Source organism: Streptomyces sp. NPDC037301, assembly GCF_055602785.1.
The window spans coordinates 111,924-169,594 of sequence record NZ_JBVJWD010000012.1 but is presented as its reverse complement, the minus strand read 5'-3'; the positions used below and the strand labels follow the sequence as shown (position 1 = coordinate 169,594).

Genomic DNA, 57,671 nt, shown 5'->3' with positions numbered 1-57,671 from the left:
TGACCCGCTGGACGCGCTGGTCATCCTGGACGAGCCGACCTTCCCCGGCTGCCTCATCAAGTGCCGCGCCATCGGCATGTTCCGGATGACGGACGAGGCCGGCGGCGACGACAAGCTGCTGTGCGTGCCGGCCTCCGACCCCCGGGTGGAGCACCTGCGCGACATCCACCACGTGTCGGAGTTCGACCGCCTGGAGATCCAGCACTTCTTCGAGGTCTACAAGGACCTGGAGCCCGGCAAGTCCGTCGAGGGTGCCGACTGGGTCGGCCGCGCCGAGGCCGAGGCCGAGATCGAGGCCTCCTACAAGCGCCTTGAGGCACAGGGCGGCGCGCACTGACCCAAGGGTCGCGGCCGGATTCCGGCCGGGATACATCGCACGGTTCCGTTTACGGTTCCGTGCCGGAACCGGGCGGTACTCCTTCCCACGGGGTGCCGCCCGTTTCGTATGCCCGTCCGCGTGTCCGTCCGGTCCGTGGTTCCGCCCGCCTCGCATCCGCACCCTTGCCCGTGGCCATACTGGGCAGAAGCGCAACCGAAGACGCGCAGCCGATGAGGAGCGAGGTCGAGTGGTGGCGGAACCGGGCGGTCCGGAGGACCAGAAACCCCAGTCCGACGAGGCGCGCAGCGCCTTCGTCCCGCCGGCCGGGGTGGGGAGGCCCACGTCTGCCTCCGACGACGACCACCCGACGTCGGAATTCGCCATTCCGACCGGTCTGACGACCGAGCCCCAGGCATCGGGGACAGGTTCCGCTTCGGGCTCCGGATCGGGTTCCGGTCCGGTCTGCTCGGACACGATCGGCTCCGCCTTCGCCCTGCCGAGCACCTACAGCGCCCAGCATCCGCCACCCGCGTTCACTCCGGCGCACGGCAGTCCGATGATCCGGCTGACCAAGGAGGCCCCTTGGCAGGACCGCATGCGCACGATGCTGCGGATGCCGGTCGCCGAGCGCCCGGCACCCGAGCCGGTGCAGAAGTCCGACGAGGCGGGGCCCGCGGTGCCGCGTGTGCTCGACCTGACGCTGCGCATCGGGGAGCTGCTGCTCGCCGGCGGTGAGGGCGCCGAGGACGTCGAGGCCGCGATGTTCGCGGTGACACGCAGCTACGGCCTGGACCGCTGCGAGCCCACGGTCACCTTCACCCTGCTGTCGATCTCGCACCAGCCGTCGCTGGTCGACGACCCGGTGACGGCGAGCCGTACCGTCCGCCGTCGTGGCACCGACTACACCCGGCTGGCCGCCGTCTTCCGGCTCATCGACGACATCACCACCGAGGATGTCGAGGTCTCGCTGGAGGAGGCCTACCGGCGCCTGGCGGAGATCCGGCGCAACCGGCATCCGTACTCAGGCTGGGTGCTGACGCTGGCCGGCGGCGGGCTTGCGGGGGCGGCATCGGTGCTGGTCGGCGGTGGTCCACTGGTGTTCCTGGTGGCGGCGGTCGGCGCGATGCTCGGCGACCGGCTCGCCTGGCTCTTTGCCGGCCGGGGGCTGCCGGAGTTCTACCAGTTCGTGGTGGCCGCGATGCCGCCCGCCGCGATGGGCGTGGCGCTGACCCTCACCCACTGGTCGGACGTACGGCCGTCCGCGGTCATCACCGGTGGGCTGTTCGCGCTGCTGCCGGGGCGGGCCCTGGTGGCGGGTGTGCAGGACGGGCTGACCGGTTACTACATCACCGCCGCCGCGCGTCTGCTCGAAGTCATGTACTTGTTCATCGGCATCGTCGTCGGTGTGCTGCTGGTCCTGTATCTGGGACTTCAGCTGGGCGCCCAGCTGAACCCCGAGGCCAGGTTCATCGCCCCCGACCGGCCGGTGGTGCAGATCCTGGCATCGATGGCGCTCTGTTTCGCCTTCGCGATCCTGCTCCAGCAGGACCGGTCCACAGTGCTGGCGGTGACCCTCAACGGCGCCGTGGCCTGGGTGATCTACGGGGCGATGGCCAGGACCGGCGGTATCTCGCCGGTGGTGGCGACAGCGACGGCGGCCGGTCTGGTGGGCCTGTTCGGGCAGCTGCTCTCGCGCTACCGGTACACCTCGTCGCTGCCGTTCATCACGGCGGCGATCGGCCCGCTGCTGCCCGGCTCGGCCACGTACTTCGGTCTGCTCGGCATGGCACAGGGCAACGTGAACACCGGGCTCGCCTCGCTGTCGACCGCGGTGGCGACGGCGCTGGCCATCGCGATCGGGGTGAATCTGGGAAGCGAGATCTCCCGGCTGTTCATGCGGGTGCCGGGGGCGGTCGGCGGGGCGAATCGCCGCGCGGCCAAACGGACGCGCGGCTTCTGAGGCTGCCGCCGGTATGACTCCGGGTCAGCGCTTGGCGTGGCGGCCGCGCTGGCCGGAGGCCGGGCTGCCGCCGACGGACGGGCCATGGCCCTCGCCGCCACCGGCCGCCGCTTCCTTCTTCGACTTGGAACGGGCCCGCAGGAACTCGATCGCGATCGGCACCACCGAGATGAGCACGATCAGGATGAGCATCGCCTCGATGTTTTCGTGGACGAAGTCGATCTTGCCGAGGGCTGCGCCGAGCAGCGTGACCCCGACACCCCAGAGCACACCGCCGATGATGTTGAACGTGATGAACGAGCGGTAGTTCATCCGGCTCACACCGGCGATGATCGGCGTGAACGTACGCACGATGGGCACGAAGCGGGCCAGGATCAGCGACTTCGGTCCGTACTTCTCGAAGAACTCGTGGGCCTTCTCGACGTTCTCCTGCTTGAAGAGGCGGGAATCCGGGCGCTTGAAGAGCGACGGGCCGACCTTGCGGCCGAAGAGATAGCCCACCTGGTCGCCGATGATCGCCGCCAGCGCCACCAGGACGCAGACCAGCCAGAGCGGAGACTTCAGCTGGCCCGTGGTCACCAGCAGACCCGTGGTGAACAGCAGGGAGTCGCCGGGAAGGAAGAAGCCGATCAGCAGTCCGGACTCGGCGAACACGATGAGGAGGACGCCGGGGATTCCGAAGGTGTTGATCAGATAGTCCGGGTCCAGCCAGCTCGGGCCGAGCGCAAGCGTATTCAAGGGTCCGGGCTCCAGGATCGATCGATGGCGGCTGCGTGGCCGCCCAAAGCTATCAACGCAGGATGACGTCTCCGGGTTCCAGTGGCCCGTGCAAGGTTGCATACCCCGGCGAACCGGGCGAAAGCTTTCTCCGGGAGGTGCCACGCGATGGGCATTGAGGAATACGGCGGCGGACGGACGGCCCAGTCCGACGTCCTGGTCGTCACCACGAATGACGTAGCGGGCTACCAGGTGACCCAGGTGATCGGGGAGGTGTTCGGCCTGACCGTCCTTCCCCAAGCTCTCGACTGCGCTCGAGCAGGGGAGACCCCATTCGCCACCGCGGACCTCTTCGAGGGCCGGACTGAAGTCCATGATCGGCGGCGAGCTGAAGGGGCTGACCAAGACCTCGTCGAGACCTGCAACCAGGCGATGGAACGACTCGTCGAGCAGGCGAGGGCCCGGGGCGCCAACGCGGTGCTGATGATGCGCTTCGATGTGACCGAGGCGGCCGACGTGGGCACGGAGGTGTGCGCGTACGGCACGGCTGCCGTGATCAGCAGGAGCTGAGCGACGCGGACACGGGGGTGAGGACGCCCCACCCCCGTACCGGTTACGCGAGGCGCTCCGCGTTGGCGTCGATCGCGTCCCGCAGGTGCTCGGCCAGGCCCGGACGCATCGACTCGTAGTACGCGCGGAACTGCGGGTCGGACACATACATCTCGCCCAGTCCCCGGTGGATCTCGGGGGTGCACTCGTAGAACCACTTGGTGATGTGGAGCCGGTGGGCCTCGGCGAGGTCCATCGCCCGTTTCCCGGTGGCGGGTTCACCGGCCTCCATCAGCGCGTTGTAGGCAGCGCCCCAGTCGGCGACCTCCGCCTGCATCCGCTTCCAGTCGTCCTTGGTGTACCGGGCGACCCGGCGCTGCGACTCGGCGTACGTGGCGGTGCCGCCCCAGCGGCGTTCGGCCTCCTCCGCGTGCTCCTCGGGGTCCTTGCCTCCGAAGACCTCGAACTTCTCCTCGGGCGTGAGGTTGATGCCCATCTTCCGTGCCTCCATGGCTGTTTCGACGGCGGCGGCCATCTTTCGCAGTTCGGCGATCCGGTCGGACAGCAGCCGGTGCTGGCGGCGCAGATGCTCCTGCGGATCCGCGTCCGGGTCGTCGAGCAGTACCGCGATCTCGTCGAGCGGGAAGCCGAGCTCCCGGTAGAACAGGATCTGCTGCAGCCGGTCGAGGTCACCGTCGTCGTAGCGGCGGTGACCCGCGTGACTGCGCCCGCCGGGCGAGAGCAGTCCGATGCCGTCGTAGTGATGCAGGGTGCGCACCGTGACTCCGGCGAATCCGGCGACCTGTCCCACGGAGTAGTCCACGACTCCCCGCTCCCTTCTCTGTTCCGGTACGTACTGAGCCTGAGTCCTGACGTGACGTGAGGTGCAAGCCCCAAACGCCGCTGCCCGGCACCATTGGAGGGGTTATGCGGCTTTTGCATCGTTATGGTGAGCCGATGGCCACAGATTCTCCCGATCCCGCCAAAACCGCGGCCGCCAAAACCGTTCCCACCGGTACCGCTCCCACCGAAACCACTCCCGTATCCGCACCGGGCCTTCCGGGCCCTGAAGCACCCGGTCCTGGCGTTGCCCCTCGGCGGGCTGCTGCTCGGCCTGCTGGGCGCGCTGGGCGGCCGTCTCACCCTGTTCAAGGGGCTCGACGAGGTGAAGGAGCTCGCCGCCGATCCGAGCGGCCGGCCGGCCGGGCAGTTCGCGGTCATGGCCGTGGTGAAGACAGCCGCGCTGCTGGTCGCGGCGACCTGCGGCTTCCGGGGCGGGCGGATCTTCCCCGCCGTCTTCGTGGGTGTCGCGCTGGGGCTGTGCGCCCATGCCCTGGTCGCATCGGTGCCGGTGGCGCCCGCGGTGGCCTGTGCGGTGCTGGGGGTGCTGCCGGCCGTCACCCGGCAGGGCTGGCTGAGTCCGTTCACCGCGGCGGTGCTGGTCGGCGACACGGCCGTGCTCCCGATGCTGTGCATCGCCTCGCTGCCGGCCTGGCTGCTGGTGACCGGGCGGCCTCAGATGCAGCTGCACGAGGACGGTACGCCGCTGAGGTGAGCCCGGACGACCCCTTGCCCGACCCCCGGCCCCGGCCGCTCGACGCGCCGGATGCCCCTGCTTTCCGTATCGTCACATCCGTATGGATTCACATGGATACGTCCCGTAAGGCCCTGCCGGAGGATTCCGCAATGCCCACGTCCGTCAACGTCGCCGTCATCTACTACTCCTCGACCGGCACCGTCGCCGCGATGGCCAAGGCCATCGCGCAGGACGCCGAGAAGGCCGGTGCGGAGGTACGGCTGCGCAAGGCCGGTGAGCTCGCCCCGCAGACGGCCATCGACTCCAACCCGGCCTGGGCCGCCAACGCGAAAGCGACCGCGGGCATCGCCGAGGCGTCGAAGGACGACATGATCTGGGCGGACGCCGTGATCTTCGGTACGCCGACCCGGTTCGGCAATGTCACCGCCCAGCTCAAGCAGTTCATCGACACCCTCGGCAGCCTCTGGCAGGCGGGCCGTCTCGCCGACAAGGTCTACAGCGGCTTCACCTCCACCAGCACCCCGCACGGCGGCCAGGAGTCCACGCTGCTCGCGCTCTACAACACGATCCACCACTTCGGCGGCATCCTGGTCGCCCCCGGCTACACGGACCCGTCGAAGTTCGTCGACGGCAATCCGTACGGCACTTCGCATGTCGCGGGGCAGGGCGACATCCCGGTCGGTGTGCAGACCCTGACCGCCGCCCGGGTCCAGGCCGAACGGGTCGTGAAGTTCACCCGGGCCATCAAGGACGGCCTCGCCGCCGAGAACTGAACCACCGCACACCGAGCAGGACCGTCGCGGGTCACGATGACCGCCGAGAGCCGAGAAGGGCTGTCCGCCGATGCCTCTCCACAAAGGTTCACCCCAGGGCACGGAACCGTCCGAGGAACGCCGCAGGCTGGCCCTCAACCCGTTCTTCGGGGAGGCCGACCCGACCGCCGGGATGGAGTCGGCACCGCCCAGGCACCGGCTGCCCGACGGGCCGATGCCGCCCTCGACCGCGTACGGCCTGGTCCATGACGAGTTGATGCTCGACGGCAATTCACGGCTCAACCTCGCCACCTTCGTCACCACCTGGATGGAACCCCAGGCCGGGGTGCTGATGGGCGAGTGCCGCGACAAGAACATGATCGACAAGGACGAGTACCCGCGCACCGCCGAGCTGGAGCGGCGCTGTGTGGCGATGCTCGCCGATCTCTGGAACGCCCCCGACCCTTCGGCCGTCGTGGGCTGTTCGACCACGGGCTCCAGCGAGGCCTGCATGCTCGCCGGCCTGGCGCTGAAACGCCGTTGGGCGGCCAGGAACGCCGACCGCTACCCGGCGACCGCCCGGCCGAACCTGGTCATGGGCATCAATGTGCAGGTCTGCTGGGACAAGTTCTGCAACTTCTGGGAGGTCGAACCGCGCCTGGTCCCGATGGAGGGCGAGCGCTTCCACCTCGACCCGCAGGCCGCGGCCGACCTCTGCGACGAGGACACCATCGGCGTCGTCGGCATCCTCGGTTCCACGTTTGACGGTTCGTACGAGCCGGTCGCGGAGCTCTGCGCGGCCCTGGACGCCCTTCAGGAGCGCACCGGCCTCGACGTCCCCGTCCATGTGGACGGGGCGTCCGGTGCGATGGTGGCACCGTTCCTGGACGAGGACCTGGTGTGGGACTTCCGGCTGCCCAGGGTCTCCTCCATCAACACCTCCGGGCACAAGTACGGCCTGGTCTACCCGGGCGTCGGCTGGGCACTGTGGCGCTCACCCGCACAGCTGCCCGAGGAGCTGGTCTTCCGGGTCAACTACCTGGGCGGCGACATGCCGACCTTCGCACTGAACTTCTCCCGGCCCGGCGCGCAGGTGGTGGCGCAGTACTACACCTTCCTGCGGCTGGGCCGGGAGGGCTACCGGGCCGTTCAGCAGGCGTCCCGGGACGTCGCCGGCGGGCTCGCGAAGCGGATCGAGGAGCTCGGGGACTTCCGGCTCCTCACCCGGGGCGACCAGCTGCCCGTCTTCGCGCTGACGACCGCGCCGGATGTGCAGGCGTACGACGTCTTCGACGTCTCGAGGCGGCTGCGCGAGCACGGCTGGCTGGTGCCCGCGTACACCTTCCCCGCCAACCGGCAGGACCTGTCGGTGCTCCGGGTGGTGTGCCGCAACGGCTTCTCGTCGGACCTCGCCGAACTGCTGCTTGAGGACCTCGGGCTGATCCTTCCCGAACTGCGCCGCCAGCCACACCCGTTGAGCCGCGACAAGCAGGCGGCGACATCCTTCCACCACTGAGAGCCGGGCAACGGCTCTAGTGATCGATCCGGGCGAACCTTCGCACCGCCAGCGGGAAGAACACCGCGACCAGCACCAACGGCCATGCCACCGCCAGCAGTTCGGCATGGTCGGACGCCCAGGTGCCGCCGGGCCCGCCCGGGTTGCCGAACAGGCCGCGCACCGCCGTGGCCGTGGCCGACATCGGGTTCCATTCGACGACCGCGCCCAGCCAGCCTGGCATCGACTCGGGGGTGGCGAAGACGTTGGAGAGGAAACCGACCGGCCAGACCAGGATCTGCACGGCCTGCACCAGCTCCGGCTTCCCGGCCACCAGCGCCAGCTGGATGCCGATCCACAGCATCGCGAAGCGCAGCAGCAGAAGCAGCCCCAGCGCCCCCAGCGCCGCGGCCGGCCCGTGGTGCCAGCGCCAGCCGACCGCGTACCCGACGCCGGTCATCACGGCGAGCGCGGCGGCCGACTGGAGCATGTCCGCGACGCTGCGGCCGACCAGCACCGAACCGGAGACCATCGGCATGGCACGGAACCGGTCGATGACGCCCTTGTTGAGGTCCTGGGTGACCGCGAGCATGGTCGACTCCAGGCCGAAGGCCATGGTGAGCGCGAGCATGCCGGGCACCAGGAACTCGGTGTTGTCACCGTCGACGCCCTGCCCGCCGCCGACCAGGTAGTTGAACATCAGCAGCAGCATCACGGGAAAGACCAGGCCGACGACGATCCGCACCGGCTGCCGTGCCCAGTGCGCCAGTTCACGTCGCGTCATCGTCCAGGAATCGGACACCGCCCAGCTCATCGCGCTCACGCCGCCACCTCCGCGTGCTCCGGCCTCCGGTCGGTCAGCGAGAGGAAGACCTCGTCCAGCGTCGGGCGCCGCACCGCGATGTCCTCCGCCTCGATGCCCGCCTCCTCCAGCGCCCGCACGGTCCGGGTCAGGGTCGCCATCCGGTCCGGCGCCGGCGCCCCGATCAGCCGCCGGTCCGCGTCGACGACCGCGCCGTCACCCAACAGCAGGGCGGCTGCCGCCAGTTGTGAACCGTCCCGGACCACGACATCGATGCGGTCCCCGGCCACCATCGCCTTCAGCTCGTCGGCCGTCCCCTCGGCGGCCACCCGTCCGGCGTCGATCACCGAGATCCGGTCCGCCAACTGATCGGCCTCCTCCAGATACTGCGTGGTCAGCAGTACGGTCGTGCCGCCGCCCACCAGTGAGCGCACCGCCGACCACACCTCGGCCCGGCCGCGCGGGTCGAGTCCGGTGGTCGGCTCGTCCAGGAAGAGCACCTCCGGGTCGGCGATCAGCGAGGCGGCAAGATCGAGCCGTCGCCGCATGCCGCCGCTGTACTCCTTGACCGGCCCCCGGCCGGTGTCCGCGAGCCCGAAGCGGGTCAGCAGTTCGTCCGCCCGCGCACCCGCTCTGCGTGCGCCCAGGTGGTACAGACGGCCGAACATCTCCAGGTTCTGCCTGCCGCCGAGCTCCTCATCGACCGCCGCATACTGCCCGAGCAGCCCGATACGGCGACGGACCTCGCCCGCCCGGTCCCGTACGTCGAACCCCGCCACCTCGACCCGCCCCTCGTCGTGCCGCAGCAGCGTCGACAGGATGCGTACGGCCGTGGTCTTGCCTGCGCCGTTGGGGCCGAGCACGGCATGAACGGTGGAGCGGCGGACCGTGAGGTCCAGGCCGTCCAGGGCGCGCTTCTCCCCGTATCGCTTGTGCACACCTTCGACAACGATCGCGTCGGTCAAAATCGCCACACCCTCCCGTAGTCAAACTTGACTAGCGGGTCGAAGGTAACCGCACCGACCCCATTCGTCAAACTTGATTACTCGTCGTCGCCGGGATCGCGGAGACCCGTCGCGTACGGGTTCTCCTGCCCCTCGGCGAGCACGCCGACGAAGGGTTCACCCTCCCCCGCGAAGGTATACGCCCCGCCCTCGATGCGGGCGATCAGCCCGCGCGTCCACTCGGCCCCGGCATCCGCCGAGTGGACCCACATGTTCATGATTTCGCCGATGTGACCGATCGACTCGGGCCCGGCCTCCGGCGTGTAGTACTCGGTGACCGAGGCCCGCCAGGCCGCGAGGCCGGCCACCCGCTCCTTGAGCAGCGCGATCACCTCGGACCGCTCCAGGTCGACGATGCCGCCGAGGCCCGCCGACAGCACGTCCAGCTTCTGGTCGTACGAGGTCAGCGCCGCGCGCAGGAGCGTGAGGTACTCCTCATTGCCCCGCTCGGTGATCTCGTACTCGGTACGGGGCGGGCCGCCCGCCGTACTCGGAGCGGTCTCATGGGCGACCAGCAGCCCCTGCTTCGCCAACTGCTTCAGTGCGTGGTACACCGACCCGGGTTTGGCGTTGGACCACTCGTGAGCGCCCCAGTACTCCAGGTCGTTGCGGACCTGATAGCCGTGCGCCCGGCCGTGTTGACGCACGGCACAGAGGACCAGCAGCCGGATCGCGGACATGTCACGCACCCTTTCTATTCAACTTTGATTAGAATATCCCCCCGCCTCCGCGACCAGCTCGAACGCGGTTCGGCCGTCCAGGGACTCCCGGATGATGTCGGCGTGCCCGGCGTGCCGGGCGATCTCCTCGACGAGATGGACCAGCAGCCAGCGCATCGAGCAGTTCTCGTCCTTCGGGAACCAGGGCGCCTCGGGCAGCGGGAACGTGTCGTTCATGCTCTCCACCGAGTGGATGAACTCCTCGGTCTCCGCCGCGACCTTCGCCCAGAACTCCAGCATCTGCGGGACGGTCTCGTCACCGACAAGACGGAAGCTCTCCGCCCAGGTCTCCTCGGTGCGGGCCTTCTCATTGGGGCGCTGCTGGGCGAGGCACAGCCAGTTCAGCTCGGTCTCGGCGACATGCTTGAGCAGCCCGGAGAGGGAGAGTTCACTGGCGCTGGGCCGGCTCGCCGCCTGCTCCTCCGTCAGGCCGATGAGCGAGCGCCGGATCGCGCCGCGCTGCGCCTCGACGAAGGAGAGGAGCGCGCCGCGCTCGTCGCCGACGGCTTCTGCGGGAACGTGAGTGACCATGATGTCCGCCTTGGGGAACTGTGCTGGTTTCTTCCTGACACCGACCAAGCTACGGACCCTTGCGGTCAGCTTCTGTCCTCAGCCCATCGGCGTCAGAAGGGGAATGCGGTCCGGCCATGTTGAATGGACATCCACTTCTGGGTGGTGAAGGCGTCCACGGTCGCCTCGCCGTTCAGCCGGCCGGTCCCGGAGGACTTCTCGCCCCCGAAGGCCACCAGCGGATCGTCCTGGACGGTGGAGTCGTTGACGTGGAACATCCCGCTGACGACGCGCTGCGCGAACCGCACCCCGCGTTCGGTGCTGCGGCTGTGCACAGCGCCGCCGAGTCCGTACGGGGTGTCGTTGGCGATCCGTACGGCATCGTCCTCGCCGTCGAACGTCACCAGCAGCGCCACCGGGCCGAATATCTCCTGGGACAGCAGCGAGGAGTCCTCCGGGAGCCCGGTGAGCACCGTCGGTTCGACGAGGTTGCCGCGGGTCCGGCCCCGTACGAGCGCGGTGGCCCCCTCGGCGAGTGCCTGGTCGACCAGGGCGGTCAGGGCGTCGGCCTGGAAGGTGTTGATGACCGGCCCGATCTGGGTCTCCGGGTCGCGCGGGTCGCCGGTCCGCAGCGCGGCCACCCTGGCGGTGAACTTCTCGGTGAACTCCCGCTCGACGCGGCGGTCCACCAGGATGCGGTTGGCGGCCATGCAGACCTGCCCCTGGTACACGAAGCGGCTGAAGACGGCCGCGTCGACGGCGTAGTCGACGTCGGCGTCGTCCAGCACCACCAGGGCGCTGTTGCCACTGAGTTCGAGGATCGTCCGCTTGAAGTGTCCGGCCGCGATCGCGCCGACGTGGCGGCCGACCCGGTCCGTGCCCGCGAAGGAGATCACCTTGGGCACGGGGTGCTCGATGAACGCGTCCCCTATCTCGGCGACATCGGTGATCAGGATGTTGAGCAGTCCGGCGGGCAGCCCGGCGTCCTCGAAGATCTTGGCGATCAGCCCGCCGCCGACGACCGGGGCATTCTGGTTGGGCTTGATGACGACCGCGTTGCCGAGCGCGAGGGCCGGTGCGACGGACTTCATCGTCACCAGGAAAGGGAAGTTGAAGGGGCTGATCACCCCTATGACGCCGACGGGCTGCCGGAAGAGACGGTTCTCCTTGCCGTCCACCGGGGAGGGCAGGATGCGGCCCCGGGGGCGCAGCGCCTGCTGGATCGCGTCGCGCAGGAACTCCTTGGCGACGCGCACCTCGTACTCCGCCTTGAGACGGGTGCCGCCCAGCTCGTCGACGATCGCCTCGACGACGTCGTCGTGCAGCTCCTCGGTGATGCGCAGGGCGCGTTCCAGGACACTGCTGCGCTCGTACGGGCCGGTGGTGGCCCAGGACCGCTGAGCGCGCTCGGCGGCGCGGTAGGCCAGGTCGACCTCCTGCGCGGTCGCGATGGTGATCGCGGCGAGTTTCTCCCCGCTGTAGGGATTGAAATCGATGATGTCCCACGAGCCGGTGCCGGTCCGCCACTCACCGTCGATGTACTGGTCGGCCAGCTCGTAGAAGAAGGACATGCGATCCCTTAACTCAGGTGCAGACTCCCGTCGAACCGTCATCGTACTGATGAATCAGATGAGTTGGAGGAGACCACGGAGCAGATCGCGGCTCTCCTCGGGGCCGGGGCTGTCCTCGTGCAGCCGCACCATGGCCTTCTCGTACTGAGCGACTTCTTCGGCCTTGTCCAGATAGAGCGCACTTGTCAGCTGCTCCAAATAGACAATGTCCGACAGATCGGATTCCGGGAATCGGAGCATCGTAAAAGAACCACCCTCCCCCGCATGCCCGCCAAAACTGAAGGGCATCACTTGAAGAGTGATGTTGGGCTGTTCCGACATTTCGATCAGATGCCGCAATTGTCCGCGCATCACTTCACGGTCGCCGTACGGCCGGCGCAGCGCCGCCTCGTCCAGCACGGCGTGGAAACGGGGCGCACGTTCGGAGACGAGGGCCTTCTGGCGCTCCAGCCGCAACGCAACCCGGCGGTCGATCTCGACGGCCGGGGCGTCGCCCATGCCCCGGGTGACGACCGCGTGCGCGTAGGACTCGGTCTGCAACAGGCCATGGACGAACTGGACTTCGTACACCCGGATGAGCGATGCCGCTCCCTCCAGACCGATGTACGTCTGGAACCACCCGGGCAGTACATCTCCGTAACTGTGCCACCAGCCCGCCACATTGGCCTCGCGGGCCAGGCCGAGCAGGGCGTCGCGCTCCGCCTCGTCCGTGACGCCGTAGAGCGTGAGCAGGTCCTCGACATCCCTGGCCTTGAAGCTCACCCGTCCCAACTCCATGCGGCTGATCTTCGATTCGGAAGCCCGGATGGAGTAGCCGGCCGCCTCGCGGGTGATCCCGCGCGAGTCGCGCAGCCGCCTGAGCTGCGAGCCCAGCAGGATGCGCCGCACCACAGATCCACTCGACTCGCCTGCCGCCACTGGTCCGGTCCTCCCCATCGCTTCCTGGACACCGGGGCTCCCCCTGAACCCCAAGTGCCGGATTCTGCCATCAAAACGCTTCAGCCCGTACTCATTCGATTACGGAAATGAGAAGGCTCCCAGAAAGCTACGAAAATACACGCAGGAAGAAATGACCAAGAACCGGCACGGGTTCGGACAGGTCAGGCGCGTGCACGTGCATCTGCCCTTGCATCTGCCCTGCGCATTCGGAACCATGGTCCTCGCGCACCTGCGTGCTCGTTCGTGTTGTGCCGCTGTACCCCGCAGTACCGATACAGCCGCGAATCCCGGGAGTGCCTCGCATGGGGACGAATGGATCGACGATGCTCGAGCCGTTACGGCAGGGGCTTCCCCCCATCGATCCCTCAGCAGTCTCCGGATCGGCTACCTGCACCCTGCCCGCCTGCTACGAAGCCGTAGGCGGGGCACGGCAGTTCACCAGGACGACGCTGAACGACTGGGGGCTGGAAGAGCGCTTCGACGACGTCGCACTGGTCGTCTCCGAACTCGTGACCAACGCTCTGCGGCACGCCCTGCCTGCGGACACCGCACCGGAGCCTCAGGAACCTCCCGTACGGCTGCACTTGATGCGCTGGAGCTCGCGCCTGGTGTGCGCCGTGCGCGACCCCAGTCAGGAGAGCCCCGTAGCCTCCGAGGCTCCCGACTCGGCGGAGTCGGGCCGCGGCCTCTTCCTGGTGGAGTCCTTCAGCGACTCCTGGGGCTGGCACCCCTCCCCCACTCCGGGAGGGGACAACCCGAACACCGCGGCGACACCGCGCGGCAAGGTGGTCTGGGCACTGTTCCGGCTGTCCGACGACGTGTGACCCGCGCAGCGGCCGCGCGGGCCGCCGGGCGGGTGGCCGGACACCGCCCCGCTGGACGCGGTCAGCCGCCCGCTATGAGGTGGTCGAACTCCCCGTCCTTCACCCCGAGCAGCAGCGCCTCTATCTCGGCCGGCGTATAGACCAGGGCCGGCCCGTCGGGGTGGCGTGAATTCCGCATCGCCACATCCCCGCCGGGCAGTTTCGCGAACTCCACGCAGGATCCCTGGGAGTTGCTGTGTCTGCTCTTCTGCCAGACGACTCCGCGAAGCTCTGTGGCCGCCATGCCGTTGTACACGTGGTGCACAGGACGCTCCCCGAGTTGCAAGGTGCAAATGTCAACTGTCTCGGATCATAGCTCTGTTCAAATATCCCTGCATGAGCAGATGCATGAGCGGATGCACGTGCACGCGGGGTGTTCCCGCGATTACAGCTTTGGACGCAGAGATAGACGTACGGGAGGCCTGTTTGGCTCCGCCTACCCCGAGTTGGGCAGCCCATCCCGGTGGCACGCGCTGGTAGCTTGGCGCGGTCTTTTGTCAACAAGGGGGAATTCCACATGCGCAAAGTCGTACGTACCGGTGCCGTAATCATCGCCGGACTCGTCACCGCCGCAGCACTGACCGGCTGCAGCAGCGACGGCGAGAAGAGCGACCCGGACGGCAGCTCCGACGCCGCGAAGTCCGGTCAGGCTCCCGGCGACAGGGGCAGCGACTCCGGGGCCGACGCCGCAGCACTGGAGGGCGGCTGGGCCGGGAAGACCGACGGCAAGGCCGTGGTCCTGTCCGTCGCGTCCGGGAAGGCCGTGCTCGTCACCGAGCAGCGCGCCTGCACGGGCACCGTGAAGGACATGGGGAAGGTGATGCTGGCGTTGAAGTGCGCCGACGGCGACACCGACCGCACCATGGGGTCCATCGTGTCCAACGACGGCAAGACCGTCGTCGTGTCCTGGGACGGCGGGACGAAGGACACCCTGGCCAAGACCGAACCGGGCGCGATCCCGTCGGGTCTGCCGGACCTGCCGACACCCTGACGGCCGGCCGCTCCGTCTCCTCAACCGGCTTTGTCCGAGGGAGGGTTCTGCTTCGACGTCCCGTCCAGCCCCCGGGAGAACTCCTCCAGAGCTTCGAGGAGGAGGCCGGCCCCGTTCCGTACGAACGGGTCCGCCTCCTCTTCGCCCGACCGCTGCTGCGCGTCCCACCGCGCCAGCGCCTCGCGCACCTCCGCCCAGTCCGGTACGCGCCGCTCCCGTACCTCCTTCGCCCCCTGTTCGGTGGCCCGGCGCAGCGCTTGTGCCAGGCGCGCGGCGGCCGGTACGGGGGTGGCGCTGCCGCACGGGAGGTGGGCCTCCAGCAGCATCGCGACCCGGCCGAACTGGGCGAGGGCGTGCTGGGTGTCATCGGCGGCCGCGCGGGAGAGGCCGCGGTTGCGCACCGGTTCGTGCTGGGCGGTGGCAAGCGCCTCCTGCCAGGCGACGCGGGCCTCGCGGGTGTCGAGCAGGGCGGAACGGACGTCGTCCTGGCCGCGCTCGGCCGGTTCGGCGTACTGGTCGACGACCGCGGCCGCGTACCGCCCGTCCGCCTCCAGCCAGTCGCCGAGCCTGCCGCGAAGCCTCGGGGTCTCCCACGCCGGGTAGGCGGCGTACGAGATCATCGCGAGGAGGCCGCCGATGAGGGTGAGGACGACCCGTTCGTGTACGGTCTGCGACCAGTTGTCGCCCGCCATGCCGAGCAGGAAGACGACGTACGCGGAGAGGCACGCCTGGCCGACCACGTACCCGGTGCGCATCAGCAGATACATCAGCAGGGCGCAGAGCACGGCGAGCATCGCGGACCAGGTCACACCCGGGTCGGTGGTCCGGCCGATCGCGGTGGCGAGCGAGACGCCGACGATCGTGCCGCCGAAGCGGGCCACGGAACGCCCGTACGTCTGGGAGAACTCCGGCCGCATCACCATGACGGCCGCCATGGGTGCCCAGTAGCCGTGGCCGAACGGCAGCGCGGCACCGATGAGATAGCCGACGGCGACGACGACGGAGACCCTCACGGCGTGCCGCAGGATCGGTGAACCGGGGCGCAGTTCGGCGCGCACCGCCCTCCCGACGACGGGGACCAGCCGCAGGAGGGTGGGGCGGCGGCGGTGCGGAGCGCCGGGGGTCCCGTCCCCGGTGGCCCTGATGGTCTCGACGGCCTCCTCGGCCTCGGCCTGTTCCTCCTTCGTCCCCTCGCCCTCGGCCGTCTCGATGACATCGCAGAGCAGCGCGCCGAGCCGGGCGGCGGCGCGGCGGGACGGGCCGGTGAGGAGAGTGCCGGTGTCGGGGGTCTTCAGCGCGGCGACGGCGGACGGGGAGAGCTTCACCGGGTCGCCGTCGCGGATCGCCCGGGCCGCCGAGTCGAGCACGGATCCGGCGGCCGCGAGGAGTTCGCGGACCCGGTCCCGCTCCGGCCCCTCGGACGGGACGCCCATCGCCGGGTCCGCGAGCGAGGCGAGCACCGGTCTGATCCGTTCGGCAACACCGCGGGAGCCACGCAGCTCGGGCGGCCGGTGGCGGGCCTGACGCGGGGTGACCGCGGCTGCGCTGCGGGCCGTCATCAGCGGCACCGGATCGAAGGCGGCGAGCGGGTCATGGCACAGTCGGCGGGCGTAGTCGGCCTCGGCGGCCAGGGCGTCGGCGAGGGCATCGCGCTGTGCGCCCCATCTCCGTACCGGGAACAGGACGATCAGCGCCGCCTGCACCACACCGCCGAACAGGATCATCACGACATGCACGGCCGAGTTCGCGACGGAGGTGGGCAGAGTGACCGTCACCAGCATGATCGCCACGTTGGACGACGCGATGAGGCCGCCCGTCGGCCCCGCCGCCCAGGCCAGGCCCGCGAGGAACGTCCAGAGCACCAGAAGGGCCACGAACAGCGGCATTCGGGGGCCGGCGAGATAGCCGAGGAATGTCGATACGGCGAGGCTCGCCCCGGAGACCAGGGCGAGGACGGGCCGGGGACGCCAGCTGCGCTGGAACGTGGCGATGGCCGCCTGGAACGCACCGAACGCGGAGCTCGCGGCGACCACCGGCCCGAAGAGCGCGAGGCCGACCCCGATGACGAGGGCGAGACCGGCCGCACCGCGGATCGCGATGAGCGGTTGGAGACGCCGCCGCTCGATCGTCAGCCCCGAGCGGGCGGTCTCCTTCAGCGCCCGCAGCCAGCTCATGCCCAGAGCCTAGCCGGAATCACCGATAAGCCCGAGTTGCCGTAATTGAGAAGACATCTGAGGTTTCTTACCGGTTCCCGCGCCTGCCATGGATCTCCGGCCAGGTCCCGCTCATCCTCGCCCGGTCGGCGGCAGCCGTTCCATGGGTCCATCCGTCGAGGTCCGTGGCGCCCCGGACACGCGTGGTCGTGGTCTCGGGGAACATCCGCTCGGCGGTGTCCGTGACGGCCATGTCGCGGGCGGCGAGGACCGGGAGCAGATGGGGTGCCGCCACCCCTGCGGCTTCGGATCCGGTCTCGGCTTCGGCGGCCGCTGTGACGCGGGCGGTGTCGGCGGCGAGCCGGCTGCCCAGGCGCTGGGCGTATGCCATCAGGAAGGACTGCCGGAACGTCTTGGTCCGCTTGCGTCCGCCGGCCCGCTGGCCCGCCTCCGCCTTCGTCATCGCCACCGTGCCCTGGACCAGCAGGGAGGTGTACAGCAGCTCCACGGCCTCCAGGTCCGGCTCGAAGCCGACCACCGTGGAGAAGCCGAGGTCACTGTTCCACACCGCACGGCAGCGGTTCGCGGAGGCGACCGCGTCGAGCAGGATCGCCTTCGCCGTCTCGTACGGGGCATCGACCCCGATCCGGCACGCTCCCGGCGCCTCCTTGCTGTGGGTACGGGCGGCGAGCAGGGCCTCGTCGATGGAGTGCCGGGCCATCAGCTCCTGTGCCTTGGTGGTGAGGGCCTCCGCCTCCTCGGGGAAGCCGGTCGCCTCCGCCTTGGCGAGCAGGGCACGGATCCGGGTCAGCATCCGGGGTTCGTCGTGTGCGGGCGGCAGGTGGAGACCGTGCGGGGAAGTGCCGGGCGGCGGACCGACCGGTTCGATGGCGGGGAGCCTGAGCAGCAGCCGGTAAAGGCTGAGGAGCGCGGAGGCGTAGGAGAACCGGTCGGGCCGGTTCCGGGGCGGCACGGCGGGGAGCCCGTCGAGCTGGGACCGCCAGCGGGGCGGCAGCTGCTCGTACCGTCCGGTCTCCGATGCGATCAGCCCGGCGGCGAGACCGACCGCGGTCTCGTCGAGTTCGCGGCGGACGACGCGTACGACATCGGCGGGCTGCCAGCCGCGCTCCCAGGCACGGCGGACGAACTCCTCGCCGCGCCGGAACAGTTCCGTGTCGGCCGTCGGATCGGCGGCCAGGAGGGAGGCTCCGGTGTCGAGACCGGCGTCGCCCTCGGAGTAGAGGGCTGCCGCGAACGCCTGGTCGATCACCGGTTCCATGAGGCCAGGGTAGGCAGGGCGATGCGGCCGGGTATGCCTGGCCCTACCCCGAGGACGGGCTCTGGTGGTCGTGATCGCGGAGTGCGGAAACGGTTCGATCGAGGACATGACTTCCCCGCATGCATCCGCTGCGTCCGCGAGTGCCGCCGATGCCGTACGACTCCGCTCCGTACGCCGTACCTATGGTGAGGTCGACGCCCTCGACGGCATCGACCTCACCGTCCGCCCCGGCACCTTCACCGCCGTCATGGGCCCGTCCGGCTCCGGCAAGTCCACGCTGCTGCACTGCGCGGCCGGGCTGGACCGGCCGACGTCCGGCACCGTCGAGGTGGGCGGGGTGGAGCTGACCGGGCTGAGCGAGCGCCGGCTGACACTGCTGCGCCGGGACCGGATCGGCTTCGTCTTCCAGGAGTTCAACCTGGTCCCTTCGCTGACCGCAGCACAGAATGTCGCGCTGCCGCTGCGGCTCGCGGGCCGCCGCCCGTCCCGTACCGAGGTGCGTGAATCCCTGGCCCGGGTCGGTCTCGCCGACCGGGCTGGGCACCGGCCGGCCGAAATGTCCGGCGGGCAGCAGCAGCGGGTGGCCCTGGCGCGGGCCCTGATCACCCGGCCCGCGGTGCTCTTCGGCGACGAGCCGACCGGTGCACTGGACACCGCGACGAGCCAGGAGGTGCTGGTGATGCTGCGGGAGCTGGTGGACCGGGAGGGGCAGACGATCGTGATGGTCACCCATGATCCGATGGCCGCGGCCTGTGCGGACCGGGTGGTATTCCTGGTCGACGGGCGGGTGGCGGACGATCTGACCGGCCTGCCGGCCGAGCGGATCGCGGCCTGGATGGCGGCGGGACGTACCGCGGCACGCCGCACGACGGCCGCCGTAGCAGGAGTCGCGGGCCGTGCGGGGGTGGCATCGTGCTGACCGTCGCGGGCCGTGCGGGGGTGGCATCGTGCTGACCGTCGCCCTGGCCACCCTGCGTACCCGCTGGACCACGCTTATCGGCACCTTCGTCGCGCTCGCGCTGGGCGTGGGGCTGATCGCGGCCATGGGCCTCGGCCTCGCCTCGACCTTCGACGCCCCGGACCGGGCGCCGGAGCGGTTCCCCGGATCGCCGGTGGTGGTGATGGGCGACGACACCTTGACCGCTGAGGTGCGGCGCGGGCCGTCCACAACGGAGGTCAGCCGCAGGCTCACTCATCCACACCCTGTGGATATCGCACTCCTGCGCGACCTCCGGGCGCTCGGCCAGGTGACCCGGGACGACGGAAACGGAGCGCACCGCAGCCCGGACGCCGTAGGCGTGGACGCGCCCGTCGCCGAGGTGCGCCGCGTCGTCGGCGACCGCGCCCTGGTCCTCACCGGCGACGGCCGCCGCCGCGCCGACCCGGCCACGGAGCGGGACGCCGAGGGGCCGCTGACCGTGAACGCCCTGCTCGGCACGGCGGGCGGCGTCACCGCCTTCGTCTCGGTCTTCGTCGTCGCATCGACGTTCGCCTTCGCGGTGGCGCTGCGCCGGCGCGAGTTCGGGCTGCTGCGTACGGCCGGCGCCACGCCGGGCCGGCTGCGACGGCTGCTGCTGACGGAGGCGGCCGTGGTCGGCACGCTCGCCTCGGCTGCCGGGTGCGCTGGGCCGCTGGGCCGCGCCGCTGTCGGCAGGGCTGCTGGCCGACGAAGGGATGGCGCCGTCCTGGTTCACCATCCGCCCGGTTGCCTGGCCGCTGCACGCCGCCTTCTGGACCGGCCTGGCCGCGGCGTTCACGGGGGTCTGGGTGGCCTCGCGGCGGGCGGGCAGAACCGGCCCGGCCGAGGCGCTGCGCGAGGCCGATGCCGATACGGGCGTGCTGCCGCCGGCCCGTCGTCTGCTGGGCTTCGCCCTGCTCGCGGGAGCCGTGTTCCTCATGGCGAACTCCCTCGCCACGGACCCGTCCGCGCTGCTGAAACGGAAGACGTACACCACTCAGCCGATGGTCCTGATCGCGGCCGCCGCCCTGCTCGCGCCGCTGCTGGTACGCCCATTGGCCCGGCTGATCCGGCTGCCCGGGGCGACCGGAATGCTCGTGACCGCGAACACGTCGGCTTCGCTGCGGCGTACGGCGGCAGTGGCCGCTCCGGTGCTGATCACCGTGGCGCTGGCGGGTTCGGTGGCCGGCTCCGCGATGACGGTGTCGGCGGTGAAGGCGGCCGAGGCGCGCGAGCACACCCGGGCCGATCTGGTCGTGACGGGCGAGGAGTTGACGGTACGGCCGGTGCGCGGCGCAACGCTGTCCGCGTCCGCCTCGACAGCCGTCTACGTACGCGAGGAGGGCACCGCTCTGATCACTTCCGAGGCGCGGGCGGTGGACGACCCGAAGGCCCTCGCAACGGTCGAGCGGCTGCCGGTGGCGGCGGGCGACATCCGGGATCTGGACGACCGCTCGATCGTGGTGAACGAGGAGTGGGAACAGCACACGGTGGGCTCGACGGTACGGGTGTGGCTCGGCGACGGGCGGCCGGTCGCACTGCGGATCGCGGCGGTGCTGGCGCGCGGGACGGGGAACAACGGGGCCCATGTCACGAGGGCGAACGCACCGGCGGCTCCGGTGGACCGGATCGACGTACGCCTCTCGCCGGACGCGAAGCGGGCCGCTGTCGCAGCACAGTTGCGCGACACCGGCGGCGAGGTGCGGTCCACGGAGCAGTGGCTGGCCGCGACACACCCGCGTACGAGTCCGCAGACCCGGCTCGGCCTGATCGTGATCCTGGGGATCGCGCCGGTGTACACGGCGATCGCCCTCGCCAACACGATGCTGATGGCGGGGTCCGTACGGTCCTCGGAGCTGAACGCGCTCCGGCTGGCCGGGGCCGCCCGGCCGCGGGTCCTCGCGGTGGTTACCGGGGAGGCCCTGTTCGCGGTCGGGCTCGGGACGCTGCTCGGACTGGCCGTGACCGCGGTCAACCTGGCGGGCCTCGCCGCCGCGCTGGCCTCGCTGTCCGCACCGGTGGAGATGTCGGTGCAGTGGCCGCTGACGGTCGGGGCGGCCGGGGTGTGCGCGGTGGTCGCGGTCGGAGCAGCGCTGTTGCCGAGAGCGGTGCGGCGCCGCTCGATGCCGGTGCACCGACGGTCCGGATGGGCCGTACGGAACCGGGCCGGACAGTGCGCTTAGTCCATCCAGCCCCACCCGCTGACGATGTATCCGCTTTTATCCTTTCATCCATGTTTCGCGTGGTTTCATCTCGCCATGGAGGCGAACAAGTGATGACTGGGGACCGACAGCAGGACACGAATACACGGGCGATCACGTCGCGGCGACGCGTACTGGCCGCAGCCGCACTCGCACCGATGCTGACCGCCGCAGGGCCGGCCGCCGCTCGCGCCCTGCCCAACGGGATGACCGGGCCGGGGCACGGCAGGCGGGTCAGGCCGGTGCCGACCGTCCTGGCGGACTGGGCGGGCGTGGCGAGAGCGCTGGGCCGCACCGGCAACATGCTGCGCGGAACGACCTACCACACGGGCTTCCCCCGGCGGGACCTTCACGTGGTCTCGGACGGCGTGGTCGTCACACCCGGGCTCGCGCTGGGCACGCATGTGGCCTTCGTCCGTTACGCCGACGGCAGCACGATGCTGATGGGCGACGTGGTGGTCACCGAGGACGAACTGCAATGGGTGACCGATGCCTGGCAGGCGCACGGAATCGAGCAGACCGCGCTCCACAAGCACCTGCTCGCCCAGACCCCCGACATCTGGTGGACCCACGTCCACGCACACGGTCACGACGCGGTTGCCCTGGCCCGCGGTCTGCGCGCCGGATTCGACCGCACCGGAACCCCGCCCGCCCTGCCGCCGGGACCGCCGAGCCCGGTCGATCTGGACATCGCCGGAATGGAGGCGGCACTGGGCGCCAAGGGTTCCATCGAGGACGGGCTCTACAAGAACATCTTCGTCCGCCGCGAGACCATCGCGGACGGCCATCTGATCCTGCCGCCCGGCCTGGGATCGACCAGCGCGTTCAACTTCCAGCCGCTGGGCGGCGGCCGGGCCGCGCTCAGCGGTGACTGCGTCATGCTCGCCGACGAGGTGCAGAACGTGCTGAAGGCACTGCGGCGCGGCGGGATCAAGCTCGTCGAGTTGCACAACCATCACCTGGCGGAGGACCCCCGCCTGTTCTTCACCCACTTCTGGGCCGTGGGCGACGGCGTCGAGCTCGCCCGGGCGGTGCGCCGCGCGGTGGACGCCACCAACGTCGTACCTTCCGGCTGAGACCGGCCGTTCACTCCGATCCCGGCGAACGCGCCGAACAGGCCGGATATGCCGGACAGGCCGGACAGGGTCGCTGGACCGATTGCGCCGGTGCAGCGACCTCGGCTGTCGAATCCGTTCTGCATATGGACCAATCGGCCCGGAGTGGCGCGTGCCTGTGCGGGTGACCGGGCACCCATGTCCCGTCCAGCCCGCAGATTCCTCGAACCACCCGTCAGATCCCCCCTCTGGAGCTCCGTATGGAACCAGTCGCCGGCGCACGGCACTGCCCGTTCGACTATGCCGAGGCCCTCGAATTCGACCCGGTGCTCAGGCACTTGATGACCGAAGAACCCGTCTCCCGCATCCGGCTGCCGCACGGCGACGGCGAGGCATGGCTCGTCACCGGCTACGACGACGTGCGCACGGTGACCACCGACCGGCGCTTCAGCCGGAGCGCCATCATCGGCCGGAACTTCCCGCGCATGACCCCTGAGCCGATCGTTCAAGACGAAGCGATCAATGTGATGGACCCGCCGGGCAGCAGCCGCCTGCGCAGCCTGATCTCCAAGGGCTTCGCGCCTCGCCACATGGAGCGCATGAAGGTGCGTACCCAGCATGTCGTGGACGAGCTGCTGGACCGGATGGAGGAGCACGGAGCCCCCGCCGATCTCTTCGCGCATCTGGCGGCCCCGCTGCCTCTGACCACCATCTGTGAGGTCCTCGACATTCCCGAGGCCGACCGCGCACAGCTGCGCGCCCACGCCCGGACCATGATGGACACCACCGTCGAGAACAAGGACGCCGCGGTACGCGCCAAGGCCGATCTCCGCGCCTACTTCCAGAAGTTGACGGCCGAGCGGCGCGCGAACCCGGGCGACGACCTGATCAGCGCACTGGCCACGGCTCGCGACGGGGACGAGATCCTCAACGAGCAGGAACTGACCGTGATGGCCATGGTGCTGCTCATCACGGGCCAGGACACCACCACGTACGAGATCGGGAACATCGCCTACACGCTGCTCACCAGGCCCGACGAGCTCGCGATGCTGCGCGGCCGCCCCGAGATGCTCCCGCAGGCCATGGAGGAGCTGCTGCGCTTCATCCCGTTCCGCAAGGGCGTCGGCATCCCCCGGGTCGCCCTGGAGGACGTGGAGCTGAGCGGGGTGCTGATCCGGGAGGGGGACATCGTGCACGTCTCCTATCTGACGGCCAACCGCGACCCCCGGAAGTTCGACCGGCCCGACGAGCTGGATCTGGAGCGCGAGAATCCGTCCCACATGACCTTCGGCTGGGGCGGCCATCACTGTCTGGGTGCCCCGCTCGCAGCGACGGAGCTCCAGGTCGCCATCGGAACCCTGCTGGAGCGCTTCCCCGCTCTGAAGCTGGCGACGCCCGCCGAGGAAGTGCGCTGGAACAAGACCTCGATCTGGCGCTATCCCCTCGAACTGCCTGTCACCTGGTGACAGGCAGAGGCCCGGCAACGCACCGGGCCTCTGTGCACGGACAGTGATGCTCATTGATGATGCGTCGCGCCAGGGCGCCCGGCAACCCGGAACAATCCCGGGGAGCCGGGCGCCTCGCTGTGTCCTGCTGCGCACCGGGCGCCTTGCTGTGCCCTGCTGCGTACCGGGCGTCTTGCCACGCCCTGCTGCGCACTGTGCGCCGGCTCGACATGCGGCCCCGATCCGCCTGCCGTAGCGTGATCCCGACGGCCACCCACCCAAGCCGTGGCGGATCAGTATCCGCCCACGAACGGCTAGAACTCAGTCTTCGACGGTCGGCCCGTCCGCGCCCGTATCAGGGGTACCGACCCCGGCGCAGGAATCCACCAAAGCTCTGATTCGCGCGGCACCGCGCGTGCGGAGCCGTGGTGGCCACTCCCGCGTCGGCGAACACCCCGCAACCGTTCCGGGCCCGGCGGTGTGGACCAAAAGTCCGCTAGGAGGAGTTCCATGGCGGTTCTCTGCAAGCCGGCAATCGAGGTTCCCGAGTATGTCATCACCAACGAGGAAACCCTTGAGCTGGCCCAACGGTTGCACGGCGACCATCCACAGATCGACCTGGTCCTTCGTCTGATCGAACATACCGGGGTACAGAAACGGCACCTGATCCAACCGATCGACAAGGTGCTGCAGCACCCGGGCTTCGACGCTCGCAGCATCACCTACGAGCAGCAGACCAAGGCCAGGGTGCCGGCGGTGGTACGCCGGGCACTCGATCAGGCCCAACTGGAGCCGCGGCAGATCGACTTGATCGTCTACGTCTCCTGCACCGGCTTCATGATGCCTCCGCCGACCGCGTGGCTCATCGGCAAGATGGGCTTCCGGCCGGAGACACGGCAGATGCCGATCGCCCAACTCGGCTGCGCCGCGGGCGGCGCAGCCGTCAACCGGGCCCACGACTTCTGCACGGCGTACCCCGACGCCAATGTGCTGATCGTCGCCTGCGAGTTCTGCTCGCTGTGCTACCAGCCCACCGATCTGGGTGTCGGATCCCTGCTGTCCAACGGCCTGTTCGGCGACGGCATAGCCGCCGTCGTGGTCCGCGGCAGTGGCGGCACCGGAGTCCGCCTGGAAAGAAACGGCTCGTACATCATCCCGGACACCGAGGACTGGATCTCCTACGCGGTCCGGTCCACCGGATTCCACTTCCAGCTCGACAAGCGTGTGCCAGGAACCATGGAGCCCCTTGCCCCGGCCCTGAACGCCGTCGCGGAGGAGCACCAGTGGAACGCCGGCAAGATGGACTTCTACATCATCCACGCGGGCGGCCCTCGCATCCTGGACGACCTGAGCCGCTTCCTCGACGTGCCGCCGGAAGCGTTCCGCTTCAGCCGCGCCACGCTCACCGAGTACGGCAACATAGCCAGCGCGGTGGTGCTGGACGCCCTTGGCCGCATGTTCGACGAGGCTTCGGCCCTTGACGGCCACCGCGGCCTGATGGCGGGCTTCGGCCCCGGCATCACCGCCGAGATCTCCCTGGGCACCTGGACGACGGACTCCGTTTAGGTTTCGGCCCGTCCGGGGCTTGTGGCCCCCGCCCCTCCACCAGCCCGTCCGGCGTTTGAGGACCGGGGTCCGGGGCAGAGCCCCGGTTTCGGGAAGGGGCGGGGGTGGGGTGAAATCCCGCGCAGCGGCCCACCCCACCCCCGCGCCCCACGCCCCTGTCAGTGCCGGGTGCCAGACTCGACAACATGACCGAACGTTGGGCTCTGGCCACCACGGAGACCGGCGGCGCCCTGCTCGCCCCGCTGGACTCCTCCGGCCTGCCCACCGCCCCGGTCCTGACCGAACCCGATCTCGTGGAGGCGGTCCGCTCCCGCCCGGATGTCACACGCTGGGTCTGGCGGTCCACCGCCGAGATCTACCCGCGACTGCTCGCAGCCGGCGTCCCCGTGGCCCGTTGTTACGACATCGAGGTCGCCGAGTCCCTCCTCCTCGCCCACGAGGGCCGTCTCGGCGAACCCCGTTCCGCAGCCGCCGCCCACGCCCGCCTGCGCAACGCCCCCGTACCCCCCGATCCTCCGCCCCGCTCCGCCGAGCCCGGCTCGCAGTCCTCCCTCTTCGAGCCGCAGTCCGGCACGGACCTGCCCTTCGACGACCTGCTCCAGGTGTACGCCGACCAGCTCCGCCGCCACGACGCCACCGCACACCCGGGCAGGATGCGCCTGCTGACGGCCGCCGAATCGGCCGGCATGCTGGTCGCCGCCGAGATGAACCGGTCAGGCCTCCCCTGGCGCGCCGACGTGCACCGGGACGTGCTCCACGAACTGCTCGGCGAGCGTTACGCGGGCGGCGGCGAGCCCCGCAGGCTGGCCGAGCTGGCCGACGAGGTATCGGCCGCCTTCGGCAGACGGGTCCGCCCCGACCTCCCCGCCGACGTGGTGAAGGCGTTCGCACAGGCCGGCATCAAGGTGAAGTCCACCCGGCGCTGGGAGCTGGAGGAGCTGGACCATCCGGCGGTGGAACCCCTCATCCGGTACAAGAAGCTGTACCGGATCTGGACAGCGCACGGCTGGAGCTGGCTCCAGGACTGGGTGCGCGACGGCCGTTTCCGCCCCGAGTACCAGCCGGGCGGCACGGTCAGCGGCCGCTGGACGACCAACGGCGGAGGAGCGCTGCAGATCCCCAAGGTGATACGGCAGGCGGTCGTCGCCGACGAGGGCTGGCGCCTCGTCGTCGCGGACGCCGACCAGATGGAGCCCAGAGTACTGGCTGCGATCTCCCGCGATCGCGGTCTGATGGAGGTGGCGGGCCATGACGGCGATCTCTATACGTCGCTGTCGGACCGGGCCTTCCACGGCGACCGGGACCACGCCAAGCTCGCCCTGCTGGGCGCGATCTACGGCCAGACCTCGGGCGACGGCCTGAAGAACCTGGCAGCCCTGCGCCGAAGATTTCCGCTGGCCGTGGCCTACGTCGACGATGCGGCAAAAGCAGGCGAGGAAGGACGTCTCGTACGGACGTGGCTGGGCCGGACCAGTCCGCCCGCGGCCGGGAGCGAGGAGAACGACGAGGCCGGCATCCCGCAGGAGAGCACGGAACAGCCCTCCGCCGAGGGTGAATTCACCCCTGGTTACGCATCGTCGAACGCTCGCGCGCGGGGCCGCTTCACCCGTAACTTCGTGGTGCAGGGCAGCGCGGCGGACTGGGCACTGCTGCTCCTGGCCGCCCTGCGCCGGTCGCTCGGCTCCGCCGGTCTCCGGGCCGAGTTGGTCTTCTTCCAGCATGACGAGGTGATCGTGCACTGTCCGCAGGAGGAGGCAGAGGCGGTCGTGGAGGCGATCCGGGCGGCCGGCGACCTGGCCGGGCGGACCGCCTTCGGTGATACGCCGGTGCGTTTTCCGTTCACGACGGCGGTGGTGGAGCGCTACTCGGACGCGAAGTAGCGCTCCACCTGCGGATCACCCGCCGGAGCCGGGCGTACCAAGCCCCCCAGGCCCTCCGCTCCCCTGCTGTTCACCTGTATCCGGTCCCGGGACAGGTCCCGGAGCAGGTCGTGCGTCCGGTCCATCGCCGAACCCGGCCAGCCCGTGATCGTAGTGCGCGGGACGCAGATGCTGATGCCGATGCCTGGCATTGAGCATGTGGATGACGAACGCCGCGATCGCGATCATCGCGAGGACGACCACGACGGTGACCAGGGTGTCCATGCGGTACCGGCCCCCTTCGATGCGCAGGCCGACAAAGGCGGCTCACCGGGAGCCGTACACATCCAGGCTACTCCGCAGACCGGCACCCGCCCCCGGACAGCGGCCCCACCGCGTGCGCCCCGCAAGGCCCCAACCCGCAGATGCTCCGGCCCGTGCCGAGCGCGGCGTGCCCCCGCAAGGTAAACCCCGGGGCACGCCCGCGCAGCGGTGGTACGCCTCCGCTGTGCCGCGCATGGCGCCCAGTGCTGTGACCGGGAGGGTTCGCCGGGTTGACCTGTGCGGGATGATCGCGTCATGAGTGAGATCGTCTTGATGTCGGACTCGAAGGTCGCTGCTATACCCGTTGAGGAATGCGGTGAACGTCTCGTGGACGTCCGCCGCGGCGGCTCGTTGCTTGTCGACGTACGCAATCAGGACCCGGCAGACGCCTTCGCGTACCTGCGGGAGGGGGTGCTGGAGCGGTTGCTCAAGGCCCAGGCGATGCTTCCGCAGGGCCTGCGACTGCTGTTCGTCGAGGGGTACCGGCCGCCCTCACTTCAGCGGGAGTACTTCGAGGAGTACGCCAACGGGCTGCGAGCCGCCCACCCCGAATGGTCCGACGAGCAGATCCGTGCGGCGGCGAGCCGGTATGTGTCCCCGCCCGACATCGCCCCGCACAGCGCCGGCGCGGCCGTCGACCTCACCCTGGCCGACACCGGTGGGCACGAGCTGGACCTGGGCACGCGGATGAACGCGGACCCGGAGGAGAGCGAAGGTGCTTGCTACACCCACGCCGTCAACATCAGCGAGGAGGCCCGCGCCAACCGGAAGATGCTGGATGATGTGCTCGCGGCTGCGGGACTGGTGAACTACCCCACGGAATGGTGGCACTGGTCATTCGGCGACCGCTACTGGGCACTGATCACCGGGGAAGCCGCGGCTCTCTACGGCCCGAAGGAGTTCCCCCCGCGTGGCTGACCGGGCCGACCTTGCCGGACTGACCGGTTGGTTGACGACGCCAGGGCGCCCCCGACGAATGCCCTTCTCGCTGCGGATGCGGGCACGTTCACGTCGTTGTGCGGCCAGTACCTCGGGGTGCCGGGCGTTCTGATTGCGTCGGCGCAGACAGCGGTGCAACTCCCGCGTCTGGACGGTGTGGTTGGGGTGGTTCGAGTTGACCAAGGTGAACCGCCGCAGCGGCCCGAAGCGTGCCTCAATGGGGTTCACCCAGGACGCGTTCGTCGGGGTGAAGCACAGTCGGACCTTGTTTCTGGCTGCTCGGCCCAGGATGCGCCAGTCCTTGCGAGCGGACAGGTTGTCCAGGATCACGCAGACCGGGGCGCCGTCGGGACGCGCCACTCGGATCGACTTGAGCGCGGCCCAGGTGGTGGCGATGCCCTTGCGGCGCCGGTTGACGCCCCACAGGCGACCAGGCCCGCAAACCGCTCCGGGGCCTGTGTCTGAGACCACGACTGAGACCGCCGACCGCCGCGCGGCCCGCGCCAGAGGTCGACGCCGCGCCCGATAAAAGCAAAAGCCCCAGGTCACGGCGAGTGAGTCCTGAGGCTTCTACAGAGCCGCCTTCGGGATTCGAACCCGAGACCTACGCATTACGAGACCACGGGGGTTCGTGACAGCTGGTTCCGGCTCGTGCCACCGGGTGCTGTTTTGCCTGATCAGAAGACGTGCGGGCGGTCCCGCCGTTACACCCTGTGCTATCTCATCCAAAGGCGTCCGGCCGCACTCTGGCCGCACCTATAGGGGTGTCAGGCCACCTGAGCAGCATTGTCACTGCCCTACAAAGTAGCCACCGCCCGCGCGAGAAGCCGTCGGAACGGGCTTTCTCCGCGATCGCGCGCCCGTGACGCAGTAGGCGTTTGCGCCTACCGACGCTCGCGGGCATTGGCCAGCACCGGCTCGGTGTGTTCGATCGCGAGGTAGGTTTCGGCAGTCGTTCCCTCCAGGAGCCCGCTCTCCTCCGAGTCCTCCAGGGACACCTCAACCTGGCGGCCCGACAGAAGATCGCTCCAGGACCGTGCATCAGCCTGCGCGAATCCGTGGCGGATATCTGCGCGCAGGCGTGGGCCTCGCTCTTCTTCCTGCTCGTAGTAGGCACGGCTGTACTCCTCGCGCTCCTCGTCGTCGACGCCGTGACGCGGCCTGACAAGGTCGGGCAGGAACAGGGACTCATTCACGGGCATCTCGGACTGCGCCTTGTGCAGGGCGGCGCACGCGGCGAAGAGTCGTCAGGACATGCCCAGGTGGACGCCAGTACCAGGGAGACGGGCGGCGATAAAATCGCTGGCGTCCCCGCGTGATCGCAGCGCGGCCTCGCCGGTCACGGATTCGGAGTGCAGTCGGTACCGAATCTCCCGGGTTGGCTCGTCGCGCTCCACAGGGTGAGGGAACCTGTGCGCTGATGGAATCGCTCAAGGGAGGGCGATTCAAGCATTCCCTGAGGCGGGTTCGCCTATGCCTTGGGCACCGAGAAGCGGAAGAGCTTGCCGGACCATGTGGCGTACAGGTGATCGCCGACGGCGTGCGTCGACCAGGAGCCGGAGCCGCCGGTGGCCTGATAGTGCCAGACCTGCTTGCCGGTGTCGGCGTCGAAGGCGTACAGGCCCTTCTTGCCCGCGGCGAGGAAGAGTCCGCGCAGGGTGCCCAGGAACTCGAGGTCAGCCAGGCCTGACCCTGCTGTCCAGCGTCTCGCGCCGGTCTTGGCGTCGATCCCGTGCAGGATCTTCTTGTCCAGGTAGCAGACGGTCGCGCCGGCGCGTGCGTAGCCGCGGTTGCCGTCGGCGGCGGTCTGCACTGTCCACAGGGTCTTGCCCGACGCCGGGTCGAAGGCGACGAGCAAGCCGCGGGTCGAGCCGTTGAAGTTGGTGCTCGGGTAGCAGAACAGGGTTCCCTCGATCAGGCTCATGGACCCCGTGAGGCCCAGGATCTCGCTGTTCGTCGGCGGGAGTTCGGTGGATTTGCTCCAGAGCGTCTCGCCGTCGTCGGGGTCGAGGGCGAGCAGCTTCATGTCGGCGTCGATGCCGTAGAGCACCTTGCTCGTGTCCGGTGGGTACAGGGTGACGAGATCCTTCGCCCATACGCGTTTACCCGTGTCCGGGTCGAGGGCCATGTATCCGTTGAGCGTCGCGGCCGGGTTCGTCTTCGATGCGCTGCCCCAGGCGAGCAGCGCGCCTGCCGGGGTGGCGCCGAGGACCATGCTTACGTCTTCCACGTCGGTCGAGGTCCACCGCACCTCGCCGCTCGACGCCTCCAGGGCCTGGATGCGCCCGTCGCTCATGGTCACCACCAACTCGCCGTCCGAGAAGTCCAGCTCGGGCGCGCTGTCCCCGGCCGGGGACGCGTCCCACACCTCCTCGCCGGACCGGCCGTCGAACGCGTGCACCTTGCCGTCGGTACGTACCGTGTAGACGCGCTTGTCGTCGGTGAGGGCGTCGGTGTTCTGGCCGCCGAGGTCCTTCCACAGGAGCTTGCCGGTGTCCCGGTCGAAGCAGGCGCCGGAGGCCAGTTGGGTGCACAGCAGCGTGGACCGGGTCACCGCGCGCAGGGACATGGTGGGCTGCGGAAGCTCATTGGTCCAGTCCAGTTCGGGGGTGGCGACCGTGTCCTTGCTGTCCTCGCCCCGTGAGTGCAGGAACCAGGCGGTGCCCCCGGCCGCCGCGGTAACGGCGAGCACCGCGCCGCCGGTCAACAACCGGCGGCGGCTGAGCAGCGGGGCGCGTACCACGTCCTGCAGGGTGCGCTCGTCCTCGGTCACCTGCAGTTCGACCGCGCCGAGCCAGCCGGCGGTGGTCTCCGGGCGCAGCCGGGCCTGCAGGTGCTCGACGGTGGGGCGCCGGGCGGGGTCCTTGTCGAGGCAGGCGGCGACGATGCCGAGCAGGCCGTGCGGGACGCCGTTCAGTTGCGGCTCCTCGTAGGCGGCCCGGTAGAGCAGGGCGTGGGCCGCACCGGTGCCGAAGGGCGGGATGCCGGTGGCGGCGAAGGCGAGCACGGCGCCGAAGGCGAACACATCGCTGGCGGGCGTGAGTTCACCCCCTCTCGACTGCTCGGGCGACATGAAGCCGGGCGAGCCGGCGACCTGGCCCTCGGCGGTGAGCACGGTTCCGTCTACGGCCCGGCTGATGCCGAAGTCGATGACTCTGGGGCCGTCGAGGGTGAGCAGGATGTTGGACGGCTTGAGGTCGCGGTGGATGAGCCCGGCGCGGTGGATCGCGGCCAGCGCCTCGGCCAGGCCGCCGCCGAGCACGCGCAGGGTGGACTCGGGCATGGGCCCGTGGGCGTCCAGGGCGTCGGCGAGGGAGGGGCCGGGGATGTACGCGGTGGCCAGCCAGGGCTGGGGCCCCTCGGGGTCGGCGTCGACGACCGGCGCGGTGAAGGCGCCGGAGACCGCGCGGGCGGCGTCCACCTCGGCCTTGAAGCGGCGGCGGAAATCGGGGTCGGCGGCCAGTTCGGGACGTACGACCTTGACGGCCACCGCACGGCCACTGCGCGATGCGGCGAGGTGGACGAGGCCCATGCCGCCCGCGCCGAGTTCCCGGATCACCCGGTAGGGGCCGATGTACGAGGCGGGTGAGGCGGCTTGCGGGGGGCGCGCGGACGGCATCGGCGGGGACGGCGGCATGGTCACGGGGTGTCGCTCCGGAAGGCGTAGAGGGTGGTCTCGGATGCGGCGAAGAGGGTGCTGCCGGAGGTCTGCAGCAGCCAGTCGTTCTTGCCCCCGGCTCTGCTCCCGGAGGGCTGGTGCGCCCAGAGCGGCTTGCCGTCAATGGCGCGCAGGACGACGAACCCCGGGACGTCGCCGGTGGCGAACGTGGCGATGGCCACCACGGACGCGGAGACGGTGGGCCCCTGGCCGTATGCACCGCCGGTGGTCGTCAGGTCCACCGGGCTCGCGGTGTGCCACACCTGCTCACCGCTCTGTATGTCCAGGGCGAACACGGTGCCCGGACCGTCGTAGACATAGGCCCGCTTACCGCGGACCCTGGCCGGGCTGATGGTGGTCGTCTCGTTGACGGCGGTCCACAGTCTCTCGCCATCGGCGGCGCGGAAGGCCTGCACCTTGGTACTGGTGACGAGCAGGGTCTTGCCGTCGGTGGACAGGTGCGGATAGGCGCCGGGCTCGATGACGTCCCGGACCTGCCACCGCTCGGTGCCCGAGCGCAGGCCGAGTCCGCGGAGCGTGCCGTTGTCCTGCAGGAAGCAGAGGCTTCCGTCGGCGTAAGCCTGGAAGTCGCTGCCTTTGACCGTGCGCGACCACAGCACCTCGCCCGAGTCGATATCGACCGCGAGCACGCCATAACCGTCGTCGCCACTGGTGCCGACGACGGCGACCGAACCGGCGACGGACAGAACGCTCTCGACGGAGTCGGCGGACTGGGTGCTGGCGCCCTGCTGGGTGACCGCGTGGGTGAACTTCTGCTTGCCTGTGGCGTCGATACCGAAGAGATAGCCGCGCTCGCCGCCCCAGGCCTCGGCGTACAGCATCGATCCGTGCACGCCCAGCCACTTCGGATCCCCCGAGACGTCGGAGGGTGCGCGCAGCGAACCCGTCCAGCGTTCCTCCCCGGTCGCGGCGTCATAGGCGTACGCGCTGCCCTGGTCCCAGTGCACCAACGTGTCTCCGAGGAGCCGCAGTTGTCCGCTCTCCAGCTTCTTCAGCGGAGCCGACCACTGCGGCTTCGGGCCGGCCGGAACCTTGGGCTCGGGCAGGCCGGTGGTGCCCGCACTGCCGCTGGCCCGGTCCGGGGTCCTGCCAGGCGTCGACCGCCACCCGGCCAGCGTCGCGGCGCCTGCGCCCGCTGCGACGGCGGTACCGGCCGCGGCGATCCACAGGAACCTGCGGCGACTCGGCCCGCTCGGGACGGCGGTGGCGAGCGGGTCGACGGGCGGCGCGAGGGACGTCATGGGCACGGGCGGTGCGGCCACCAGAACGGCGGCGTGCGCCTCCCGCCGCGCCAGATCCTCCCGCAGGCCCTCGGTGAGCAGCGCGGCAGGGTCGGTTGCCCCCAGCGCGGCCAGCACCGACGCGGCGGGCGGCCTGCGGGCGGGATCCTTGTCCAGACAGGAACCGATCAGCGGGCTCAACGCCTGGGAAACGCCGTCCAGTTGGGGCTGCTGGTGGACGGCCCGGTAGAGGATCTCGGCCGTCCCTCCGGCGCCGAAGGGGCCCCGCCCGGTGGCCGCGAAGACCAGGACGCAGCCCAGGGAGAAGACGTCGGCCGCCGGTCCGGCCTCGCGGCTCGACACGATCTGCTCGGGCGCCATGAACCCGGGCGTCCCCATCACGGCGCCCGTCCGGGTCAACTGGGTGGCGTCCACCGCCCTGCTGATGCCGAAGTCGATGACGCGGGGCCCGTCTTCGGCGACGAGTACGTTGCCGGGCTTGAGGTCGCGGTGGACGATGCCGGTGTCATGGATGGCCAGCAGCGCCTCCGCGAGGCCGGCGCCCAGGGCCCGCAGGGCAGGCTCGGGCAGCACACCGAAGGTGCGTACGACATCGTGCAGCGACGGCGCGGGGACGTAGGCCGTGGCCAGCCAGGGCTGTGGGGCATCGGCGTCCGCGTCGAGCACCGGCGGGGTGAAGAACCCGCTCACCCGGCGGGCGGATTCGGCCTCGCGCCGGAAACGCCCGCGGAAGTTCGACGCCTCGGCGTACTCGGGCCGGATGACCTTCAGGGCGACCAGGCGCGATCCCGGTGACCTGGCCAGGAACACCCTGCCCATGCCGCCCTCGCCGAGGAGTTGGAAGACCTCGTAGGGGCCGATCCGGGCAGGGCTCTGCTGCTGAGAGACCTGCCCGGGCGGCCGCGGGACGGCGGTGACCGGCCGGGTCGCCGCGGCCGGCGGCTGCGGCACTGTGGTGTGCGCAGGCTGCATGGCCGTGGGGTCGCTGCCTCCGTATGGGGGTGTGTGCACGTCGTTGCCGCGGGCGGTCAGCTCAGCGAGCCCAGCACATCACGGGCGGCGGTGATGGCGGCGTCCTCGGCCTGCTTCTGGGTGATGTCGGAGGTATCCCGGCTGTAGGTGAAGTTTGTGGTCAGCGAGGCGTTGCCCTCACGGACGATCACCTCAGCCTGTGCCAGCGACCCGTCCATGGTGTCGACGGTGTCGACGACGAAGGCCTCCTCGCCGAGCCCGCTGACCGACCGGGATTCCTGCACCTTGCGCATGCCCCCGAGGTCCTTGAGAGCGGTCTTCTTGTTCCTGTCGTACGTGCTCTTGGCCATCGTGCCGACCATGAGGTTCACATCCAGGCCCTGATAGGCGCCGCCGTAGCCGGGGTGCTCCCACCTCGGCATCCTGGTGATCACCGAGGTCAGATCCTTGTCGTCCATCAAGCCGGGCGTGCACTCGCCTCCGGGCGCGATCTTCTCGATGGTGGACGCCTTGATCAGCTCGCACCCCTTGGGCACCTTGGTGAACGCCTTGCCCGACGGCGCCTCCGGCTTGGCGGCGTCTCCCGGGGAGCCGGAGGGCTTGCCCGACGCGGTGCCTTTGTCGCCGCCCCCTGACGTGGCGATGACCACGCCGACGATCACGGCCACGGCGAGCGCCGCAACGCCACCGATCAGCCAGATGCGCGAACGGCCGCCGCGCGGGCCTGGGTTGCCCGGACCGCCCGCCGGAACCGGCTGCGACCAGGCCGAGGGCCCACCCGGCGCCTGCGGCGGGACGGGCGGCGGCGCCTGACCCGGCATCGGGGGCGGCGCCTGGCCGGGTCCCTGCGCCGCGGGTCCCCAGGCCGGCGTGCCCTGCCCGAGCGGCTGGGTGGGACGGCTCTCGCCGAAGCCCTGCCGGGGGTCCACCTGCGGGGTCTCACTCACAGAACAGCTCGCTTTCGTACGGTTTATGCCCTCGGGACCGGCAGGAACCCGTCCCATGGGGCCAGGCCGGAGCGACGGTCGACCGGGACCCGGCACAACGTCCCGAACCCTCTCGCGAGACACTGCAATTCCGATGAAATTCTGATGAAACAGAGGACTCGGCGGCGGCAGACGACTCGGCTGCAGCAGAGCAACGGGGAACTACGGGGACGACGGGGGACTGCGGCGTGGGCACGAACACAGCGGACACAGTCGGCTCAGGCGTGGGCGCGTGGGATCCGGCGGATGCGACCGGCATGACGGCCGCGACAGACACAGCAGGTACGACGGGTGCGGAGGATGCGGCGGATCGGCTGCGCCTCGACCTGCTCGGCCCGGTCGGAGCCCACCGCGGCGAGGCGCCCCTCGACCTGGGGCCCGTGCGACGTCAGGCGGTGCTGGCCGCGCTGATCCTGCGCGCGGAGACGCTCGTCACCCACCAGCAACTGCTGGACGACGTATGGGGACTCGAGCCCCCGGGCACGGGCCGCCGGGTCCTGCCCAGCTACGTCTACCCCCTACGCAAGGCACTGGACGCGCCCGGCACCGGCCCCGCCGCATCCGCGATCCGCGGCGAGCGCGGCGGCTACCGCTTCGTACCCGGCCAAGCCCGCACGGACATCGGCGAGTTGGCCGGACAGGCCGCCGCGGCCCGCAGGGCGAAGGCCGCGGGCGACCTCACCACCGCCCTCGACGGCTGTACGCGGGCACTGAACCTGTTCCGCGGGGAGCCGTTGGCCGGCCTGCCCGGGCCGTTCGCCGACGCCGAGCGGCAGCGACTTGCCCGGCAGCGGCGCACCCTCCATCAGGAGCGGGCGGAGTGCCTGGTCCTCCTGGGCCGGTACACGGAGGCTCTGGACAAGCTCCTGGCCGCGCCCACGGCGCAGCCGCACGACGAGCCGCTCGCCGCCCTGCGCATACGCGCGCTGTACGGCAGCGGCCGGCAGACCGAGGCACTCGCCGCCTACCAGGAGACCCGGGACCGGCTCCGCGGCGAGCTGGGGGTGGAGCCCGGCGAGGAACTGCGCCGGGTACACCAAGGCGTACTGCGCCGGGACGACCTGATGCTGCTCGGCCGGGCACCGCTGCCCCGCACCGCCGGATCCGACGCAGCACAAGCACCGGCCCCTTCACCGCCATCCGCACCCACACTGGCATCGGCACCCGAGCGTCCCCTGCCCCCGCCACGACCTCGCCGCAACGAACTCCCCGGCGACACTGCCTGGCTCGTCGGCCGGGAGACAGAACTCGCCCTGCTCACCACACCCGTGCCCCCCGGCTCCGTCTCCGTGGCCGCCGTCGACGGCACGGCGGGCGTCGGCAAGACCGCGCTGGTGGTCCGCGCCGCCTGGACGCTGCACGCCCAGTACCCGGACGGCTGCCTGTTCGTGGACCTGCACGCGCACGGCGTCCCCCACGAGAGCCTGCGCCCGCAGCGCGCACTGCACCGGCTACTCCGTGCCGTCCACGGCGCCGACGGCGAACTGGCGGACGAACTGGACGAGTTGGTCACCGCCTGGCGCGCGGCCACCAGCTCCCTGAGGCTGCTGCTGGTCGTGGACGACGCCCGCAGCGCGGAACAGGTGCGCCCGCTGCTGCCCGCGGGCCCGGGCAGCCGAGTGCTGGTGGCCGGCCGCCAGCGGCTGCCCGGCCTCGACGCCGACCGGCGGCTCACCGTGGAGCCGCTGGGCACGGGCGAGGCTGTCACGCTGCTCACGCATCTGCTGGGCGAGGCGCGCGCCGAACAGGAACCGGAGGCCGCGCAGGAACTCGCACGCCGCTGCGGCGGTCTGCCGCTGGCGCTGCGGATCACCGGGGCCCGGCTGCAGAACCGTCCGTCCTGGACACTGGCCCACCTGGTCGGCCGGATGTCGGACGACGAACGCCGCCTGGGCGAGCTCCGGGCCGAGGACCGCAGCGTGGAAGCCGCCTTCCGGATGTCCTACGACCAGCTCACCCCCGAACTGCAGCGCGGCTTCCGGGCGTTGGGCCAGTCCCCCACCGCCGAGTTCGACGGGCTCACCCCCGCCGTCATGCTGGGCCGCTCGCGCCAGGACACCGAGGACCTCCTGGAGCGCCTGGTCGACGCGAGCCTGCTGCAGCAGCCGCGGCTCAGCCGCTACCGGCTACACGATCTCGTACGCGACCACACGCGCCGCCTGGCCGCCGCCGTACCCGAGGAGACCGCCGCGGACCGCGCCGCCGTGCTGCACCTCTACACAGCCGCCGGCCGCATCGCCAGCGACTGGGGCCCCGAGGGCTTCCCGACCGGCCCGGACGTCTCCCACTCCCCCTTCTCGAACTGGCAGGACGCCGACGCATGGCTGGACGCCGCGGGCGGCCAACTGCTCGACGTGATCGCCTACGCGGCCGCCACCGGGCAGCACGACCACGCCTGCTGGATCGCCGAATCCCTGGTCGACCCGCTGGTCCGTCAGGGCCGCTACCACGAGTGCCGCTCCGCCCTGGAGCTCGCACTGCCCAGCGCGGACGTGGCCGACGACCGGCGGATGCCCTCCGCCCTGCGCAACTGCATGGCCATCGCGGACCTCTATCAGGGGCGCTTCCAGCAGGGCCACGCCTGGTGCACCGACGCGCTGCGCCTCGCCCGCCACCAAGGCGACCTGCGCGAACAGGCCCGGGCAACCGCCGGGTTGGGCGCTGCGGAGCGTGCTCTGGGCCGCATCCCGGAGGCGGTCGCCCACCTGAGCGAGGTCATGGAGCTGGCGGCCCGGCTCGACGACGACTGGCTGGCCGGGATGTCGAGCTGCAACCTCGGCGCCCTCCACGACCAGCAGGGACGGCACAAGGAAGCACTCACGTACTACGCCGCCTCCCTCGCCTTCGCCGAGAAGATCGGCCACCCCAGAATGATCAGCAAGACCCTGTGCTTCATCGCCGAGGCCCACCTGGCACTCGGCCGGCACACGAAGGTCAAAGACGTGGCGAGACGCGCAGCGGACCTGGCCCAGGAGGTCGGCGACCTGCAACTGCGCGCGACGAGCCTGTCCCTGCTCGGCGCCGCGGAACACGGCGACGGAGACCTGCCGTTGGCCATCACCCTCCAGCAAGAGGCCCTGGCCACGCTCACCGAGCACACCAGCAGGCCCCTGGAGATGGAGGTCCGCCGCCGGCTCGGACACACCTACTCGGCAGCGGGCCACCAGGCCGAGGCCGAGCAGCAGTTCCACATCGCCCTGTCCTTGGCCGGGACGGAGGAGCTGGGACGGCCGCCCTCCCCTGGTGGCGCACCATCCGTGACGGCACGAGAAGCGGATCTGCACGAAACCCGAGCAACCCGGCGGGACTCGGATGCCTGATCTCGCCGGTTCTGGCTCGCGCACCTTCCGACGGCGCAGTACTCCTGGACTACCCTCGCACCCAGTGCCGCACGCTCAGGGTCCGAGAGCGGAGCGAGGTCGACTGCGGTTGACGTCCGGTCGGACAGCGTCTGTTCACAGGCCGGCCCGCGGCGGTATGCGCTCGCTCCGCGGCACCAGCGCCTGCGCGGGCAGTCCGACCGGTACGGGGAGGCCGAACAGCTCGGTGAAGGACGCCGGAGCGTTCCCCGGTCGACCTCCCGCACCAGGTACCCGTATGTGTCCGAGTTCCCCGCCAGGTCCCCGTTGCACAGGGGGATCAAACCCAGGTCGCCGTCACATGAGCCGCAGCGCACGGCGGTAGGCTGCACGGCCGTGAGCGAGTACCAGTACTACGAGTTCCAGGCCATCGACCGACCGTTGACCAAGGATGAGCTCGAGCAGGTGCGGGCCCTGTCGAGCCGGGCCAGGATCAGCGCGACGCACTTCGTCAACGAGTACCACTACGGCAACTTCCGCGGCGATGAGCGCAAACTGGTGGAGCAGTTGTACGACGCTCACCTGTACTTCGCCAACTGGGGCTCGCGGCTCCTGATGCTGCGCCTGCCCACCACGCTGCTGCCCGCCCGCAGCGTCGAACCGTACTGTGTGGAAGACGCCTTGACCTGCTGGACCAGGAACGGGCACCTGCTGCTCGACTTCGCCTACTCGGCCGAGGACGGCGGCGAATGGGACTTCGAGACACCCTTCACCCTCGCCTCGTTCACCACCCTGCGTACCGAACTCGCCGCGGGCGACCTGCGTCCCCTCTATCTGGCCTGGCTTTCCGCGCTCACCCGCTGGGAGTTGAAGGAGGACGTCGACGAGGACGAGTACACCTCCACCATCGAGCCGCCCGTACCCGCAGGCCTTGCCCAACTCACCGGTCCGCAGCAGGCCTTGGCGGACTTCCTGCACATCGACCCGCACCTGCTCACCGCTGCTGCCCGCGCCAGCGGTGCCGCCCCTTCCCAGGCAATCGACAAGGACGCACTCGCCGCCTGGATCCGCGCCCTGCCGCAACATGAGAAGGATGCCCTGCTGCTGGACGCCGCCCTGGGCGCCGCCCCACAACCGGGCCCCGCACTGCTGGCCCGCCACCGCGCCGCGTCCCACGGCCAAGCCGAACCGTCCACCGCCACCCGGCGCCGCTCAGCCGCAGAACTCCTCGACGCCGCCCACGAGGTGCGCAGCGAGCACACCCGGCAGCAGGAACAGGCCCACGCCCAGGCCCGCCGGGCCAAACAGCTGACCCGCGAGCGCCACCTGGACCACCTGGCCGAGAACGCCGAGCAAGCCTGGCAGGACATCGCCAACCTGATCGGGCAGAAACAGCCCGGCCCCTACGACACCGCCGTCACCCTCCTGAAGGATCTCCGCGAGGTCCACGACCGGGCGGACACCCCCGAGGAGTTCGCCCGACGCCTGCACGACCTGCGCGAGCAGCACCGCGCCAAGTCCTCGCTGATGCGACGCTTCACCGACGCCGACCTGACAACCCGCTGAGGCGCGCTCAGATGTGGTCGCGTGGGCCCTCGACCAGGAGGCGGAGGGTGGCGAGAGCGGCCGGGCGGCTGGTGGCGGACAGGGAGATCGGGGCGTCGATGGGCCGTTCCGGCTCCAGGTAGCCGAGTTCGCGGCCGGCGCGCCAGACCCTCCACAGCAGCCGCTCGGTGTCCTTCCCCTCCATCGCGGTGCCGTCGCCGTGCGTGAAGCCCGCAGCAAGCACCGGCCGCTCGTGCCCTGTGCGTCTGGGACGGAGCCTGGGACCAATGGCGTCCGCAGGACAAGATCAGACCCTGCCGCGCAGCCTGACCGGCGGAGCTGCTGTGCTGGTGGCGTCCTGCGGGAGCATCCCGACTGCGCCCAGCACTTCAGCGGCCTGGCCGACGATCAATACGCCGACACGCAACCTGCGCCTCGCAGCGCAGGCGGGCACCGATGCACCAGAAGGCTAAAAAGCCTTTGCCGTACCGATCACGCTGGGCGTGAGTTCGACTGCAGCGGCCCGAGCGTCACGCCTGCCGCACGCAGCTCGACGATCACCTGCGTGCCCACTTGGTGGGTCCGATTCCATCGGCGCGGTTGTCGAGTACCAACAAAGCGTCGGTCAACTCTGAGCCCAGAAGCTCGGCCTCCGATTACCGCCTCGGCACTGTCGCTGCACTCATGGCCGCACATTGGCCACACATAGTCCTTGACGGTACCTCAGCCAACGCCATCGTCACCGAAAAAGCCCAGCTCAAGCGCCCTGAGCACTAAACATCACTACAGAGACCATACCTTCGACCTACGCATTGCGATGCGCAGACCGCACGGGTCCGTTTGGCCTGAATTCCAAGGTCAACGAAAAGAAGAAACCCCAGGTCACGGCGAGTGAGTCCTGGGGTTTCTCGGAGCCGCCTTCGGGATTCGAACCCGAGACCTACGCATTACGAGTGCGTTGCTCTGGCCAACTGAGCTAAGGCGGCACGCCCTGTCGCACCATGGTGCGATCAGCAGCGTCGCCAAGTCTACACAGTTTCCGGGGGTGCTCCGTACCAGCCCGACTTTAGCCCGTTTTCGCAGGTCAGCGGCGGTCCGGATGCGATCAGGAGCACATCTTGCCCTCGGTCGGCGGGGTGCCGTCCAGGAGGTAGGTGTTGATCGCCGTGTCGATGCAGTCGCTGCCGCGGCCGTATGCCGTGTGGCCGTCGCCGCGGTAGGTGAGGAGGGTGCCGGAGGAGAGCTGGCCGGCCAGGGATTCGGCCCACTTGTACGGAGTGGCCGGGTCGCGGGTGGTGCCGACCACGAGGATCGGGTCGGCACCCTTCGCCTCGATGCGGTGGGGGGTGCCGGTGGGACGGACCGGCCAGTGGGCGCAGTTCAGGGCGGCCCAGGTGAAGGTCCTGCCGAAGACCGGGGATGCCTTCTCGAAGACGGTGAGTGCCTGGGCTGCGGCATTGGCGTCGGCGAAGGCGGGCGGCAGATCCAGGCAGTTCACGGCGGTGTTGGCGAACATCAGGTTCGCGTACGTGCCGTTCGGCTCGCGTTCGTAATAGCTGTCCGCCAGGGAGAGCAGGCCGGAGCCGTCGCCCTTCTCGGCCCCGGCGAGGGCATCGCGGAGCTGGGGCCAGGCCGACTCGTCGTACATGGCGGCGATGACTCCCGTGGTGGCGAGGGATTCGGTGAGCTCGCGGGAGGCGCCGGTGGGGATCGGCCTGGCGTCGAGGCCGGCGAAGAGCTGCTTCAGGCGGGTGGCCGCGTCGGCGGTGGAGGTGGTGCCGAGCGGGCAGTCCGCCTTCTTCACGCAGTCGGCGGCGAAGGACTTGAACGCGGTCTCGAAGCCCTCGGTCTGGTCGCGGTTCGCGTCGACTGCGGGGAGCGACGGGTCCATCGCGCCGTCCAGGACCAGGCGGCCGACCCGGGCGGGGAAGAGCTCGGCATACGTCGCGCCGAGATAGGTGCCGTACGACGCCCCGACGTAGTGCAGCTTCTCGTCACCGAGCAGGGACCGCAACATGTCCATGTCGCGGGCCGTCTCGGCGGTGGAGACATGCGGGAGGATCTCGCCCGAGCGTCGCTCGCAGCCGCTTGCGAACTCCTTGTAGGCGTCGCTCAGCCTGTTGACCTCGGTGGCGTCGTCCGGGGTCTGGTCGACCTGGGTGTAGGCATCCATCTGCGAACCGGTGAGGCATTCGACGGGCTCGCTGCGGGCCACTCCGCGCGGGTCGATGGCGACCATGTCGTAACGGGCCCGGACCTGGGCGGGATAGCCGATGGCCGCGTAACTCTGGAGGTAGCCGACGGCCGAACCGCCGGGGCCGCCCGGATTCACCAGGAGGGAGCCGATCCGCTTGCCCGGTCCGGTGGCCTTCGCGCGGGAGACGGCCAGCGCGATGTCGCCGCTGTCCGGCTTCGCGTAGTCCAGGGGCGCCTTCATCGTCGTGCACTGGAACCCCTCGACGCCGCAGTCCCGCCAGTTCAGCTGTTGCGCGTAATACGGCGCGATCGCGGCGGGGGCCGATGGGGTGGACGGCGAGGCGCTCGTCGAATTGCCACTGCTGCAGCCGGAGATGAGGAGGCCGGCAGTGCCGAGCGCGGTGGCAAGGATGCGGAGCGGGCGCCTGGTGTCCATCCCCGGAGCGTAGTCGCCGCGTGACGGTTCGCCCGCTTGTCTGCTCGTACGGGTGAAAAGGCAGTGATAGACGGTGATGAGCAGCGGCGATGAGTGATGAGTGGCGTCAGCCCGCGCGCAGCGCCATCGTCATCGCCTCCACCGCGAGCAGCGGCGCCACATTGCGGTCCAGCGCCCGGCGGCAGGCGATCACCGCCTCTATCCGGCGCAGGGTTCGCTCGGGCGTGGAGGAGCGGGCGATGCGGTCGAGGGCGTCCTGTGCGTCCGCATTGGCGATGGCGATCCTCGATCCCAGCTGGATGGCCAGTACGTCGCGGTAGAAGCCGGTCAGATCGGTGAGGGCGAGATCGAGGCTGTCGCGCTGGGTACGGGTCTTGCGGCGCTTCTGCCTGTCCTCCAGCTCCTTCATCACCCCCGCCGTGCCGCGCGGCATCCGCCCCCCGGCGGAGGCGCCGAGCGCGGCCTTCATCTCTTCCGTCTCCTTGGCGTCGACCTCCTCCGAGACCTGCTTGGCGTCATCGGTGGCGGTGTCGATCAGCTCCTGGGCGGCCTTGAGGCAGCCTCCGATGTCCTCGACCCGCAGCGGGAGCTTGAGCACGGCGGCGCGACGGGAGCGGGCCCTCTCGTCGGTGGCGAGGCGGCGGGCCCTGCCGATGTGGCCCTGGGTGGCACGGGCGGCGGACGCGGCCCGCTCCGGATCGATGCCGTCGCGCCGGATCAGGACGTCGGCGACAGCGTCGACCGGGGGCGTGCGCAGCGTGAGGTGACGGCAGCGGGAACGGATGGTGGGCAGCACATCTTCGAGGGAGGGTGCGCAGAGCAGCCACACCGTGCGCGGCGCGGGCTCCTCGACGGCCTTCAGCAGGACGTTCCCCGCGCCTTCGGTGAGCCGGTCGGCGTCCTCCAGAACGATGACCTGCCAGCGGCCGACGGCCGGGGAGAGCTGGGCGCGGCGGACCAGCTCGCGGGTCTCCTTCACACCGATGGAGAGCAGATCGGTACGGACCACCTCTACGTCGGCGTGCGTACCGATGAGGCTGGTGTGACAGCCGTCGCAGAAGCCGCAGCCCGGTGCGCCGCCCAGGGCGCGGTCGGGGCTGGTGCACTGGAGGGCGGCGGCGAAGGCCCGGGCGGCGGTGGAACGGCCGGAGCCCGGCGGGCCGGTGAACAGCCAGGCGTGGGTCATCTTCGACCCCGGAGGCACCGGCTCCCCTGCGGAGTGGGCGGTGACCAGCGCATCGGCGTCCCGGGCGGCGGCGCCGAGCTGCTCCTGCACCCGGTCCTGACCGACCAGGTCGTCCCATACGGTCATGGGTCACCGCCCTTCCGGTGGTGTGCGGCTGCGCGGCTGTCCTGCGATGCGGCCGCGCAGCTGTGATGTCACTGCTTGTCGATCCGACTCCCATTGTGGGGGACGGGTCTGACAATCCCGGCAGCACCGCAGTCCGGCTGCCGGGCAGACCCGCCCGGCAGCCTCCGCGGATCAGCGGCGCGGGCGCCGTCCCCGGCCCGAGGGGCCTGAGTCCTCGTCGTCGCGGTGGTCGCCCAACAGCTCGTCCGCCAGTGTCGGAAGATCGTCCAGCGGTGTCTCCTCGGCCCAGTCGGGACGAGGGCGCCGGCCCCGGCGCTCCTGGTGTTCCTGACCGTCCCAGTGGTCCTGAACCGGCTGCGGGGCGACCGCATGCGGGTCGCTGATCTGCGGAAGCTCGCGCGTGCGCTCGTTATCGCTCTCCCGGGCGGAGTCCGCCGGGCGCTCGTCACGGAAGATGCCCCGCGGAACCCGGTCTGCCGGATTCGCGTCCCGGGCGTCGCGAGCAGCCCGGGCGTCACGTACGTCCTGTACCGGAGGAAGAACCGCCGTCTCATCCGCGGCACCCGCCGCGCCAGGGCGCTCGGACCGGTCGTGGATCTTCGGAATCATTGCCGTCTCGGCCTCGTCGGCGGGCGAGGGCGGGGTGACCGGCGAAGGCACCGGCTGCGTCACATCGTTCGGGTTGACGATCGGTGTCGGTACCGTGATCTCGCTGTCCGGTACGGACGCCGCCTGCGCCCGGGCCGCCTCCGCTGCCGCAGCTGCCTCGGCCTCGGCCTGCCGGCGGGCTTCCTCGGCCCGCAGCAGCGCCTCTTCGGCCTTGCGCTGCTTCTCCAGCCGCCGCGCCTCGGCCTCCTTGCGCAACCGGGCCTCATCCTCGGCCTGCCTGCGCAGCCGGGCCTGCTCGGCCTCGCGGGCCGCTTCCTCGGCCGCCAGCCTGGCCCTCTCCTCCTCGGCCAGACGCCGGGCTTCCTCGGCCCGCTGCCGGGCCTCTTCCGCCTGGCGTTCGGCCTCGCGCCGGCGTGCCTCCTCCAGCTCCTGGCGCTTGCGCTCCTCCTCCTCGGCGCGCAGCTTGGCGAGCTGTTCCTGCCGCTCGCGCTCCAGCCGCTCCTCCTCGGCCTTGCGGGCCGCCTCTTCCTCAGCCTTGCGCCTGGCCTCTTCCTCGGCGGCCTTGCGCGCCTCCTCCTGGGCCTTGATCTCGGCCTCGGAGAGCGGGAGAAGCTGGTCGAGCCGGTGGCGTACGACCGTGGTGATCGATTCCGGATCCTGGCCCGCGTCCACCACCAGGTAGCGGGTCGGGTCGGCCGCGGCCAGCGTCAGGAAGCCGGACCGCACCCGGGTGTGGAACTCGGGCGGCTCGGACTCCAGCCGGTCGGGCGCCTCGGTGAACCGTTCCCGCGCGGTCTCCGGGTCGACGTCCAGCAACACCGTCAGATGCGGTACGAGTCCACTCGTCGCCCAGCGCGAGATCCGGGCGATCTCGGTCGGGGAGAGGTCACGGCCCGCGCCCTGGTAGGCAACGGACGAGTCGATGTATCGGTCGGAGATGACGATCGCGCCCCGCTCCAGCGCCGGGCGGACGACCGAGTCGACGTGCTCGGCGCGGTCGGCGGCGTACAGCAGTGCCTCGGCCCGGTTGGAGAGCCCGGCCGACGACACATCGAGAAGGATCGAGCGCAGCCGCTTGCCGACCGGGGTCGCGCCCGGCTCGCGGGTGACGACGACCTCGTGGCCCTTGGCGCGGATCCACTCGGCGAGCGCCTCGACCTGGGTGGACTTACCGGCGCCGTCGCCGCCCTCCAGGACGAGGAAGAAACCGGTCGCGGCGGGGGCGACGGCCGGGTCACCGCCGCGCAGTGCCTCGCGCAGATCACGGCGCAGCGGCACTCCGGAGCGGTCGTCCGTCTTGGCGAGGACGATCACGGAGACAGGCAGCAGCAGTGCGCCGATCAGCATCAGCGCGAAGGCCGCTCCACCGTGGGCGAAGACGAAGTCACCGGAGGTCAGCCGGTGCTCGCCGATCGCGGCGGCCAGCAGCGGGCCCGCCAGCGCGCCGAGCGCGATGAGGACCCGTACGACGGCCTGGAGGTGTTCGGTGGTCCTGGCCCGGCGGAACTCCTCGGTCTCCTGGTCGACCAGGACATGACCGGTGCCGGCTGCGACACCCGCCGTGTATCCGGCGAGCACCGCGATCATCAGCACGGTCGCCGTGTCCGGCACGAGTCCCATGGCGAGGAGTGCGATGCCCGTGACGGCGGTGGCCAGCGCGAGCAGCCGGCGCCGCGACAGCGCGGGCAGCACCTTCCCCGCGGTTCGGATGCCGACACCCGTGGCTCCGGTCAGGCCGAGGATCAGCAGGGCGAAGGTGGCGGGGCCGCCGCCCAGGTCGGCGGCGTGCAGTACGGCGACGGCGGCAGCGGCGGCAATGGCTCCGGCGACTACGGCACAGACGCCGACGATCAGCGGCACGGATCCGGTGCGGCCCTTGTCGGGTCCGCTGCCGGTCGACGGCCGGCGCAGGCCCTCCAGCGGCGAGCGCGGGCGGGGCGTCTGCGAACCGGGCAGTTCCAGGAAGTACAGGGTGGAGATCGAGGCCGAGAAGAGCCCGGCCGCGACGTACGAGCCGAGGGCCGCCTGGTGGAGCGAGAACCACTCCAGGCCCGAGCCCAGCAGGTTGCCGATGAGCGTGGCGATCAGCAGGACGGCCGCGGCGGCCGGAATGGCGGCGAAGTCGGTACGGATGGAGAGCCGGCGCAGTGCGTCGAGGTGGTCGGGCAGCGGACGTACAGCGGCGCCTTCGGGGGGCGGGGCGGGCAGCAGCGCGGGGGCGGCACCGTCCTTGGCAACCGTCCACAGGCGTTCGGATGCGCCGATGACGAAGACGGTGATGAGGATCATCATGAGCGCCTTGTCGGGCATCCAGTCGATCCACAGCGGTGCGACGACCAGCAGCGCGAGCCGCAGCCCGTCCGTCCCGATCATCAGCCACCGCCGGTCCAGCGGTCCGCCTGGCGCGGTGAGCGTCGTCAGCGGCCCCAGGAGTACGGCTCCGAAGAGCAGGGTGGCAAGGATCCGGGCACCGAACACCGCGGCGACGGCAAACGCCGCCCCTCGGTACCCGGCTCCGAATGAGCCCTCAAGGACCGCCGCTTGCAGCGACATCAGCACCAGCACGAGAAGGGCGAGTGCATCGCCGATACTGCCGACGAGCTGGGCGCTCCACAACCGCTTCAGCGGGGGAACACGCAACAGGGCTCGTACGGCGCGCTCGCGTGAGTCTGCGGCAAGTGTGTCGGAGGTGGGGCTCACGACCGTTGGCTGCTCGGCTCGCGTCATCCGCCCAGCCTATCCGGAGCGGCGGGGTCCCCGGAGGCCCCGCCCGAACATATGGGCGTCCCGGGGGGCGGGCGTCTCCAGCACCGCCGACGATTGAGGGGCATTCCCAGCCCCTCCGGCGCTTGAGGATTGGGGTCCGGGGCAGAGCGCCGGTTCCGGGAAGGGGCGGGTAGGGGAGCAGTCCCGCCACAGGCGTCCCGCCCCGGTACGCAAACGCCGGAGGGGCTGGAAGCCCAGCCCCTCCGGCGATCGGTCCTACGGTCAGTCCTCCACAGACGCCGCAGTCGTCTTCTTCGCCGCAGTCGTCTTCTTCGCGGTCGTCGTCTTCTTCGCGGTCGTCGTCTTCTTCGCGGTCGTCGTCTTCTTCGCCGCGGTCTTCTTGGCTGCCGCAGTCGTCTTCTTGGCCGCCGTCTTCTTCGCGGTCGCCTTCTTGGCCGGGGCCTTCTTGGCCGTCTTCTTCTTGGCGGGCCCCTTGGCGCGCTTCTCGGCGAGCAGTTCGTAGCCACGCTCCGGCGTGATGGTCTCGACGCTGTCGTCGGTCCGCAGCGTCGCGTTGGTCTCGCCGTCGGTGACGTACGCACCGAAGCGCCCGTCCTTGACCACGACCGGAGCCCCGCTCACCGGGTCGGTGCCCAGTTCCTTCAGCGGCGGCTTGGCGGCGGCGCGGCCGCGCTGCTTGGGCTGGGCGTAGATCGCGAGGGCCTCTTCGAGGGTGATGTCGAAGAGCTGTTCCTCGGAGGTCAGCGACCGCGAGTCCGTGCCCTTCTTCAGATACGGGCCGTAGCGGCCGTTCTGCGCGGTGATCTCGACGCCGTCGGCGTCCTCGCCGACGACACGCGGCAGCGACATCAGCCTGAGCGCGTCGGCCAGCGTCACCGTGTCCAGCGACATGGACTTGAAGAGCGAGGCAGTCCGCGGCTTGACCGCGTTCTTGCCGGTCTTCGGGGTGCCCTCGGGCAGCACCTCGGTGACGTACGGGCCGTAACGCCCGTCCTTGGCGATGATCTGGTGCCCGGTGACCGGGTCCGCACCGAGCTCGAAGTCGCCGCTCGGCTTGGCCAGCAGCTCCTCCGCGTACTCGACGGACAGCTCGTCGGGCGCCAGGTCCTCCGGCACGTCCGCGCGCTGGTGACCCTCGGAGTCCTTCTCGCCGCGCTCGATGTACGGGCCGTACCGGCCGACCCGGAGCTTGATGTCGTTGCCGACGGGGAAGGAGGAGATCTCACGCGCGTCGATCGCGCCGAGGTCGGTGACGAGATCCTTCAGACCGCCGAGGTGGTCGCCGTCGCCGTTGCCCGCGTCGGAGGCCGCCCCCGCTCCGGCCGTGTCGCCGGCGCCCGCACCGAAGTAGAAGCGCTTCAGCCACGGCACGGCCCGGGCCTCGCCACGCGCGATGCGGTCGAGGTCGTCCTCCATCTTCGCGGTGAAGTCGTAGTCGACGAGCCGGCCGAAGTGCTTCTCCAGCAGGTTGACCACGGCGAAGGAGAGGAACGACGGGACGAGCGCGGTGCCCTTCTTGAAGACATAGCCGCGGTCGAGGATGGTGCCGATGATCGAGGCGTACGTCGACGGGCGGCCGATCTCGCGCTCTTCGAGCTCCTTGACCAGCGAGGCCTCGGTGTAGCGGGCCGGCGGCTTGGTGGCGTGGCCATCGGCCGAGATCTCCTCGGCGGACAGCGCGTCGCCCTCGGCGACCTGCGGGAGGCGCCGCTCACGGTCGTCGAGCTCGGCGTTCGGGTCGTCGGCGCCTTCGACGTACGCCTTCATGAAGCCGTGGAAGGTGATCGTCTTGCCGGACGCGGAGAACTCGGCGTCGCGGCCGTCGCTCGCCCGGCCACCGATCTTGACGGTGACGGAGTTACCGACCGCGTCCTTCATCTGAGAGGCGACGGTCCGCTTCCAGATCAGCTCGTAGAGCCGGAACTGGTCGCCGGTGAGGCCGGTCTCGGCAGGGGTGCGGAAGCGGTCGCCGGAGGGGCGGATCGCCTCGTGCGCCTCCTGCGCGTTCTTGACCTTCCCGGCGTACGTGCGCGGCTTGTCCGGCAGGTAGTCGGCGCCGTACAGCTGCGTGACCTGGGCCCGGGCCGCGGAGACCGCGGTGTCCGAGAGGGTCGTGGAGTCTGTACGCATATAGGTGATGAAGCCGTTCTCATACAGCTTCTGCGCAACCTGCATGGTGGCCTTGGCCCCGAAGCCCAGCTTTCGGCTCGCCTCCTGCTGGAGGGTCGTCGTGCGGAACGGGGCGTACGGGGAGCGACGGTACGGCTTCGACTCGACGGACCGTACGGCGAACGTTGCGTCGGCGAGCGCGGCGGCCAGGGCGCGGGCGTTCGTCTCGTCCAGGTGCAGCACCTGACCGGAGCCGGACTTCAGCTGCCCGTCCGGACCGAAGTCACGGCCCTGGGCGATGCGGCGGCCGTCGACCGCGCTGAGGCGGGCGGAGAGGGCCGACGGGTCGGAGGCGTCACCGGTGCGGCCGGTGGCGAAGGTGCCGGTCAGGTCCCAGTACTCGGCGGAACGGAAGGCGATGCGCTCGCGCTCCCGCTCGACGACGAGACGGGTCGCCACGGACTGGACGCGGCCGGCCGACAGGCGCGGCATGACCTTCTTCCACAGGACCGGCGAGACCTCGTAGCCGTAGAGACGGTCGAGGATTCGGCGGGTCTCCTGGGCGTCGACCATGCGCTGGTTGAGCTCGCGCGGGTTGGCGACGGCCTCCCGGATCGCGTCCTTGGTGATCTCGTGGAAGACCATCCGGTGGACCGGGACCTTGGGCTTCAGGACTTCCTGCAGGTGCCACGCGATGGCTTCGCCCTCGCGGTCCTCATCGGTGGCGAGGAAAAGTTCGTCGGACTCGGCCAGCAGCTGCTTGAGCTTCCTGACCTGCGCCTTCTTGTCCGCATTGACGACGTAGACGGGCTGGAAGTCATGCTCGACGTCGACGCCGAGCCGACGGACCTCGCCGGTGTACTCGTCCGGGACCTCGGCGGCGCCGTTCGGCAGGTCGCGGATGTGCCCGACGCTCGCCTCGACGACGTATCCGGGGCCGAGGTAGCCCTTGATCGTCTTCGCCTTGGCAGGCGACTCGACGATGACGAGTCGGCGGCCGCCCTGTGCGGTCTCGCTGGTCGGGGACAACTTCGCTCTTCTCTCCGGTCGACACTCAGTGGGCATCCGGGCAACGCGATGACGCTGCCGACGGTGCTGTCGCTGCGGAGTGTGACGGTACAACCCGCCCCCGTGTCAAACGGCAAAAGCCCGCAACGGCCACTCGAACGGTAACCCGACTTCCGCCATTCCTGCCGCCCGGACTGCCCGGTCCGCCGCGCACACGCCCGCTGCCTGCGGGTTTCTGGTTGCTGTGACGGCGCTGCCGGCACCGGCGGTGAGAGGCGGACTGTCCGGGCGTGTTCCCTGCCACTGGCCGCCGTGACCTGCGGTTCCCGGCCCGGTCCGGCGGGGAGTGGATTCAGATGCGGGTGAAGCACCACACACCGAGGACGAGAAAAAGTACGCCGAACACAGTGGCGAGAGCTGCGGAGGCGACGGGGCTCACACCGTGCGCCACCGGCGCACGGTGCATCACGCGCGCCCCCGTCCACAGCAGCAGCGCGGCGCCGAACAGTGCGAATGCTGTTCCGGCGAAGACCGCAGGTCCGCTCTCCATGTCCGTACGCCTCCCTGTCCCTGCTCGGCCGGGGCCCGTGCCATCCGGTCAGGGGGAGGGTGCCACCCCAGGGCGTCGTGCACGCGAACCCCCGGTGAATGGCCGGATTCACACATCCTGAAAGCGCGGGGCCGAGGCCCCGGGGCGACACCGGTCCGCAAGCCAACCGGAATCCACCGCCCCCAGTGGCGGACCGTCGGCCGTGAGCATGAAGACGCTGATGGTGAGCCCATTCATTACATACGGCAGCACGCGCCCGGACCGGAACGGAGCCCGGTGCCGGAGACATCCGCGGTGGCGGAGTCGGCAGCCGCCCCACCCCGGGACCAGGGCCGGGGCCGGGGCCGGGGCCGGGGCCGGGGCCGGGGCCGGGGCTGGGGCTGGGACCAGAGCAACGCCATCAGCTCGCCGACGGCACCGGCTCCAGGAAGCCCTCCTCCACCAGCAGTCGGATCGCCTGCGGGGTGCGGTCGCGCAGCAGCACAGGGTCCTCGTTCATCAACTGGGCGATCGCGTCCAGGATCCGGCCCGCGGGCAGCGTTCCGTCGCACACACCCGCGAAGCCCGCGCCGACGGCGTCGACCTTCGTCGCACGCCGCATGCCGCGGTTCTGACGGAGCACCACATGCTCGGGGTCCTCCGCGCCCGGCAGTCCGACCTGCTCCTGCACGACCTCGGCGGCGAGTGCGAAATGGCCGGCCAGGAGCGCCGCGTCGTCCTGTTCGCGGAGGTAGTCCTGGCGGGCGAAGTGGTCCTGGACGGCCGGTCCGAGCGGCTGCTCCACCGCATGCGGCCACTCCTCGATCACGACGGACGGGTTCCCGGCGGCAGCCGCGGCGGACTTCCGCAGGGTGATCCAGCCGAAGCCGACGCCCTTGGTCTTGCGGGCCTCGAACTCGTCCAGCCAGGCGTCATACCGTGCGGCGTACTCTGCTGGGTCCGTGCGGTGGTCGCCGCTGTCGCGCAGCCACAGCTCCGCGTATTGCGTGACGTCCTGGACCTCGCGCTGCACGATCCAGGCGTCGCAGCCGTGAGGCACCCAGGAACTCAGCCGGTTCTGCCACTCCTCGCCCTCGATGTGCTGCCAGTTGGCGAGAAAGTGGGCGTATCCGCCTTCGTTCAACCGGTCGCCCGACTGCTGCACCAGGGTCCGGCACAGATCGTCGCCGCCCATGCCGCCGTCACGGTAGGTGAGGCGGGCGCCGGGCGAGATGACGAACGGCGGGTTGGAGACGATCAGGTCGTACGTCTCGGTTCCGACCGGCTCGTACAGGGAACCCTGGCGCAGCTCGTACAGGGAACCCTGGCGCAGCTCGGCCGGGGCGGCGCCGGACAGGGCGAGCGTCAGTCGGGTGAAGTCCAGCGCACGCGGGTTGAGGTCGGTGGCCGTGACCCGGGTGGCGTGCTGCGAGGCGTGCAGCGCCTGGATGCCGGAGCCCGTACCGACATCGAGCGCGGAGGCGACAGGCGTACGGACGGTGATCCCGGCGAGCGTGGTGGACGCCCCGCCGACTCCGAGGACCACTCCCTCCTCGCGCGAACCGATGCCGCCCGCGCCGCCGACCGCGCAGCCCAGGTCGGAGACGATGTACCAGTCCTGCCCCTCGGGCCCGCTGTACGGGCGCACGTCGACGGTGGCCCGCACCTCGTCGCCGGTCCGGGTCACCCAGCCGTCTTCGATGCACTCGGCCAGTGGGAGCGCGGCGCGGGCCCGCTCGTACGGGACGGGGTACTGGAGCAGGAAGAGCCGCACCAGTATTTCGAGCGGGGAGTCCCCCCTGGTGGCACGCAGCGCCGGAACCGTCTCGCTGCGGGCGAGCGCGGCATAGGCCGGCGCACCGAGCAGGTCGAGGAGCCCGTCGGCGGTGAAGGCGGCGGCGAGCAGGGCTTCGCGGAGCCGGGGCGAACGGTCGGGCGCGGGGAGACTGGTCGTACTCACCCACCCATTGTGGCCGTTACCGCTGACAACGGCAGCGGCCCGGCGCCCACCGGGGCCGCCGGGCCGCCCGTACAACCGCTGCTTCCGCTCGGTTACGACTTCTTGCTGGGCGAGGCGGACGGGGAGGTCGGCTTCGAGGAAGCGGTATTCGGCGGCACCGAGGCCGTCGGCTTCTGGCAGCCCTTCTGCTTCGCCATCGCGGTGCCGACCTCGCCGGACTGGAGCTTCTTCAGCGCCTCGTCACCACTGGTGCTGATCTTGTTCAGCTCGTCCGCGATGCCCTTGAGACCGTCGGCGAACTTCGCCTGGTCCTTCGTGTTGAGGGCGTCGACCTTCTTCTGCAGGTTCGCGTACGCCGCGGAGGAGGCGTTGAGCTCCTTCACGGCCTCCTTCTGCGTGGTCTCGCCGCCGTCGACCGGCGGCGCGCCCGCCGATTCGACAGCCGCGCCCAGTGCCTTGTACGCCTGCGAGATCTGCTGGAAGGCGGCCGAGTCGGTCTTCTGGACGTCGGCGGGCTTGCTGTTGTCGGCGGTCTGCTGCTGGATGGCGGCGTTGGCGTTCGCGATCTTCTGCAGTTGGGGCTGGACCTGGTCGCAGACCTTCTTGGCCCAGGCGTTCACCTTGTCGCTGTTGTCGTCGCTGCTGCAGCCCGACAGCGTAAGTACCAGTACCGCACCGCCGGACAGCGCGGCCGCAAGCTTCTTGTTCACCGGATCGGTCCCTTCCAAGGCTCTCGGCCCCGGAACTTACACGTCGAGCGCCCTCCATCCGGGTGCCGGACGTCTGATAGGTGACTATTTGTAGCCATTTGCACCAAGGGAAATGAGGGAGATACAACTCACCCACACAGCCCTCCGGACGCTGGAACACCTGTATGAGCAAGCACACGGACGGGCGTACCGACCGGCATACCGACACCAGAACACGACCGGGCGGACGACACATCAGAGTGCGTCGCCCGCCCGGTCGTTGAGCCGGGGCCGGCTACATGCCACCGGCCTCTTCCCGTCGCCGCTTCACGAAACAGCCGCCTGGTCGGCCGATTTGGCGGGTCCCCCGCCACTGTCAGCGGGGTCCTCCTCGTCCCCCACGGCGATCCCGCGCCGTTTGGAGACGTAGACCGCGCCGATGATGACGGCGACGGCGAGCACCGCCACCACCGCTCGTACACCGACGCTCGCGTCCTGCCCGTAGCTGAACTGCACCACCGCCGGGGCGATGAGCAGCGCGACCAGGTTCATCACCTTGAGCAAGGGGTTGATCGCCGGTCCTGCCGTGTCCTTGAAGGGGTCGCCGACCGTGTCCCCGATGACGGTCGCGGCATGGGCCTCGCTACCCTTGCCGCCGTAATGACCGTCCTCGACGAGCTTCTTGGCGTTGTCCCACGCACCACCGGAGTTGGCCAGGAAGACCGCCATCAGTGTGCCGGTACCGATGGCGCCCGCGAGATACGAACCCAGCGCCCCGACGCCGAGCGTGAACCCGACGGCGATCGGCGCCAGGACGGCGAGCAGGCCGGGCGTGGCGAGCTCACGCAGGGCGTCCTTGGTGCAGATGTCGACGACGCGCCCGTACTCCGGCTTCTGGCTGTAGTCCATGATCCCGGGATGCTCGCGGAACTGCCGCCGCACCTCGTAGACCACGGATCCGGCGGACCGGGACACCGCGTTGATCGCCAGCCCGGAGAAGAGGAAGACGACCGCGGCACCAAGGATCAGGCCCACCAGGTTGTTGGGCTGCGAGATGTCCAGACTGAGTGTCATCCCCCCGGCCTTGGCCCCCACGTCGTCGACCGCCGTGGCGATCGCGTCGCGGTACGAACCGAAGAGCGCCGACGCCGCCAGGACGGCGGTGGCGATGGCGATGCCCTTGGTGATGGCCTTTGTGGTGTTGCCGACGGCGTCCAGGTCGGTGAGGACCTTAGCACCGGCGCCCGTGACGTCACCGGACATCTCCGCGATGCCCTGCGCGTTGTCGGAGACCGGGCCGAAGGTGTCCATGGCAACGATGACACCGACGGTGGTGAGCAGTCCGGTCCCCGCCAGGGCCACCGCGAAGAGCGCCAGCATGATCGACGTACCGCCGAGCAGGAACGCCCCGTAGACGCCCAGACCGATCAGTAGTGCCGTGTAGACGGCGGACTCCAGACCGATGGAGATACCGGCGAGTACGACGGTGGCCGGCCCGGTCAGCGAGGACTTGCCGATGTCCCTGACGGGCCGCCGGTTGGTCTCGGTGAAGTAGCCGGTCAGCTGCTGGATCAGGGCGGCCAGCACGATGCCGATGGCGACGGCGACCAGGGCGAAGACCCGTGGGTCGCCGGCGTGCGAGGAGATGGCGGTGTCGGTGACGCCGGCCAGATCCGCGTACGAGGACGGCAGGTAGACGAAGACCGCCAGGGCCACCAGGACGAGCGAGATCACCGCGGAGATGAAGAATCCGCGGTTGATGGCGGTCATTCCGCTGCGGTCGGCGCGCCGCGGGGCGACCGCGAAGATCCCGATCATCGCGGTGACCACGCCGATCGCCGGGACGATCAGCGGGAAGGCCAGTCCGGAGTCGCCGAAGGCGGCCTTGCCGAGGATGAGCGCCGCGACGAGCGTCACGGCGTACGACTCGAAGAGGTCGGCCGCCATGCCCGCGCAGTCACCGACGTTGTCGCCCACGTTGTCGGCGATGGTGGCGGCGTTGCGTGGGTCGTCCTCCGGGATACCCTGCTCCACCTTGCCGACGAGGTCGGCGCCGACGTCCGCGGCCTTGGTGAAAATACCGCCTCCGACCCTCATGAACATGGCGATCAGCGCGGCACCGAGACCGAAGCCCTCCAGCACCTTGGGCGCGTCGGCGGCATAGACGAGGACGACACAGGAAGCACCGAGCAGCCCGAGGCCCACAGTGATCATGCCGACCACGCCACCGGTACGAAAAGCGATCTTCATCGCCTTGTGCGAAACAGCGGTGAGATCCCTTTCGGGTTCCCCTTCCGCGGGAGTCGCCTCACGCGCAGCAGCAGCCACACGGACATTACTGCGTACGGCGAGCCGCATCCCGATGTATCCGGTGGTCGCCGAGAAAAGCGCACCCACCAGGAAGAACAACGAACGGCCCGCGCGCTGCGACCAGTTGTCGGCCGGAAGCAGCAGAAGCAGGAAGAAGACCACGACGGCAAAGATGCCGACGGTACGCAGCTGCCGGGCCAGATAGGCATTCGCGCCCTCCTGGACGGCTGCCGCGATCTCCTTCATACGGTCGGTGCCCTCGCCGGCCGCCAGCACCTGGCGCACCAGCAGCCGGGCAACGACCAGCGCGGCGATGGCGACGACCGCGACGACGATCACGATGACGCGGTTGTCATCGGTGAGTACCGCGGCCGCGAGAGATGCGGGTCGACCGGAAGGTGTGGAAAGTGCGGAATCTTGCGTCAGTCCTGCCAGTGGGGTGTTGAAGAACTCCGCCATACGTCCTCCTTGACGCTCAGCGCTCAAGACGTGGACGGATTGTAGGGAGCGGGAGCTGATCAAAACAGTGCGCGGTAAATGTAATTGACCTTAACGGCGGATCGGCAAATGATCGCGGCCGCGGATCGACCCGAATGCAGTAATGGGGTAGGCACATTTCCTGTAGATCAATGATCACATAGAAATGAAAAAAGGCCCTGCTCAGCAGGGCCTCAAAAGAGGGATCAAGAAATGGATCGGGGGATGGATTCGGGGGATCGGGACGGCCGGATCGCCCGTGACGCCTGCGGCGCCTCAGGGAAGCACCGTCACGGGCGTCTTCGGCCAGCTCATGCGGATCACTCCGCCGTTGGCCCCCGATCTGACTTCCACATCATCTACGAGGCCGCTGATGACTGCGAGACCCATCTCGTCCTCGCCGTCGGCGTCGGCCTCGGAAACCGGACCATCGAGTCCCACGCCGGGCGTGGCGCCGCGTGTCGCGGAGGCTCCGGCGGGTGCGCCGGGAGCGGGCTCGGCACCCGGCCCGGGCACCTCGTCGCCGACCTCGATGGAGAAGGACTTCTCCTCCTCGGTCAGGACGACGGAGACGGGAGCGGTGATGCCATGGCTGCGGTGCAGCCCGACTGCGCGGCTGCAGGCTTCACCGACGGCGAGTCTGACCTCGTCGAGCACGGCTTCGTCGACCCCCGCCCGGCGCGCCACGGCGGCTGCCACGAGGCGGGCCGTCCTGACGTGTTCGGGCTGGGCGCTGAAGCGGAGTTCAACGGTGGCCATGCGATCCCCCTCAGACGTACGGGCGTGCATCCCAGGGACCCGGGCGGGCTGCCCGACACCCCTGCTCTTCTTCCGGCCTTGTTCCGGCCTTGTTCCGGTCGTCTTCCGGAACCGGCGAAGCCGTCGGCCGACCGGCCCGGTCGCCGACCCACTGACGGACAGCTGTCGACTGACCGACAGGCGCCCGAACCGGCAAACGGCTCACTCTCAAGCGGCCGAATGCCGAACAGCCGATCGGCAAGCAGCCGACCGACAGACCGGACGCCGACCGGTTGCTCAGCAGTCGGGCCACTTGCTACCCAGGTCCCGACCGCTGACTGC

Annotated in this window: 41 protein-coding genes, 1 tRNA gene and 3 pseudogenes (1 of these 45 only partly in view); 17 read left to right on the top strand and 28 right to left on the bottom strand. The window is 70.2% G+C overall.

Annotated features, from left to right (window positions below; translation table 11 throughout):
- Together ACZ7IB_RS20960 and ACZ7IB_RS20955 are read left to right on the top strand one after the other, a co-directional pair.
- On the top strand, nt 1-337 hold the 3' portion of the coding sequence (locus tag ACZ7IB_RS20960; RefSeq protein WP_003968257.1) for an inorganic diphosphatase. Its footprint begins 158 nt before the window's first position; the window shows 337 of its 495 coding nt (coding positions 159-495); its start codon lies off the left edge, out of view; it ends in the stop codon at nt 335-337.
- 229 nt (nt 338-566) lie between these two features.
- Nucleotides 567-2,279, top strand: coding sequence for a threonine/serine exporter family protein (locus ACZ7IB_RS20955; protein ID WP_470914378.1), 1,713 nt, complete (start codon nt 567-569; stop codon nt 2,277-2,279).
- A gap of 24 nt (nt 2,280-2,303) precedes the next feature.
- On the opposite strand, the gene ACZ7IB_RS20950 is transcribed toward ACZ7IB_RS20955, so the two are convergent.
- Nucleotides 2,304-3,017 carry a DedA family protein gene (locus tag ACZ7IB_RS20950; RefSeq protein ID WP_470914376.1) on the bottom strand — a complete coding sequence of 238 codons (714 nt, stop codon included), beginning with the start codon at nt 3,015-3,017 and terminating at the stop codon, nt 2,304-2,306.
- Nucleotides 3,018-3,164: 147 nt separating this feature from the next.
- Between ACZ7IB_RS20950 and ACZ7IB_RS20945 the strand changes: the two genes are divergently transcribed.
- Nucleotides 3,165-3,566, top strand: a complete 402-nt coding sequence (locus tag ACZ7IB_RS20945; protein WP_470914374.1) for a heavy metal-binding domain-containing protein — start codon at nt 3,165-3,167, stop codon at nt 3,564-3,566.
- A gap of 43 nt (nt 3,567-3,609) precedes the next feature.
- Here the strand turns inward: ACZ7IB_RS20945 and ACZ7IB_RS20940 are convergent, their stop codons facing one another.
- On the bottom strand, nt 3,610-4,368 hold the full coding sequence (locus ACZ7IB_RS20940; RefSeq protein ID WP_470914372.1) for a MerR family transcriptional regulator: 759 nt from the start codon (nt 4,366-4,368) through the stop codon (nt 3,610-3,612).
- A gap of 216 nt (nt 4,369-4,584) precedes the next feature.
- Here ACZ7IB_RS20940 and ACZ7IB_RS20935 point away from each other — a divergent pair.
- The 3 genes and pseudogenes from ACZ7IB_RS20935 to ACZ7IB_RS20925 all read left to right on the top strand — a co-directional run.
- A pseudogene (locus tag ACZ7IB_RS20935) lies at nt 4,585-5,100 on the top strand (chloride channel protein); the annotation flags it as partial.
- A gap of 131 nt (nt 5,101-5,231) precedes the next feature.
- Complete coding sequence (wrbA, locus tag ACZ7IB_RS20930) at nt 5,232-5,855, top strand: NAD(P)H:quinone oxidoreductase (RefSeq protein WP_470914370.1); 624 nt, start codon at nt 5,232-5,234, stop codon at nt 5,853-5,855.
- 70 nt (nt 5,856-5,925) lie between these two features.
- Nucleotides 5,926-7,350: a glutamate decarboxylase gene (locus ACZ7IB_RS20925; RefSeq protein ID WP_470914368.1), complete on the top strand. Its 1,425-nt coding sequence runs from the start codon at nt 5,926-5,928 to the stop codon at nt 7,348-7,350.
- A 16-nt stretch (nt 7,351-7,366) separates the two neighbouring features.
- Here the strand turns inward: ACZ7IB_RS20925 and ACZ7IB_RS20920 are convergent, their stop codons facing one another.
- The 6 genes from ACZ7IB_RS20920 to ACZ7IB_RS20895 all read right to left on the bottom strand — a co-directional run bounded on the left by ACZ7IB_RS20920 (nt 7,367) and on the right by ACZ7IB_RS20895 (nt 12,871).
- Nucleotides 7,367-8,143, bottom strand: a complete 777-nt coding sequence (locus ACZ7IB_RS20920; protein ID WP_470914506.1) for an ABC transporter permease — start codon at nt 8,141-8,143, stop codon at nt 7,367-7,369.
- Nucleotides 8,144-8,148: 5 nt separating this feature from the next.
- Nucleotides 8,149-9,096, bottom strand: coding sequence for an ATP-binding cassette domain-containing protein (locus ACZ7IB_RS20915; RefSeq protein WP_470914504.1), 948 nt, complete (start codon nt 9,094-9,096; stop codon nt 8,149-8,151).
- 77 nt (nt 9,097-9,173) lie between these two features.
- A complete protein-coding gene (locus ACZ7IB_RS20910) occupies nt 9,174-9,815 on the bottom strand; it encodes a PadR family transcriptional regulator (RefSeq protein WP_470914366.1) in 642 nt (213 codons plus the stop codon).
- Between the two features lie 18 nt (nt 9,816-9,833).
- Entirely contained in the window at nt 9,834-10,385 is a 552-nt protein-coding gene (locus tag ACZ7IB_RS20905) for a DinB family protein (protein ID WP_470914364.1), read from the bottom strand.
- Between the two features lie 92 nt (nt 10,386-10,477).
- Nucleotides 10,478-11,935, bottom strand: a complete 1,458-nt coding sequence (locus tag ACZ7IB_RS20900; protein ID WP_470914363.1) for an aldehyde dehydrogenase family protein — start codon at nt 11,933-11,935, stop codon at nt 10,478-10,480.
- A 54-nt stretch (nt 11,936-11,989) separates the two neighbouring features.
- Nucleotides 11,990-12,871 carry a helix-turn-helix domain-containing protein gene (locus ACZ7IB_RS20895; protein WP_401999499.1) on the bottom strand — a complete coding sequence of 294 codons (882 nt, stop codon included), beginning with the start codon at nt 12,869-12,871 and terminating at the stop codon, nt 11,990-11,992.
- Between the two features lie 326 nt (nt 12,872-13,197).
- Between ACZ7IB_RS20895 and ACZ7IB_RS20890 the strand changes: the two genes are divergently transcribed.
- Entirely contained in the window at nt 13,198-13,698 is a 501-nt protein-coding gene (locus ACZ7IB_RS20890; RefSeq protein ID WP_470914361.1) for an ATP-binding protein, read from the top strand.
- Between the two features lie 61 nt (nt 13,699-13,759).
- Here the strand turns inward: ACZ7IB_RS20890 and ACZ7IB_RS20885 are convergent, their stop codons facing one another.
- Nucleotides 13,760-14,002, bottom strand: a complete 243-nt coding sequence (locus ACZ7IB_RS20885) for a DUF397 domain-containing protein (RefSeq protein ID WP_266746995.1) — start codon at nt 14,000-14,002, stop codon at nt 13,760-13,762.
- A gap of 252 nt (nt 14,003-14,254) precedes the next feature.
- On the opposite strand from ACZ7IB_RS20885, the gene ACZ7IB_RS20880 reads away from it, so the two are divergent.
- Nucleotides 14,255-14,728: a hypothetical protein gene (locus tag ACZ7IB_RS20880; RefSeq protein ID WP_470914359.1), complete on the top strand. Its 474-nt coding sequence runs from the start codon at nt 14,255-14,257 to the stop codon at nt 14,726-14,728.
- A 20-nt stretch (nt 14,729-14,748) separates the two neighbouring features.
- On the opposite strand, the gene ACZ7IB_RS20875 is transcribed toward ACZ7IB_RS20880, so the two are convergent.
- Together ACZ7IB_RS20875 and ACZ7IB_RS20870 are read right to left on the bottom strand one after the other, a co-directional pair.
- The gene (locus tag ACZ7IB_RS20875) at nt 14,749-16,902 is read right to left on the bottom strand and encodes an FUSC family protein (protein ID WP_470914358.1); all 2,154 of its coding nucleotides are present in this window, start codon (nt 16,900-16,902) and stop codon (nt 14,749-14,751) included.
- Nucleotides 16,903-16,969: 67 nt separating this feature from the next.
- Entirely contained in the window at nt 16,970-18,160 is a 1,191-nt protein-coding gene (locus tag ACZ7IB_RS20870) for a DUF2786 domain-containing protein (RefSeq protein WP_470914356.1), read from the bottom strand.
- A gap of 106 nt (nt 18,161-18,266) precedes the next feature.
- Here ACZ7IB_RS20870 and ACZ7IB_RS20865 point away from each other — a divergent pair, with 106 nt between their 5' ends.
- From ACZ7IB_RS20865 to ACZ7IB_RS20840, 6 genes and pseudogenes are all read left to right on the top strand, one after another.
- Entirely contained in the window at nt 18,267-19,079 is an 813-nt protein-coding gene (locus ACZ7IB_RS20865) for an ABC transporter ATP-binding protein (RefSeq protein ID WP_470914355.1), read from the top strand.
- Nucleotides 19,080-19,107: 28 nt separating this feature from the next.
- Nucleotides 19,108-21,301: pseudogene (locus tag ACZ7IB_RS20860) on the top strand (ABC transporter permease).
- 92 nt (nt 21,302-21,393) lie between these two features.
- Nucleotides 21,394-22,395 carry a DUF1259 domain-containing protein gene (locus tag ACZ7IB_RS20855; RefSeq protein WP_470914353.1) on the top strand — a complete coding sequence of 334 codons (1,002 nt, stop codon included), beginning with the start codon at nt 21,394-21,396 and terminating at the stop codon, nt 22,393-22,395.
- 239 nt (nt 22,396-22,634) lie between these two features.
- The gene (locus ACZ7IB_RS20850) at nt 22,635-23,840 is read left to right on the top strand and encodes a cytochrome P450 (RefSeq protein ID WP_470914351.1); all 1,206 of its coding nucleotides are present in this window, start codon (nt 22,635-22,637) and stop codon (nt 23,838-23,840) included.
- Between the two features lie 489 nt (nt 23,841-24,329).
- Entirely contained in the window at nt 24,330-25,385 is a 1,056-nt protein-coding gene (locus tag ACZ7IB_RS20845; RefSeq protein ID WP_470914348.1) for a type III polyketide synthase, read from the top strand.
- A 185-nt stretch (nt 25,386-25,570) separates the two neighbouring features.
- A complete protein-coding gene (locus ACZ7IB_RS20840) occupies nt 25,571-27,265 on the top strand; it encodes a bifunctional 3'-5' exonuclease/DNA polymerase (protein WP_470914346.1) in 1,695 nt (564 codons plus the stop codon).
- A gap of 15 nt (nt 27,266-27,280) precedes the next feature.
- On the opposite strand, the gene ACZ7IB_RS20835 is transcribed toward ACZ7IB_RS20840, so the two are convergent.
- Nucleotides 27,281-27,529, bottom strand: coding sequence for a hypothetical protein (locus ACZ7IB_RS20835; RefSeq protein ID WP_470914345.1), 249 nt, complete (start codon nt 27,527-27,529; stop codon nt 27,281-27,283).
- 294 nt (nt 27,530-27,823) lie between these two features.
- Between ACZ7IB_RS20835 and ACZ7IB_RS20830 the strand changes: the two genes are divergently transcribed.
- Complete coding sequence (locus tag ACZ7IB_RS20830) at nt 27,824-28,486, top strand: M15 family metallopeptidase (RefSeq protein WP_470914343.1); 663 nt, start codon at nt 27,824-27,826, stop codon at nt 28,484-28,486.
- 48 nt (nt 28,487-28,534) lie between these two features.
- Here the strand turns inward: ACZ7IB_RS20830 and ACZ7IB_RS20825 are convergent.
- The 5 genes and pseudogenes from ACZ7IB_RS20825 to ACZ7IB_RS20805 form a co-directional block, all read right to left on the bottom strand.
- Nucleotides 28,535-28,945: pseudogene (locus ACZ7IB_RS20825) on the bottom strand (IS630 family transposase); the annotation flags it as partial.
- A gap of 446 nt (nt 28,946-29,391) precedes the next feature.
- Nucleotides 29,392-29,709 (bottom strand): hypothetical protein, encoded by a 318-nt coding sequence (locus tag ACZ7IB_RS20820; protein WP_470914340.1) that lies wholly within the window; start codon nt 29,707-29,709, stop codon nt 29,392-29,394.
- A 269-nt stretch (nt 29,710-29,978) separates the two neighbouring features.
- Nucleotides 29,979-32,144: an outer membrane protein assembly factor BamB family protein gene (locus tag ACZ7IB_RS20815; RefSeq protein ID WP_470914502.1), complete on the bottom strand. Its 2,166-nt coding sequence runs from the start codon at nt 32,142-32,144 to the stop codon at nt 29,979-29,981.
- Between the two features lie 2 nt (nt 32,145-32,146).
- Nucleotides 32,147-34,399 carry a protein kinase domain-containing protein gene (locus ACZ7IB_RS20810; RefSeq protein ID WP_470914338.1) on the bottom strand — a complete coding sequence of 751 codons (2,253 nt, stop codon included), beginning with the start codon at nt 34,397-34,399 and terminating at the stop codon, nt 32,147-32,149.
- Between the two features lie 56 nt (nt 34,400-34,455).
- Nucleotides 34,456-35,346 carry a hypothetical protein gene (locus ACZ7IB_RS20805; protein ID WP_470914336.1) on the bottom strand — a complete coding sequence of 297 codons (891 nt, stop codon included), beginning with the start codon at nt 35,344-35,346 and terminating at the stop codon, nt 34,456-34,458.
- 296 nt (nt 35,347-35,642) lie between these two features.
- Between ACZ7IB_RS20805 and ACZ7IB_RS20800 the strand changes: the two genes are divergently transcribed.
- Together ACZ7IB_RS20800 and ACZ7IB_RS20795 are read left to right on the top strand one after the other, a co-directional pair.
- Nucleotides 35,643-38,705, top strand: coding sequence for an AfsR/SARP family transcriptional regulator (locus tag ACZ7IB_RS20800; RefSeq protein ID WP_470914334.1), 3,063 nt, complete (start codon nt 35,643-35,645; stop codon nt 38,703-38,705).
- Nucleotides 38,706-39,080: 375 nt separating this feature from the next.
- On the top strand, nt 39,081-40,250 hold the full coding sequence (locus tag ACZ7IB_RS20795) for a hypothetical protein (RefSeq protein ID WP_470914332.1): 1,170 nt from the start codon (nt 39,081-39,083) through the stop codon (nt 40,248-40,250).
- A 7-nt stretch (nt 40,251-40,257) separates the two neighbouring features.
- Here the strand turns inward: ACZ7IB_RS20795 and ACZ7IB_RS20790 are convergent, their stop codons facing one another.
- From ACZ7IB_RS20790 to ACZ7IB_RS20740, 11 genes are all read right to left on the bottom strand, one after another.
- On the bottom strand, nt 40,258-40,473 hold the full coding sequence (locus tag ACZ7IB_RS20790) for a hypothetical protein (protein ID WP_470914330.1): 216 nt from the start codon (nt 40,471-40,473) through the stop codon (nt 40,258-40,260).
- Nucleotides 40,474-41,141: 668 nt separating this feature from the next.
- Nucleotides 41,142-41,215: transfer RNA gene (locus tag ACZ7IB_RS20785), tRNA-Thr, on the bottom strand.
- A 119-nt stretch (nt 41,216-41,334) separates the two neighbouring features.
- Nucleotides 41,335-42,861 carry an alpha/beta hydrolase gene (locus ACZ7IB_RS20780; RefSeq protein ID WP_470914328.1) on the bottom strand — a complete coding sequence of 509 codons (1,527 nt, stop codon included), beginning with the start codon at nt 42,859-42,861 and terminating at the stop codon, nt 41,335-41,337.
- Nucleotides 42,862-42,967: 106 nt separating this feature from the next.
- The gene (locus ACZ7IB_RS20775; RefSeq protein WP_470914325.1) at nt 42,968-44,173 is read right to left on the bottom strand and encodes a DNA polymerase III subunit delta'; all 1,206 of its coding nucleotides are present in this window, start codon (nt 44,171-44,173) and stop codon (nt 42,968-42,970) included.
- A gap of 171 nt (nt 44,174-44,344) precedes the next feature.
- Nucleotides 44,345-47,509, bottom strand: a complete 3,165-nt coding sequence (tmk, locus tag ACZ7IB_RS20770) for a dTMP kinase (protein ID WP_470914322.1) — start codon at nt 47,507-47,509, stop codon at nt 44,345-44,347.
- A 261-nt stretch (nt 47,510-47,770) separates the two neighbouring features.
- Nucleotides 47,771-50,647 (bottom strand): type I DNA topoisomerase, encoded by a 2,877-nt coding sequence (gene topA, locus ACZ7IB_RS20765; protein WP_470914321.1) that lies wholly within the window; start codon nt 50,645-50,647, stop codon nt 47,771-47,773.
- Nucleotides 50,648-50,978: 331 nt separating this feature from the next.
- Complete coding sequence (locus ACZ7IB_RS20760; protein ID WP_470914320.1) at nt 50,979-51,176, bottom strand: hypothetical protein; 198 nt, start codon at nt 51,174-51,176, stop codon at nt 50,979-50,981.
- A 400-nt stretch (nt 51,177-51,576) separates the two neighbouring features.
- Nucleotides 51,577-53,115, bottom strand: coding sequence for a DUF7059 domain-containing protein (locus tag ACZ7IB_RS20755; RefSeq protein WP_470914319.1), 1,539 nt, complete (start codon nt 53,113-53,115; stop codon nt 51,577-51,579).
- 92 nt (nt 53,116-53,207) lie between these two features.
- Nucleotides 53,208-53,825, bottom strand: coding sequence for a small secreted protein (locus ACZ7IB_RS20750; RefSeq protein ID WP_470914318.1), 618 nt, complete (start codon nt 53,823-53,825; stop codon nt 53,208-53,210).
- A gap of 306 nt (nt 53,826-54,131) precedes the next feature.
- Nucleotides 54,132-56,573: a sodium-translocating pyrophosphatase gene (locus ACZ7IB_RS20745; RefSeq protein ID WP_470914317.1), complete on the bottom strand. Its 2,442-nt coding sequence runs from the start codon at nt 56,571-56,573 to the stop codon at nt 54,132-54,134.
- Nucleotides 56,574-56,867: 294 nt separating this feature from the next.
- The gene (locus ACZ7IB_RS20740; RefSeq protein WP_470914315.1) at nt 56,868-57,350 is read right to left on the bottom strand and encodes an ATP-binding protein; all 483 of its coding nucleotides are present in this window, start codon (nt 57,348-57,350) and stop codon (nt 56,868-56,870) included.
- Nucleotides 57,351-57,671 lie beyond the last annotated feature (321 nt).

What these genes read in the sequence shown, in the direction of transcription:
- ACZ7IB_RS20945 (WP_470914374.1), top strand. Translation starts at nt 3,165, where the DNA reads ATGGGCATTGAGGAATACGGCGGCGGACGGACGGCCCAGTCCGACGTC.
- wrbA (WP_470914370.1), top strand. Translation starts at nt 5,232, where the DNA reads ATGCCCACGTCCGTCAACGTCGCCGTCATCTACTACTCCTCGACCGGC.
- ACZ7IB_RS20925 (WP_470914368.1), top strand. Translation starts at nt 5,926, where the DNA reads ATGCCTCTCCACAAAGGTTCACCCCAGGGCACGGAACCGTCCGAGGAA.
- ACZ7IB_RS20920 (WP_470914506.1), bottom strand. Translation starts at nt 8,143, where the DNA reads ATGAGCTGGGCGGTGTCCGATTCCTGGACGATGACGCGACGTGAACTG.
- ACZ7IB_RS20910 (WP_470914366.1), bottom strand. Translation starts at nt 9,815, where the DNA reads ATGTCCGCGATCCGGCTGCTGGTCCTCTGTGCCGTGCGTCAACACGGC.
- ACZ7IB_RS20905 (WP_470914364.1), bottom strand. Translation starts at nt 10,385, where the DNA reads ATGGTCACTCACGTTCCCGCAGAAGCCGTCGGCGACGAGCGCGGCGCG.
- ACZ7IB_RS20900 (WP_470914363.1), bottom strand. Translation starts at nt 11,935, where the DNA reads ATGTCCTTCTTCTACGAGCTGGCCGACCAGTACATCGACGGTGAGTGG.
- ACZ7IB_RS20895 (WP_401999499.1), bottom strand. Translation starts at nt 12,871, where the DNA reads ATGGGGAGGACCGGACCAGTGGCGGCAGGCGAGTCGAGTGGATCTGTG.
- ACZ7IB_RS20890 (WP_470914361.1), top strand. Translation starts at nt 13,198, where the DNA reads ATGCTCGAGCCGTTACGGCAGGGGCTTCCCCCCATCGATCCCTCAGCA.
- ACZ7IB_RS20880 (WP_470914359.1), top strand. Translation starts at nt 14,255, where the DNA reads ATGCGCAAAGTCGTACGTACCGGTGCCGTAATCATCGCCGGACTCGTC.
- ACZ7IB_RS20875 (WP_470914358.1), bottom strand. Translation starts at nt 16,902, where the DNA reads ATGAGCTGGCTGCGGGCGCTGAAGGAGACCGCCCGCTCGGGGCTGACG.
- ACZ7IB_RS20870 (WP_470914356.1), bottom strand. Translation starts at nt 18,160, where the DNA reads ATGGAACCGGTGATCGACCAGGCGTTCGCGGCAGCCCTCTACTCCGAG.
- ACZ7IB_RS20865 (WP_470914355.1), top strand. Translation starts at nt 18,267, where the DNA reads ATGACTTCCCCGCATGCATCCGCTGCGTCCGCGAGTGCCGCCGATGCC.
- ACZ7IB_RS20855 (WP_470914353.1), top strand. Translation starts at nt 21,394, where the DNA reads ATGACTGGGGACCGACAGCAGGACACGAATACACGGGCGATCACGTCG.
- ACZ7IB_RS20850 (WP_470914351.1), top strand. Translation starts at nt 22,635, where the DNA reads ATGGAACCAGTCGCCGGCGCACGGCACTGCCCGTTCGACTATGCCGAG.
- ACZ7IB_RS20845 (WP_470914348.1), top strand. Translation starts at nt 24,330, where the DNA reads ATGGCGGTTCTCTGCAAGCCGGCAATCGAGGTTCCCGAGTATGTCATC.
- ACZ7IB_RS20840 (WP_470914346.1), top strand. Translation starts at nt 25,571, where the DNA reads ATGACCGAACGTTGGGCTCTGGCCACCACGGAGACCGGCGGCGCCCTG.
- ACZ7IB_RS20835 (WP_470914345.1), bottom strand. Translation starts at nt 27,529, where the DNA reads ATGGACACCCTGGTCACCGTCGTGGTCGTCCTCGCGATGATCGCGATC.
- ACZ7IB_RS20830 (WP_470914343.1), top strand. Translation starts at nt 27,824, where the DNA reads ATGAGTGAGATCGTCTTGATGTCGGACTCGAAGGTCGCTGCTATACCC.
- ACZ7IB_RS20820 (WP_470914340.1), bottom strand. Translation starts at nt 29,709, where the DNA reads ATGCCCGTGAATGAGTCCCTGTTCCTGCCCGACCTTGTCAGGCCGCGT.
- ACZ7IB_RS20815 (WP_470914502.1), bottom strand. Translation starts at nt 32,144, where the DNA reads ATGCCGCCGTCCCCGCCGATGCCGTCCGCGCGCCCCCCGCAAGCCGCC.
- ACZ7IB_RS20810 (WP_470914338.1), bottom strand. Translation starts at nt 34,399, where the DNA reads ATGCAGCCTGCGCACACCACAGTGCCGCAGCCGCCGGCCGCGGCGACC.
- ACZ7IB_RS20800 (WP_470914334.1), top strand. Translation starts at nt 35,643, where the DNA reads ATGACGGCCGCGACAGACACAGCAGGTACGACGGGTGCGGAGGATGCG.
- ACZ7IB_RS20780 (WP_470914328.1), bottom strand. Translation starts at nt 42,861, where the DNA reads ATGGACACCAGGCGCCCGCTCCGCATCCTTGCCACCGCGCTCGGCACT.
- ACZ7IB_RS20775 (WP_470914325.1), bottom strand. Translation starts at nt 44,173, where the DNA reads ATGACCGTATGGGACGACCTGGTCGGTCAGGACCGGGTGCAGGAGCAG.
- tmk (WP_470914322.1), bottom strand. Translation starts at nt 47,509, where the DNA reads ATGACGCGAGCCGAGCAGCCAACGGTCGTGAGCCCCACCTCCGACACA.
- ACZ7IB_RS20760 (WP_470914320.1), bottom strand. Translation starts at nt 51,176, where the DNA reads ATGGAGAGCGGACCTGCGGTCTTCGCCGGAACAGCATTCGCACTGTTC.
- ACZ7IB_RS20745 (WP_470914317.1), bottom strand. Translation starts at nt 56,573, where the DNA reads ATGGCGGAGTTCTTCAACACCCCACTGGCAGGACTGACGCAAGATTCC.
- ACZ7IB_RS20740 (WP_470914315.1), bottom strand. Translation starts at nt 57,350, where the DNA reads ATGGCCACCGTTGAACTCCGCTTCAGCGCCCAGCCCGAACACGTCAGG.